This window comes from Rahnella sp. CFA14(1/10), from assembly GCF_004195095.1.
In the GTDB taxonomy this organism is placed as follows: domain Bacteria; phylum Pseudomonadota; class Gammaproteobacteria; order Enterobacterales; family Enterobacteriaceae; genus Rahnella; species Rahnella perminowiae.
Genome location: NZ_SEWS01000001.1, coordinates 691,138 through 748,808, shown reverse-complemented (window position 1 = coordinate 748,808; position 57,671 = coordinate 691,138). Strand labels below are relative to the sequence as shown.

Genomic DNA, 57,671 nt, shown 5'->3' with positions numbered 1-57,671 from the left:
TTTTCGCATGGTGATCTCCTCGAAGGACATAATCAGTATGTCGGAAGATCTCTAAAAGTGAATGGTCCGGTTAAGCGGGATACTTACACAGTTAGGGGAGGTGATCTGGCCCGATAAACCCTAACCCCACCCATTTAGATGTAATAATGAAAATTAAGCCAATTCGCTAAGATTTGGCTTTTTTAATTTCCTCAACCTGCTTAATAGCTAACTCAATTTTATCAAAATCAATATGAGCTAAGTCTTCTGGATCAAGATCCCACCATTTTAAATCAAGTAGTTTTGTAATTGTTTCATCATTAAATCTATAGCGTATAATCTTGGCAGGAACTCCACCAACAATTGCAAAAGGGGGAACGTCCTTTGTTACTACTGCTCCAGCTCCAATGATTGATCCATGACCGATTTTCAAACCTTGCATGACAATTGCACTGGCACCAACCCAAACATCACTACCTATTACAGTCTCTGATCTTCTATTGAATGTTTTGTTTGCCGGTGGATCATATTGAAAAACATGTGTGGAAAGCCAATCGGTAGGATGTTCATCCGGGGCAATGTTAGCAAATCGTGCGAATGAACAGTAATTACCAATTTTTGTATGACTATAAACTGTCACCCATAAGTTCAAGTAATTATGCTTTCCTATTGTGCAGTGATTGTGTACCGCTGCAAATTCACCTAGGTACGTGTTGGTACCAATTATAGTGTCAACGCCTAGCACGCGACCATCAGAGATAAGCCTTTTTTCACGCAGAGCACTCTCTGCCTTAAGATTTATGATTTGATCCCCCATCTCTTGTATCTTTGATTCGAGCAATGATAATTTTTGGAGGGTGCTTTTTAAAATCCATGTCCTAATCTTGAACATCCAAAACCTCGTGATTGTTAAGTTTTTTGATTAATATAAACACTAAGTATTCAACCATGGTTATTATAGGTTGATGATCAATCTCTATTGCCTCTGGTTTTAAAAAACGGTTTTTCAATGTATTTATATGTGTAACCAGAAATAAAAACAGTGAGCAATATTATTGAGATTGCCAGCAATGAGTTCATAAAGTTGTCACTGCCTTTGAAGTTTAGGAAAATGAAAAGCAAAGGTGTGTGCATTAAATATATGGAAAATGAGCGCTTCCCTAACATTACAAAAAAACTATTATCCAAAAATGAAAGCCATTTGAACCCAACGCTCCCAATCAGAGATATTGATAAAGATAATAATGCAACCATAAGAAAGTAAACGTGCATAGAGAAATTACCCTCTTTTATGACAGCGCACATCAGCAAAAAACCGCCAACACCTAAAATCGATGTAAGAATGGTGCTTTTTGTAAAGAAATCATGATATTTCAAAACAATCTTATAAGAGATTACACCTAATGACATGCTAAAGAGGCATCTTACGATACCGCCATTAACCAGGAATGAAACAGGTTGATCAATATCATGAGGCTTGATGCTAAAGTAAGAGGCTAAAAATATAGATGTTAATGCTATGAGATAAGGTGCAAGTTTGTTTTTACAGCTCATAAACGCTAATAATGTTCCAATATAAAACTCAATAGATATTGACCAGCTAGGCTGGTTGCTTGACAAATTAAAACCAACTGCAATGGAGTTCATTAGTAATGTGTCACCAAGCATGTTTTTAAAAGACACATCACCTATCCAGTCTGGATAAGCTACACCGACACTCACATATAATGAAATAGGTATTAGAATAATTCCCAGTATATGCATGGGATATAATCTTAGAAAGCGTTTCTTAGCAAATGAGGTGAATGACATTAAACCACTTTCAATCTCATTATGATGCGCATGATATAGAACGATTCCAGATAATATAAAAAACACATCAACTGCAAACGATGCATTATGAATAGGGTATATTCGAGATCCCCACCCAGTATAATGGCCAAACGCATGAGACAATGCGACTATGATAGCCAGAGCGCCGCGAATGCCATCCAACCCTTTAAGTCTTTCCATGTAAAAAACCCGTTAAATACGTAATTATTTCTGTAGCTTAGGGTAGGATAATTCTTACCACCATTCAATCGCTAATATTAGCGCCAACTAAATTCCCTTTCTCACCAAGTCCTTCTCACATGACCGGCATAAAAAAGCCCGGTGACCGGGCAATGACTCAGCCGCTCCTGTCTATGCCGGTTGCGGGGTGGGTCATTTGAGATTAGTCATTCATCACCGAGCCTGCATGACAAAAAAACCTTTCTTCATCGCGCCCTTACAAATCTGTTAACCGTTCCGCTTTGATCAAAAGTATCGATCGATATTACTGTTTATGTATACAGTTTTTGGCAAGGGAGGATTTTAATCATGCCACGCGAATCCCGCCGTGTGATTCGAACGAATGAAATGGTGTGTCGTAATTGTGTCGACACATAATGCAGATGGATTTCTGAGAAATGCACTTAACGACACATTACTTTGCGCGAGCATGGATTTTTGTCATTAAATCAGTATGTTAAATGATGATCTCCTATCTTCTAAGCCTTAGGTCACAGGTTCGAGCCCTGTAAGGCGTCCCATTCAAATCAAGCAGTTAACTGTCAGCCGTTCCCTCCCAAATTTGCGAGTGGGACAGATTTGGGACTGGAACCCCAAAAATAACGTCTATCTGCTTCGCGTGCTCCGTTAAATGATTTGTCGCCAGAAGCGCGATCGCCGTACCATCTCGAGCGACTCCCAGCCGCCCATTTCCTGAAGAACTGATCGCGTGACACCGGCCTTAATCAGCCAGCTTGCATCAGCACTAAGAAATGTCTGATAGATTCAGCTAAGCACAAGAATATGGTTTGGTAAATAAAATACTCATAGGTAGGAAATGAAATGATCAAAAAATCCTGAATCTATGGCTTGATTACATTGATACTGTTGAAGGAATAAATAAAGCTACTGAAAAAGACATACAGCCTGGTCTGTTGAACCAGGCTAAGAATAACAGAAGCTAAAATATCCGTCATATATCTAGTAATTTAAAGTTGATTTCAGCATTGCTTCATTTGGTTGAATGGTAATACAGTTTTCAGAACAATTGTTGCTATTGGAAATCACAGGGTTTTTGGGTACAGAGTATGAGAATCCCTTGCTTTTCTTAATAGTTAAAAGTATGCCTCTTGCAGCCCATGGTGCATAGACAGAGTTCTCTCCGAACTCGTCATATCTCACAATACGGGAAAAGGCACCCCAGTTACGCTTAGAGATATCTACCATAACGGCTCCGCTAAAAGATTTATCTACTTTGTTGCTAATTTCAGAAGCTACGGATTCTATCTCTGATATCTGGTTAGATATCATATAGTTATTTATATTTCCTGTCGCGGTCACTCCGGCAGATGCAATCAACAGAACTGATAATACTCCAGCTCCTTTGATTCTGAAGTGTGTGAATAAAAAGTCAGAAAATTTCATTAAACCAAATAATGAGACCGCAACTATACAGATAGACATTGCAACAATGGATCTTTGTGCAGCCCAACTTTCAGATACGTATAAGTTAGGGAAGTACGACCCAGCAATAAAAACAAGCGTGAAGAGAACTTTTTTAATTCCATCTTTATTACTGTAGATATAGGCCAGGCCCATACAAAAGAAGACAAGACCAATTATAAGCATGGGTTCGCTGGCAGATATACTGTAGTTAGCCAAGGAGTTTGGTATAGCTTCACCAAAAAACCATCGGATTTTACCCGTTGGGTTATCTGTCATCGTAGAGCGAGATAATGTTTGTCCAAAAGCTAGCAGAGGGACAACTTTAATCATGATGAGGCTTGAAAGCATGCCAGAGCACATCATCACAAAAGAATTAAAAAGAACTCGGTAATTAACGGATTTTGGTGACAGGCACTGATCTAACAAAGCAAAAGCCATAAATGCCATGCCGGCAGGTTGATATATTGCAAATGAGCAACATATAAACATCCATGATATTAACCATCTGACCAGTTTTTTGTTAAAAAAAGAAGAAGTCAAACAAGAGTAAGATAAACCACTAAACAATACAGCAAGAGTAAAAGGATAACATGTTGCCCAAGACGAATACACCTGAAAAGAAGGAAGCAAGGCAATCATCAAGGGAAATGTGAAATTATATTCGTCCCTGTTAAAAAGATGTATTTTAGTTATAAATCTGTTTATAAATACAGCAAGAGCAAAAAGAGATATCACTGAAAACGATCTCTGCATCCAAAGGTCTTCAATGCCACTAGTTATCACTCCATCTATTATTCTGAAAAGGGCAAAAAGAGGCCTGCCTGAGGATATATCAAATACATAGGGTGCATCTAAACCTGCTAATGCGTTTTCAATAGTGCCAAAATCATCCAAAAAAGCATAAGTGGATGTTAAGACACTTGAGTAAAAAGAAATTATTACTATGAAATAGGATAATAATATAAATTTTATATTGTTAAGATTTATAGGCATATGTAAATTCCATTGCTTAATGGCATCTTTTAAATGATTAATAAGTCTTTATGGTTCTTTAGGATAAGTCTTATCTCAAACGATCGCAATAATTACTGAAAATTACTTGCGGCAAGCATAGAAAAGCCCGGTAGCTGGAAGGATACAGTCTTAGTTCGTATCAGCAGATTGCGGTATAAGGTATTTAAGATTAGTGACTTATTGCGCCGGCTACCCGGCTAACACTCCATCTTTTCTTAAAGCTTTACCCATCTGTTGACTGGTACGCCTTGATCAAAAGTGCTGAATGATACAACCATTTATTCATTCAGAATCTTCAAAGGGGCCTCATCACCATCACCATCCAAAAGTGCCAGAGTAGTCACATGAATTGCCATAACGTCGTCAATTTTTGCATGCGCGTTTGGCCTGTTGATTTGCTGACAGGTATACATGCCTGCGTACTATTACGATAGATGACCCATCTTCCATTTTCTGCAATGCCGAAGTGACACGCCGGCCTGAGCCCGGCAGCTTGCCTGCGTATTGCGAAGGCCATGAAATCAGTAATACCCTCCGCCTTGGTATTCTCCGCATACATAATTGTTGAGTACTACAACTCCCGTACCGCAGTAATTATCACGGTCGGGGACAGGCCAAACCGGGTTGAAAGCCGATGCCGGAAACATCTACAGCGGTAGCCTGTTGCTCTGTCATAAAATTCAGTCAGTAGTTGATGTTGAATTGGGAAGTGTTAAGATAATGCTTACTGGCAATAAACAATCATTTTGCAGGGTAGGGTAATGCAATCATTAGTAAACCATAATGCCATCCATGAAGAATTGCCTGTCGCGGCCAATGATGCAAATGCCTTAGCAACCACTATTGATACTATGGTAACTGCAAAGGGTATAATCCCTGCCTGTGCTGCAAAAATTTTATATGTGGCTACAGAATTCAATAATGAAACATACGATATAACAAAAAAACCGGCTTATCCTATATTTCGTTATTAACATAAGCGCCCAATAAGGGCGCCTGTATCTTTAAATGTTTGATTTAATATCGTTTGCTATTATCTGATGAACCATGCCTTTGTTGGGTAGTACAATACTTTCCAATTCAGCGATTTCATTATTTTTATCTTCAAGACTTCCATCATTAAATTTGTCGAGGAAAAATAGAACACTAGCGAAATCATTCGCTATGTGATTGCATTTTGCAGCAAGAATTCCTAATTCGTTGAACTCAGCGTGGTTATCATTTTCAATAAAAATGGATGGTTTATGGAATAAAGGATATTCTACAATAAAGGATATACCATCGGTCACAAGGATATCGGACCAATCAAAGGAAGCAACATAATCATAATCGTAGTCCATGCTGGTATTATTCAGCGATGTCCATTTAGAAAGAAAATAATCAACATTGCTCTTTATTTCGTCAGATTTTGCCCGCATAAAATCAAAAAGGGCCGGATGCGGTCTTAATTTGATGTGAACATTGTTATTTTCTTCAGCGTAACGCAAAAAATCCAGATAATTTTTATCGAACGTACCAAATGATAGCCACCCTTGATCTACACTATGATGCGGTGCCCATAATATATTTGTAATTCCGGATTTTTTTTCAGAATCGCCAGTTTCTTTCATTTTAGTATGTATGTAATCAAGCTTCGGGTGTCCGAAGTATCTTGCGTTCACGCCGCGTAAAAGAGAGTTTTTGCACAGTTTTTCATAGGCATATTGCGTGTCACAGTAAATCCGCCAACTATTATTGTGCAGATCCTGATTTGACTGGAAGTCAAAGTCTGTTCCTGATGAAATATTTTTTACTATATTTACTGCATAATAAGGGACATAACATAATTTTGCGAAATTTATTCTGTTAGCACTGAATCCTGGTGGAATATCATGATCCCATGGCGATTGTCTAAATATAACATCAGGAGATAGTGTTGTGAGGATTGTAGAAATTTCCTTGTCAGAATAACTACTAATTCTCATATGATTAATGCCGATTTTTGATAAGGCAGCACTGGTAATCTCTTCGCCAGAATAACCCTCCACACCAGGGAAGGATCTCGGTATGCTTGCAATGGTTACTTTTAAATCGGGATCTTGAGATAATTCAAGAAATAAATTAGCGACAGAATACCATGTATTCATATTATGAATTAAAAATAAAACATGTGGTTTCATTTTATTATATGAATTTTTCTTTGATATGATATTTAGTAAGCTAAAGATTCGCTCTGCATCCTCTCCTTTAACCGGCGATTCTAGCAGTTCTAAAACTCCAGAGGAAATAGTATCTAAAGATTTATTCGTTAATTTTAAAGTTTCTATTTGTTCTTTTAGTATTACTAATTCATCTGTAATACGAGAAAGTGCTAATTGCTCTTTTTCTTTCTCAGTAACAAAAATGTCTTGCATGTTTTTGACTGACATTAATAAATTATCAATGCCTGATTTATTTTCATTAATACCATAATGAATGTTATCAAATCTTTTAAGGAAAGGTGATAATAAATATTTAGCCACTTTTTTCATTGTTAAGCCTTATTTATGAAAATAAACTCAAATTGTCATTGAAATATACTGTAACTTAACACAATAGCTATCAAGGGTATTAGAGATTTCTTTGAGAAAACTCTTAGAAGGGGCGTTGATATAAATTTCTTTGCTACCGGTCACTCAAGCATGGGAACAATGAGTGGCCTGAGTGATCCGAAATCGAGGTCCTTAACGCCTGCGCATTCCACTACGAGACCTCTGGCTGATTGCTGTTATGGCGGCTTAAAGTGAAATTTTGGCTGTTTGGGTATCAGGAGTCATATCTGGCTTCATGTGATCACGACTTTTACTGGGTGGCAACTGTCTTACGCAAGGGGATTCGCTAACTATCAGCGCACCGGTAAAGTGTGTCCTCCGATTTGACACGGAGGAGAGATAAGATCTTTGACTTTCCTTTTAATACAGGTATTTCAGTCAACATCTTTTATATGCCTGAACTTCAGTCCCTGTAAAAGGGCCGGGACATTTCTACTCAGCGGGGACTAAAAATCCAGTTCAAGAGCAAAACACAGGTAGGACATCAACGGTGCACAATGTCTGAACTGTTCTGCGCAAAAATCGATAACATCAGGCTTACACAGATCCTCAAAAGCGATGTTTTTAATTGCGATAAAATCTTTGCGTTTTAATTCAGCTAACAATGGGTGATTTTTATCGAAGCCTCTTGGCGGACGACTGAGACTGTCGCCATCCATTACAAACCCGTTATCATGCAATGTTTTGAGCGCTTTTTGATAAGCATTGGGGTTTTCATCAATGCACGCGCGAATCGCGTTTAACGCTTTTGATTCCGGATGCCAGATCCCCGCTGCAATAAAACAACCGTCTTCGGCGATGTGCAGATAGAGTCCCGGAGCGTGAACATCTTTGCCCTGAAAGTGACGAAACTGAATGCCAACATTGGTTTTGTATGGCGTTTTATCTTTGCTGAACCGGCTGTCGCGCTGCGGGCGCATCAGGCTGCCGCCCACTTTTTTCGCGACGGCAGTCAGTCTCGGAGAAATGGCAATAATCTCAGGCTGCATTTGCTCGATAAAGCGCAGCGCGGGGGTTCTGAGCGTGTTCTCGTATTCATCCTGATTGGCTTTAAACCAGTCGCGGGTATTGTTTTGCGCGAGCTTATTCAGAAATTGCAGGCCGGCGGCGCTAAAGATTGTCCCAGCCGCAACCGGCGTTTTAGGTGTCTGAGTCGTCATTATCATTGAACCTTTCTTACTGCTGATGGAAGAATCAGGGAAGATCCTGACGCCTGAACCCATTCAGTGCAAACTGAAAAGTAAAAAATTTTCATGATTAAACGATGTGGGGAGCAGTGTGCTCTTAAGCCCGCCAGTGGAGTTCGGCGGGCCTTTTCATGTCTGAGACCGGTCAGTTAATCGCGGCAGTTACTTTTCCCGCTTTCCCTAACCCGCCCTTCGCCCGTTCACTCAGCTCAAACAATACGGGTAATAAATGTGCGGTCGCCTTCAGATAGGCGCTGACCTGCGGGATGCCTTCCGGCGGTACTATCTCGCCATTCTCCAGCCCTTCACTCAGGCACAATAAGCCGTGACACAACCCTTCGGCAGAGTCGGATGCCAGCGCGCTGATACCATAAAGACGACCACCTGAGACGCTAGACTCGGGTGGCAGCTCAGACAGGGTTAGCGTACCGGCTTACACGAATCCGATGCTTCTTGCGAAGCCCCTGCCTGAGCCACCATTATTTGGGGTGAATCAAAGCATACGAAATTATCACATAATTTCGTCGTGTAAGTATCGGAACGCTAATTCCCGCTGCGGATCGTGCCGCAGCGGGGAAACTTTATTCCTGCTGCCGGAACAAATAAACAGGCTGGATGCATTTACAGGGAGTTGTATTCAGATTTGGAAGACATCTCGTAAGGTTCTGCTCTGCCTGTCTTTTATTCTGCCGTAATATTTCCCCGTCATCTTCTCTCCGGTGATCCCGATCACAAAAAGTCCGGCGCAGCACGATTGTGTATATATGTGCCTTTCCTGCTCTCACCCCACAGGACACTTGTGCTTATCGTAATGACTGAATGATTTTTTTCTGATGTCCGTTGCTGTATTCCCTCTTTCCGGAGAAAAAAATGTCGTCATCTGATGTAGCAAAACTGACTGAAAGTCCGCTCAAAAATACCAAAGTAATGAACCTGTTTGTGTCTTTTGCGGCGGCGATGGCGGGGCTGTTATTCGGTCTCGATATTGGCGTGATTTCTGGTGCGCTTCCCTTTATTACTGATCATTTTGTGCTGAGCAGTCGTCAGCAGGAATGGGTTGTCAGCATCATGATGCTTGGTGCGGCGTTCGGTGCACTGGCCAATGGCTGGCTTTCTTTCCGGCTGGGACGTAAATACAGCCTGATGGCGGCGGCACTGCTGTTTATCCTCGGTTCTCTGGGCTCGGCTTTCGCTTCGAGCGTCGAAATCCTGATGGTGTCGCGCCTGATCCTCGGCTTTGCTGTCGGCATTGCCTCCTACACCGCACCGTTGTATCTGTCTGAAATGGCGTCAGAAACTATTCGCGGTAAGATGATTGCCATGTATCAGCTGATGGTGACACTTGGCATTTTGCTGGCCTTCCTTTCTGACACCGCCTTCAGCAGCAGCGGTGACTGGCGCGCGATGCTGGGCGTGCTGGCTATCCCGGCATTTGTTCTGATGATCGCCGTGTGTTTTTTACCGAATAGTCCGCGCTGGCTGGCTGCCAAAGGGCAGCATATTGAAGCCGAGCGTGTGCTGAGAATGCTGCGCGACACCTCGGAAAAAGCCCGTCAGGAACTGAATGAAATCCGTGAAAGCCTTAAACTGAAACAGGGCGGATGGGAATTGTTTAAAGCCAACGGCAACGTGCGTCGCGCCGTCGGTTTAGGCATGTTGTTGCAGGCAATGCAGCAGTTTACCGGCATGAATATCATCATGTATTACGCGCCGAAGATTTTTAACCTGGCGGGTTTTACCAGTACACGCCAGCAGATGATCGCCACCATTATTGTCGGGCTGACGTTCGTGCTTGCGACGTTTATTGCCATCGGCATGGTCGATAAGGCCGGACGCAAACCGGCACTGAAAATTGGGTTTAGCGTGATTGCGCTCGGCACGCTGGTGCTGGGATATTGCCTTCAGCAGTTCAATCTGGGCACGGCCGGTACAGCACTTTCCTGGCTGTCGGTCGGTATGACCATGATGTGCATTGCCGGTTACGCCATGAGTGCTGCGCCGGTGGTGTGGATCCTGTGTTCTGAAATTCAGCCGCTGAAAAGCCGTGATTTTGGTATCACCTGTTCGACGACTACCAACTGGATTTCGAACATGATTATCGGCGCTACTTTCCTGACACTTATGGATAATATCGGTGCGGCAGGGACATTCTGGCTATACACCGCGCTGAACGTGGTGTTTGTGGTGATCACTTTCATCCTGATACCGGAAACGAAAAACGTCACGCTGGAGCAAATTGAAAGAAATCTTATGGCCGGGAAAAAACTGCGCGATATCGGGCAGTAAAGACCCCGATCCTTCATAGTGGATGTGAACTTTATCAAGGAGCAGTTGATGCGCGATTTACATAAAATGACGGGTGGGCTGGATTACCATATTAATGACGACGAATTACGCGAAATTCGTTATCAGACCCGAGATAAAGTGGACGCATTTAATGCGCTGGGTGCCCGTCAGACGGCGGAGAAAGATGCCCTGATCAGGGAAATTTTTGGGGAAGTAGGCAGCAATGTCCATTTTGAAAAAGGCATGCGCATTGACTACGGCATAAATACCCGGATCGGGAATAATGTGTTCATCAATTTTAATTTTGTATTACTCGATTGCGCGCCGGTCACGATAGGGAATAACGTTTTTATCGGCCCTGATGTGCAAATTTATACCGCACAGCATCCGCTGGATATCGATTTACGTCGTGAACATATTGGCAGCGCCCGGCCGGTGAGCCTGGGTAACGATGTCTGGGTTGGCGGCGGATGCGTGATATTACCCGGTGTGACCCTCGGCGATGGCTGCACAATTGGCGCCGGAAGTGTCATCACTCGACCGGTGCCTGCGGGGGTTGTCGCCTGTGGAAATCCCTGCCGGGTGGTACGCAACCTGACGTAATTTATATCTGACAGTCTTTCAGACATAAAAAAGCCCGCTCCAGGCGGGCTGCAAATGCAAAAAGTACAATATTTCTTAAAGTGCGGACAGAATGAGACACAACTTAAATAAAATCAATTAATTATCTTCATGAAATAAGTGTCAACACTCTTTGCGTGTGTTTTGATTAAATAGTGATCGGTGCGACTAATTTTTATATCGCAGCGCATCAAGCAGCAAGGCAAACTTGCCCTCTGGTCGCAAGAAACGAACGGCGTTATGGTTTATCCTATGACGAACTTTCCAGCAGTGGTTACCGAAGCGGAGAATGAGATGACAGATAAAATGAAAATTACCAAAAGCGGTTCTGTACCCTCACAAGCAGGGCCGGAAAATTATTTTACCGGCACAGTACGTATCGACGCGCCGTTCAGCGGCACCGAATCCGCCCGTGTCGGTGGCGCAACCGTGACCTTTGAACCGGGCGCACGTACCGCATGGCATACGCATCCGTTGGGTCAGACGTTGATCATCACACACGGCCGCGGCTGGGTGCAGGAAGACGGCGGCGAAATCCGCGAAATGAATGTGGGTGATATTGTATGGATCCCGGAAGGGGTGAAGCACTGGCACGGAGCTACTCCGGAGAATGCGATGACTCACATCGCGATTGCTGAATCCCTCAATGGCAGTCCGGTTGAGTGGATGGAGAAAGTGACGGAAGCTCAGTACAGTAAGTAATTTTCTGCTGTTGTGAAATTTATATCACTTTGCTCAAAGGGGAGGGTAAAAGCCGCTTTTTTGCAGCATAAGGTAAATGCTTAAAATCACGACAGCTATTTCTGTTTTTCCGGCTTTTTAACCTAAACTTTTCGGTTAACCATTGTCCTGTCTTATTTAACGCTAAAAACCCACGCTGTTCGGCCCATTAAAAACACCGCTTTCAGTAGCTCTGAGATCAGTAACTCGACTAATATAAATAAAAATCAACTCAAGAGCCGTTTCCCGTATGCCATATTATTCTCCAGGTGAAAGTCTCGTTCGCGAGCGCTCAGAGCGCTTCTTGCGGCGAATGTACTTAATGCGGATACTTGGCACTTTTCTTTGCTTTTTTCCTGTATTTTCGGTGCTTCTTGAACGCAATGCATCCTGGATACCCATCAGCCTGCTGGCGCTGAATGCCTTTGTCTGGCCGCATATTGCCATGCTGATTGCACAGCGTTCAAATCATCCTAATCAGGCGGAATTCCGAAACCTGGCATTCGATGCCATCGCGGGAGGCGCCTGGGTGGCGCTGATGGGGGTTTGCCCGCTGCCGTCGGCCATTATTACGGCTATTCTCATCGCTGACCGCTTTTCCGCCGGTGGCTGGCAATTGCTGTGCCGCGCCGCGTTGTTTTATTGTGCTGGTTTTATTATCTGCTGGCCATTATCGGGAATGACGTTTTACTCCACCGTTACCAACCGGACGTTGTGGCTGACGTTGCCGCTTTCCACGATTTATATTATTGCTTTCAGTGCCGCCAATTATTCCATTTCCAGAAAGCTGCGGGATAAACAACACGAGCTGGAAAAAGCCGCCCTGATGGATCCTTTTCTCGGTTTGCCTAACCGGAGGCTACTCGACCGGCGGCTGATGCTGGAGTTTGAACGCGCAAAACATGATTTATCCTGCCTGATGGTGCTGGGCGTCGATGATTTGAAAATGGTGAATGATTTGTTCGGGCGTGAAGCGGGGGATTATGTGTTGCGCTCGGTATCAGCGATTTTACGTCAGGAAACCGGGCAAAATGATTTCCCGGCTATTCTGGGGGGTGACGAATTTGTGGTAATCCTGCCGGGTATTTCCGAAGAAGAAGCGTATGCCGTGGGTTACCGGTTATTACTCAAAACCTCAGAAATACGTTTATCGCAGGATTCAGGTTTCCAGTGCTCGCTGAGTATCGGCGTGGCGACATCCCGAAATTATGATGATTATAACCAGTGGCTGGAGGCTGCCGAACGGGCATTGGTGAATGTGAAACACAATGGCAAAAACAGTATTGGCAGCGTGAGCCGGACGGATGTCTCTGCTCAGCTACACTTATAACGTTAACGTTTTCCGGGATGAGTAATGAAAAAGATCACCATGATGTGGGTTGCCGCGGCAGTCGCTGCGGGTTTACTGGCAGGCTGTTCATCTATCGATAAACCGGTTGGCGATGCTCCCTATCGCCCGGCCAATTTTGACCCTTCCTTCACCCAGGGTGAGGCAAGTTACACAACGTCCGTCTTTTCAATCCTTGAACGTCAGCGCCGTGCGGACACTTATAAAAAGATTTTCGATTTTTGTACCGGCAAATTCCAGACAATGGGGGAGAGTAATGACGGTGAGAAGGTTCATATAAGATTTACCTGCTTGCCGAAACAGACTGTACAGACGCAAAACTCGTACTCCATGCAGCAGACGTCACCTTCGTTGTACTAAAAATGACTATCGGCAGCTTTATCCGGAGATTTTATGCACAAGGAAAGACCTGATTTTATCCGACACTGGACCGAACTTGAAGGTCCTGACGACGGCAATTATCCCGGTGATGATGAACTGATGTCGCTGGGTGCCCCCCTTGGCAGAGCGCTTGGTCTGACGAAAATTGGCATTCATCACGAACGTTTGTTACCGGGACGTCGTACCTGTTACGCCCACGCGGAAAGTACTGAAGATGAATTTGTGTATGTGCTGGAAGGGCATCCTGATGCGTGGATTAATGGTTATCTGCACCCGCTGAAACCGGGCGATGCTGTGGCATTTCCGCACGGTACCCGTATCTGCCACACCTTCATTAACAACAGCGATGAGGAAGTGCGTCTGCTGGTCGTCGGCGAGGCCAACAAGCCGGAAAATCGCATTTATTATCCGCTGAATCAGGAATATGAAGCGACGCGCAAAGACCGCTGGCGGGACGTACCGGAGCAGCAATTTGGTGATCATGACGGCCTGTCGGATTTGCATCGTGAGCAAAAGAAAAAACCGGTCAGTTGAATACCGGCTTTTCTCGTGAAGACGTGCTTTTAAGCCCATTTACTGAATGGAGAGCGATTGCCAGCGCTGCTGACAATACGGCATCATTCGGTGAATTTTCAGGCTCTGTGCCTGATGACGGTTCAGTGAATAGCCCTCCGGCGTAATTTCTAACGTGTCGCCGGTTTGCAGCTTAAAGTCATTATCAACGGACAAAATCAGCTTCAGGTTTTTAAAAGCCTGAATGCAGATATATTTCAACCCGCTCTGTGGGATATTCAGGATTTCTATGATTTTCCATTCCATACGCGCACTCCTTTTCTGTTACTGCCTGATTTTTCGTTTCCCTTTTCTACATCAGTTCCCTGTCATTTTTTGTCATCACAAGGTAATGATTTCTTTATAGGCGTTCCTGTTATTTCAATGCTTGAAGTGACTCACAAAAAAGGATTGCAGAAACTCCTGCAGATCGCAGAATGGATTATTTAAGAAAATAAACGCGATTTTCGGAAGGTTATTCCGAACCTGACAGAAACGTAAAAGACTTGAAATCACTATCAGAAAACAGGTATTTCTGAACTCTTTATAATTTTCAGGGCTGAATATTATGACAACCGGTTCAATCTTTCCCCCACAAGATGATTTCATCTGGCTCGAAGGTTTACGCAACGAGAAAGCGCTGGAATGGGCGCGTGAGCAAAATACCATCACACTGGCCGCCTTTACGCAGGGCAAAGATTTCGACCCGCTGCGGGAGAAAGTGCTGGCAGGCCTGAACTCACCGGACCAAATCCCCGGTGTGTGGAAATGTGGCAACGACTGGTACAACTTCTGGCAGGATGCGAAGAACCCGAAGGGCATCTTACGCAAGACCACGTTGGATGAATTCCGTAAAGCCGAACCGCAATGGGAAACCGTGCTGGATATTGATGCACTGGGTAAAACTGAAGGGAAAGAGTGGGTGTTTCACGGTTTCTGGAATTTGAAACCGGATTTTGACCGTGCACTTTTAGTGCTGTCTCCGGACGGGGGGGACGCCTCTGAAGTGCGTGAGTTTGATTTACTCACTCAGGATTTTGTGACGGACGGTTTTTATTTACCGGTCGCTAAAAGCCGCATCAGCTGGATTGACCGCGATCATTTATTTGTTGCCACCGATTTTGGTGAAGGTTCCATGACCGGTTCCGGATACCCGCGCATCGTTAAAATCTGGCAGCGCGGAACACCGCTTAGTGAAGCGGTCACCGCATTCAGTGCCGAAAAGACAGACATGATGGCGGTGGGGTATCGCGATGCCCTGAAAGGGTTTGAGCGCAATTATGTGGTGCGTGTCACTGACTTCTATCACCGCGAAGTCTTCCTGCTGGATGACCTTAAAAACTTAGTCAAAATCGACGTACCGGCGGATGCCAAATTCAGTACCTGGCGGGAGTGGATCCTGATCCAGCCTTCCAGTGAATGGCAGGTGAACGGTGAAAGCTGGCCATCCGGTTCGCTGCTGACCATGAATTTTGACGCCTTTATGGCGGGCGAACGTACGCTGAAACCGCTGTTTGTACCGGGTCCGCATGTTGCTCTCAGTGGTGTTACGTCAACCCGTGACCAGCTCAACGGCTATTCCTACACCCGTGATCATATTATTCTCAGCATCACGCGGGATGTCGTCAACCGGCTTGAAGTGCTGACGCCGAAAGATGGCAGGTGGCAGCGTGAACCGTTCGGTAAAGTGCCGGAACTGAGCAAAATCAACGCGTGGGGCGTGGATGATGAGACCAATGAATATTTCATGAGTGTCAGTGGTTTCCTGCAACCGGCCAGTTTGTCACTCGGAAATCTCGATAACGGCACGGACGTGGAATCTGAAATGCTGAAACAAGATCCTTCGCATTTCGATGCCACCCGTTATCAGGTCAGCCAGCTTTTTGCGGTGTCCGACGACGGTACCCGCGTTCCGTATTTTGTCATCTCGTCCAAAGACGTGGTGTATGACGGCAGAAATCCGACGCTGCTGTATGGCTACGGCGGTTTCGAGGTCTCACTTGAGCCGTATTATCTTGGCGTCAGTGGCGTGGCGTGGCTCGATCGCGGCGGCGTGTTTGTGGTGGCGAATATACGTGGCGGTGGTGAGTACGGACCGGAATGGCATAAAGCGGCGCTGAAAGAAAAACGTCTGCGCGCTTATGAAGATTTCGCGTCTGTGGCGAAGGCACTGATTGCCAGCAAAATCACCTCACCGGCCCACCTGGCGGCGCAAGGCGGCAGCAACGGCGGCTTGCTGGTTGGCAATATGCTGACGCGCTACCCGGAATTATTCGGGGCCATCGTGTGTGAAGTGGCGCTGCTGGATATGTACCGGTACACGCAAATCTCGGCAGGCGCGTCGTGGATTGCTGAATATGGCGACCCGCAGAAACCAGAAGAGTGGGCATTTATCCGCGAATTTTCGCCGTATCATAATATCGATCCGACAAAAAAATATCCGCCGGTATTGTTCTCAACAGCGACCAGTGATGACCGTGTCGGGCCTGACCATGCACGTAAAATGGCAGCGAAAATGCAGGCGCTGGGTATTCCGGATGTCTATTTTTACGAGAATACGGACGGCGGCCACAGTGCGGCGGCTGACAAAAAACAATCCGCGTTTAAACGGGCGATGGTGAGCGAATTCCTGCTGCACTTTATCGGCCGTGACAAAGCCGCCGGTTGATATAACCTGTGAGAGTCTGATGTAAAACGGGATGCCTTGCGGTATCCCGTTAATATTTCGACATGTTTTATCCCTTCATATCGGCTTTAAAAACGTTGCTCCTTCCACCTTTCCTTGTTTATTATTTCGGCCTGAATTGATAACAATTATCAAAATCATTTTTTATTCATTCTCATTTTCGGGTGATCGTATGTTAAAGAACACTGCACGTGTGCTGGCTGTTACCGGTCTGATGGCGACTTCCTTCGCCAGTTTTGCTACCACCTATCCGCTGACGGTCACGGATATGGCCGGCCAGAAAGTCATCATTGATAAAGCACCTCAGCGGATTATTTTGCAGGACGGACGCGATCTTCTGGCCCTGGCCGTGTTAGATAAAGCCAATCCTTTTCAGCATGTAGTGGCCTGGAATAATCTGCTGAAGAAAAGCGACAGTGGCACCTGGGATATGCTGAAAAGCAAATGGCCTGAATCGGCGAAAATTCTCGATATGGGATTCAATGATAAAGGGCAGGTGGATCTGGAAACAGTAATCGCTAAAAAACCGGATCTGATGATTGCGCAATTGCGGGCGAAAGATTCACTGGCTCAGGCGGGCGTACTGGATAAACTTGCCGCGCTGCATATCCCTGTGCTGTTTGTCGATTATGAATTGGATCCGGCAAAAAATACCGCGCCAAGTATTGAGCTGCTCGGCAAAGTGATGAATCAGGAAGACAATGCCCGCGCTTATACCACATTCTATAATCAACATTTCCAGGCTATTCAGAAAGCCGTCTCGGCGATTCAAACCAGGCCGCATGTCTTTATCGAGCCGATTGCCGGTCGTGACGACTCCTGCTGTTTCACCCACGGTAATGCAGGATGGGGAAAACTTATCCAGGCGGTAGGTGCCAGTAACATCGGCTCCAAACTGCTGCCCGGCGCATCAGGCACTGTTTCTCTGGAACAGGTGATCAGCATGAAGCCGGACGTTTACATCATGACCGGTTCGGCGCGTCCGAAAAGCGGTTCCGTGACGCACATTCTGCCGTTCGGCTACGGCGCAGATGAAGCGGATGTGGAGAAAGAGGCTAAAGTGCTGCTTTCACGCACCGGCGTGGCGCAAATCCCTGCAGTGAATGCGGGCCGTGTTTATGGTGTTTATCACCAGTTCTACAACCATCCGTATAATATTGTCGGCATGGAATACCTGGCGAAGTTTATTTATCCGCAACAGTTTAAAGATCTGGACCCGGCGAAGACTTACCACGACATCGTGCGTAACTATACTAACCTGCCGGATCAGGATTTCATCTTCGGCTGGACGCCGAAAAAGTAAGTACAGATATTTTCCCCGCCTGTGGCCTCACAGGCGGATTTTCAACCCCTCAGCGCGTTTTCCTCACTAACTTTACCTCCGTCACATTTGTTGACACTCCGTTAATTCATACAAAAATATAACTGTATTACTGTATCTGTATAACGCCGACTGGCGTCGTTTCTGACGCAGTGCGACACATCAACAAGGTGAATTTATGCAATCTGAAGAACAGCGTTTAATTGACGGGCTTTTTAGTCGCTTACAACAGGCTGAGTCCAGTACGGCACCGCGTGATGCGGAGGCTGAACGTGTGATTCAGGCTCATATCCGGCAGCAGCCGTCTGCCCCGTATTACATGGCGCAGGCGATGATTATTCAGGAAGCCGCGCTGACTAAACTGAATGCGCAGGTACAGGAACTGCAACAGCAGGTACAGCTGTTGCAACAACAGGCACAGACCGCTAAACCGCAAAGCACCGGTTTTCTGGCCGGCTTGTTTGGCGGTGGCTCGTCTCAGCCTGAACCGCAACGCCAGACGTCGCAGGGCAGTCAGCCCATTCCTGGTACGCAGGCGTGGGGAAACCCGCCTCAGCAACCGCAATATGCCTCACAGCCGCAACAGCAGGCACCGGCCGCACCGCAGCAACCGGGTTTTCTGGGCAGTGCATTGCGCACGGCGGCGGGCGTCGCGGGCGGGGTGGTGCTGGCAGATATGCTGACCGGCATGTTCCATCACAGCCAGCCGCAGGAAATCGTCAATATCATCGAAGAACCGCCGGTTCAGGATCTCAATCCGGCTGACAGCAGCTTCCTCGATAACAGTCAGAGTTTCGGCAGCAGTCAGCCTTCATGGGAAGATGCGTCGTTGCGTAATGATAATGCGGATCCCGGTTTCGGAAATGATGATTTCGACACTGACGATTTCAACAATGATGATGACTCATTTTTCTAACCGCTTGATGTCAGACGGCTATTAACGGCCCTTTTGGCAGCAGAAAAAAGTAACAGAAAGCGAAGAGTGAGAGGTTTATCGCTTATTGCCATCAGAATTCTGGACAAAAGTGAAATCTGTTGCTGTACTGTATTTGACACACGTTTTGTGTCCAACATTCACGTAAAGGTAAGTTTGATGTCTAAGATTAAAGGTAGCGTTAAGTGGTTCAATGAATCTAAAGGTTTTGGTTTCATTACCCCTGAAGATGGCAGCAAAGATGTTTTCGTTCATTTCTCTGCTATTTCCAGCAACGGTTTCAAAACCCTTGCTGAAGGCCAACGCGTAGAGTTCGAAATCACCAATGGTGCCAAAGGCCCGTCGGCTGCTAACGTTATCGCTATCTGACTTTAGCCGATTTATTAAAAAAACCCGCCGAAGCGGGTTTTTTTTTGTCCGTCATGCGTCAATAACTTACGCCGGTTTCCGCACCAGCATGACGAACATCACGATGGCAATCGCGTAGCAGCCGAGAATGGTCAGCCCCATCGATAATGCGGGCTGGCTGCCAAAACCTGTTACCGGTACGGCAATCGCCCCGAGTGCAAACATACACACCCCCAGCAGGGCAGACGCGCTGCCTGCATTTTTCCCCTGACTTTGCATCGCCAGCGATCCGGCATTCGGGCTGATAATCCCAATCACCATCACAGAGAAGAAAAGGGGCACCAGCAACAACACGAGTGGCGCATTCAGGCTGGCGGAAATCACCAGCGCCACAGAAGCCACTGCGGCGATGCACAAACCGGCTTTGACCAGCGCCATTTCGCCGAAGCGACGGCTCAGGCGGGTAGAGACCTGAGCGGAAATCACCAGACCGATGCCGTTAATCGCAAAGCACAGGCTGAACATCTGCGGGCTGAGATGGTAAATCTGTTGCAAGACAAAAGGTGATGCGCCGATATACGCGAACATTCCGGCCATAATAAAGCCCTGCGTCAGGCATAAACCCATAAACGGACGATGTTTCAGCAGGCCGAATACCGAGCCTAACAGGCTGAAAATACCGCCCCGGGCACGGCGTTCGGGCAATAAGGTTTCATGCAGTTTTAGTGATGAGAAGCTGAACAGTAAGATGGCAATAAACGCCAGTACACCGAATATTCCCCGCCAGTTAACCCAGCTCAGCAATGCGCCGCCCAGTACCGGGGCGATGATCGGTGCCAGTCCGTTCACCAGCATCAGCAATGCAAAAAACCGTGTCAGTTCATGCCCGTTATACAAATCCCTTGCCACTGCGCGTGATAATACCGCGCCACCGGCTCCGGTGATCCCCTGTAACAGACGGGCGACAATCAGCTGATTGATATCCTGCGCCACCGCACACCAGACCGATGCAGCCAGCAATAAAGCCAGGGACCACAACAGCGGGCGCATACGACCATAACGGTCACTCAGCGGGCCGAACAGTAACTGACCGAAACCGAGGCCAAGTAAACCTGCGGTCAGGCTTAACTGTGCGCTGGCGGTGGACGTATTCAGATCGCCCGCCATTTCCGGCAATGCCGGTAAATATAAATCTGTACATAACGGCCCGAGTGCGGCGAGCGAGCCGAGAACAAGGGCATAACCGAGGCGTTTTTCGTGCAGGTGAGCGCTCATGGTAAAAGTTTATTCCCGTTTGCTGGTGGTAAAATCCGTTTCGAAGAGGCTCTGGAAGTAGCGATGGTATAAGGCTTCCAGAAGCTCAGCGTCGGCGTGAACAGTCGTCATACGACGAAAAGCAGTGCCTTCACAAATCACGGCTAAGGATTCGACTTTTGCTGTCATTTCAGCATCAGAAAATTGAGGGAAAGTGGCAGTGAGAAAAGATTTTGCTTCCTTAAACAGCTGCTTTTCGGAATCACGCCAGATTTTTTCCACAATCGGATTGCGGGTCGCTTCTGCAGCGACTTCCAGCATCAGGGCATGGTCAATTTCGGCCTGCTCTTTTTGTCCGGCGCACTGATCTTCTTTATACGGCGCGCTTAAATTGCCGATCCGCCGGTGCGCCAGGTTGTGGGCCACCTGTTGCAGATTGTGCGCGTTGCCGGTCATCAGCCGGATTTTCTTCATCACAATTCGCCGGACAATTTCTTCTATTATCGCGTCTTTATTGGCGAAATAGCGGTAAATCTGTCCCACACTGAGCTGCGACGTTTTCGCTATTTCAGCCATACCTGCGGCGTGGAAACCATGCTTGCGAAAGCACAGACGTGCAGCGGCAATGATCTGGTCGCGTCGTGCGCTGATGCGCGCATCTTTAGTGCATTGTGGTGGGGGATGCATGAGATATCCGGTCATTTGGCTGATGTGGATTGTGAACGATCATTCTCAAGTATAGGGAATAGAGAGAGGCAGGTAAATATTTGTATTATGAATGGGGTAAAAAGCGGTTTTTATTTCTGCGCTATTAAGCACAATATAGACATGAAAACGGCGCCATCAGGAAGAAAGCGCCGTTTACGGAAAGAGATAAAGCTGCGGGCTACGCGGGGCTGTTAAGCAAAGTATGCCTGCAAAAATGCCACCACAGTCAGCACACAGAGGGCTACAGTCAGGAATTCAGAAGATGTTTTTGGAACAGAAAACATGTCATGCCTCAAAGGTAAACCAGGTTGAACTGACACTATTATCTGCAGATAAGATGAAGGAAACATTAAGATACGCGCGTGAGGAGATGGACCGCCATCACAGATTTATCACAGCGATGCCTCTTGTCATAAAAAAGGCATCGCCGGAAGATAGGATTAGTGCGCGCTGAACCAGCTGACCAGCATAAACGCCAGTAATGTCATGGCCAGTGAACCGGCCATGTTCAGCGCCATGTTCAGCAGCGCGGCACCGAAGCGGCCCTCCTGAAGCATGTAGACCACTTCCAGCGAGAAGGTGGAGAAGGTTGTCAGGCCGCCACAGAAACCGGTGGTGATCAGCAGCTTCCAGACAGGGTCGATATGGGTCAGGCGGGTGAAAATTGCGATGCCCAGGCCAATGATAAAGGCACCGACCAGATTCACGGTCAGGGTGCCGGCGGGCAGTACCGGACTCATGCCGTTCATTTTGAGACTGACATACCAGCGCACAACGCTGCCTGTACCACCGCCAATAAAGACTGCAAGTAAGGTGCTAAACATAGTAATACCTTAAAAAATAAATGAAATTCAGAAAGGTCCGGGCACAACGCTACGAACCTCTCGCGAGATTGCGCAGACATCATCAGCCGGTAAAGGCGGTTTGGGAGGAATGCCATCTCCCTGGTACAGAGTCGTGAAGGCGCTCAGTTTACATCGTGTTATGACGCTTGTGTAGCCGTGTTTCCGTAACAGTTTTTTAAAGAGAAAATACCATGTTGATCAGAGAAGGTACCGTGCAGGATGCGCCGGTTCTGGCGCAATTACTGGGGGATTTGGATTATCCCAATACGTCTGAAGCGATAGCAGAGCGTGTGGCAAAAATGGCCGTCAACCCGGACAGTCGTCTGTTAGTGGCCGAGAAAGAAGGCAAAGCGGTCGGCTTTATTTCGTTACATTTCATCCCGCAAATTGCGCTGGCCGGAGAATTTTGCCGTATCAGCTATTTGTGTGTCAGCGATCATGCACGTGGCGGCGGTATCGGCCAGAAATTGCTGGATGAGGCCGAACGCCTGGCAGCAGAGCGGGGCTGTGACCGGATGGAGGTTCACAGCCATACCCGCCGCGTACGGGCCCACACTTTTTATGCGCGGGCACAGTACGAGGAATCACCGAAGTATTTGCTCAAAAAACTCTGAGCAATCAGGCATCCAGCGCCAGCACGATAGCGTCGGCGATCAAATCAACCTGCTCAGGTTTCACCTGACTGGTGCTGATACGGATAAATTGCCCCGGCCCGATGCGGCTGCGCTCACCGGGCAGAACTGCAATACCGCGCGCGGCCAGGGTCACCAGCGCAAACTGTTCTGATGGCACCGGGATCCACAGCGCCAGCCCGTCTCGGTCGGGGATATTCACGCCGCGCATGCGCAATGCATCGGACATGGCTTTGCGACGTTCCGCATACACTGTTTTAGCATGCGTAATTCCTTGCTGCGTTTTCGGATCGTTAATCAGCCATGCCAGCGCTTCCTGCAAAATACGGCTCGACCAGCCGGCACCAAAATTGCGGAATGATTTGATTTGCCTGATTAAATCATGTGAGCCCGAGATAACCGCCAGCCGTAAATCCGGCCCGTAGGCTTTGGAATAAGAACGGACATGCACCGTGCGGTCCGGTAGCTTGCTGCCCATACTCAGCGGCGCATAACGCGACAACTGGCCGATACCGTCATCTTCAATAATCAGCGTGTTACTTTGGCTGAGGATATCGGCCAGCGCAGCATAACGTTCTGCGTTAATTGCGTGGCCGCAATGTGAATGGGTGCGTGGCTGAAAAATAAAAGCGGAAGGATTTTTCAGCAGTGCCTGGCTGAGTGACTCCGGTATGGGCCCGAATTCGTCGCACTTCACCGCAATTACCTGTGCGCCCAGATTATCCAGCATATCCAGCAGTCGTGTGGCGGTCGGATCTTCAATCGCGACAACCGACCCCTGCATCAGCAGGGTTTGCAGCGTCAGATTCATCCCATCAAATCCGCCATCCGCCGCCATAAAAGCGGGGGCGTCATAGGGCCAGTCCTGCCGCGCGGCTTTAAGCAGCGACGGCGCAATAGCCTCACGCTGATAGCTGTTCAGATTGCCGGCACCCACACCGTGCTGCATGGCTTCATGCAGGTCAGGTAACAGTGCCGGATCCGGCGACGACAGGGCCAGATCCGCAATAATATGCTCACCGAAATTACCGATTTTTTCAAAGCGTGCCGGTCTGGGTGACAGCATATCGCCACACACCCAGACGCCGTTGCGTCCGCGTCCGGCGATCACTTTCTGACGTCGTAACTGACCCCAGGCGGCAGAAACCGTGGCCGGACTGACTCCCAGCGCCTGCGCGAGTTCACGCACGGCGGGAAGATGCGAACCAATCTCGATCACACCGGAACGGATCATCGCCGCGGTTTCAAGCGCAATACCCCGCATGGAACGATCCTGTAATTGTGTCGCTAACCATTCTGCATCCAGCGTTTTTTCGAGAGCGTTTTCTGCCATTTTTATGCCTTTTGTTCAGTAACAAAGATTCTATTGTACATATTAATTTATGCCATTAGTATCAAACTTAGCCAACGGAGGCGATAAAATAATCACATTGCCGCAAAGATAAGGGCCTTCGTAAAAAATTTGGTGTGTTTCCGGGAAGGTTTGTAAACGCACCGTTGTTTTTCTGCATATCAACCATGCTGACACTTAAGGGGAAAGATGTGACGATTACCATCAGACTGGCAGTTCGTGACTGGGATTATTTTACGCCGCTGGCATTAGGCGATCTTAAACCGGAAGGGTTTAATCTTGAGATAGACCGCGTGGGGACGCTGGTTGATAACCTGGGCAGCAGCGACAAATACGATGCGGGTGAAGTGTCTTTCAGCCGTTATGCACAAGGGCGTGCGCGGGGCGAATCTGATTTGCTGGCGATACCGCATTTCCTGATGCGTGGATTCCGCCAGCGCTGCATCATCACCCGCGAAGACAGCCCGTTGACCGAACTTTCGCAACTGGCCGGTAAACGTATTGGCCTGACCGGCTGGCAGGATTCCGGCAATACCTGGACCCGTACATTGCTGGCACGGGAAGGTGTGGGCATTGAAGATGCGAACTGGTATGTCGGCCGTCTGACCGAAGCGCACCCGATTGTCGACCGTCTGGCCGGTTTTGGCCGCGAAGGACGCATTGAAGCCGTTCCGCAAGAGCGTCCTCTGATGGCGTTATTACAGGAAGGCTGGCTGGATGCGGTATTTACACCGTTTATGCCTGAGGGCTTTTTCAAGCCTGATTCCGGTTTCCGTCAGTTCCAGCCGGATTTCCGTGCCGCTGAACTGGCCTATTTCAACCGCGTCGGGTATATCCCCGGTATCCACCTGCTGGCGGTCAAACCTGCGCTGGCCGAAGAGCATCCGTGGTTGCCGCAGGCACTGAGCGACATCATTGACCGTTCTTATGAAATCTGGATGGATAAGCGCGCAAAATACGCCGATACCACGCCATGGCTGCTGGATGATTTACGCCGCACCGTGGCCGATTTACCTGCGGACTGGAATGCAAACGGTTACGCTGCCAATGAAAAGATGATTGATGATTTTGCGCAGGAATTATATGCACAGGGGCTGAGTGCTAAGCGCCTGACGCCGCGAGATTTGTTCCCGAACTTTGCTCAGTAACACTTAACCGATCGCTTTGACCCATGAGCGACAGGGGAGTCAAAAATGAAAGTTGCATTAGGTCAGTTTGCAGTTTCCCGTGAATGGGAAGCGAATGTCGAAACCTGCCTTTCGCTGATGGCGAAATCTGTGGAAGCGGGGGTGGATTTGCTGGTGCTGCCGGAGGGTATTCTGGCGCGTGATATTACCGATCCGGATTTGGTTTTAAAAGCGGCACAACCTCTTGATGGTCCGTTTGTCAGCCAGATGCTGGCGGCCAGCAGGGGTAATCAGATGACCACCATGATGAGTGTCCATACGCCCGCACCGGATGGCCGTGCTTATAATGTGCTGATTTCCCTCCGGAATGGCGAAATTATTTCTGAATACAGAAAGCTGCATCTTTATGATGCGTTCTCTTCTCAGGAATCTAAAAACGTCACCGCAGGCGACGAAGTGCCGCCGCTGGTGAATGTCGCCGGGTTTACGGTCGGCCTGATGACCTGCTATGACGTGCGTTTTCCGGAGCTGGCACGTCGCCTGGTGCTTGATGGAGCCGACGTACTGGTGCTGCCCGCCGCATGGGTGAAAGGCCCGCTGAAAGAAATGCATTGGGAAATACTGGTCACGGCGCGCGCACTGGAAAATACCACCTATATGGTGGCGGTGGGTGAATGCGGCGAGCGCAATATTGGCAACAGCATGGTCGTCGATCCGCTGGGTGTGGCGATTGCCCGCGCCGCCGAAGCCCCGGCACTGGTATTTGCTGAACTGGATAAAGATCGTCTGGCTCATGCCCGAAAAGTATTACCAGTGCTGGCAAACCGCCGTTTTGGTTTACCGCAACTGCGTAACGACTAACGCTGTGTGGCCGGTCCTCAACGGCTGCCTCAGATTTCATGCAGTACCGCGCCCTCACCAGGGAACGCGTTTATTTCTTATATCAGTCACCATAAATAGAAACACCCGGAAAGCTGCCACGGAAGGTAACCACTCTAAAATACACAACATTCATAAACTCACAGACCGACTTTTAACACAGAGGAAATAAAAGAATGATGGCAAAACAACTCCGTCAGGCTGCTGTACTGACTGCTGCATTACTTTCCGTATCTTCGATAAATGCCTTTGCTGCTGAAAATGTGACAATCCCGGCTCAGACGATGGATCCGGCGATCCATGCAAAATTACCTGCGGATATTCAGAAGTCAGGCGTGATGACCTCTGTGAACAATGGCTCATTCCCTCCGTATGAGATTGTGACCGGTGCCAATGGCCTGGATGGTGCGAGTGCGGATCTTGCGCACGCGCTGGCACAAGTGATGGGTGTAAAAATAGAGCATGCTTCCGTGAGCGGTTTATCCGGCATCCTCAGTGGCATGGCCGCAGGGCGCTACCAGATGGGTATCGGCCCGATTGGCGATTATCCTGACCGTCAGGCAAAAAATGATTTCATTGATTTCGTCAAAGAATACGTTGTTTTCGGCGTGCGCAAAGGTAACCCGGAAAACATCAGTTCCCTCGATGATACCTGCGGTAAACGCATTGCCGTGATGGCGGGCGGTTCTGCTGAACAGGTGATCCGTAAGCAGTCTGACGTGTGCGTTAAAGACGGTAAACCGGCGGTGACAGTACAGTCATTTGCCGATCAACCAACGTCGATTCTGGCGGTTCGTTCTAACCGTTCCGACGCATTCTTCTCTTCTCAGGCACCGCTGACCTATTTTGTTGAAAAAGCCAACGGCCAGCTTGAACTGACCGGTACCGGCAAATCAAATGGCTTTGGCGATATCTTCCAGGGGACGGTCGTTGCCAAAGATTCACCGGTTCGTGACGCGATCCTCGCCGGTTATCAGAAACTGTTCGACAACGGCACGTATGCCATCATCATGAAAAAATGGGGCCTGGAAGGCAATATGATCCCGGCACCGGGTATTAACCTGGCAAAGGCGCAGCCTAAATGACTGATAAAACGTATAGTTCAACACTGGCAGTCAGGGACGACTATACGCAGGATCCGCGACGCAACGTTGAGTTTTCCCACGCCCCGCGTCATTACGGCCGCTGGGTGGCCTGGATAGTGGTGCTGCTGATTGCCGCTGACGTGATCTGGGCGGTTTCGCACAACCAGAACTTCGAATGGCATGTGGTGGCGCAATGGTTCACGGAAGGTTCGGTGCTCAAAGGCCTGGGCGTCACGCTCGGCCTTACTGTGGTGTCGATGCTGCTCGGAGTGTTCATCGGCCTGATGCTGGCCATTGCCCGTCTGTCTGACAGCATATTGCTCAGGAAATTAGCGGGGCTGTATATCTGGTTCTTCCGCGGTACGCCGCTGCTGGTGCAGTTATTGTTCTGGTACAACATGTCGACATTGTTCCCGCGTGTGGTGTTGGGGATCCCGTTTGGTCCGCAATATCTGAGCTGGAATACGAATGATCTGATCACCCCGCTGACAGCTGCCATTGCCGGTCTGGCGCTGAATGAGGCGGCTTATATGGCAGAAATCATTCGGGCAGGTTTGCTGTCAGTCGATAACGGTCAGGCGGAAACCGCACAGGCATTTGGCATGAGTCGTGGCCGTGCGCTGCGCCGGATCATTATTCCTCAGGCCATGCGGTCGATTATTCCGCCGACCGGTAACCAGCTCATCAGTATGATTAAAGCGACATCGCTGGTCAGCGTTATTGCCATGGGGGATTTGCTGTATTCCGTGCAAACTGTCTACAACCGTACCTTTGAAGTGGTACCTATGCTGATGGTGGCAGTGATTTGGTATCTGTTTATCACGTCATTGCTCAATCTTGGGCAGTCTGCAATTGAACGCTATTATTCCCGCGGCACACGCCGGACATTGCCTAACGTCAAACGTCGTCAAAGCAATGCGGAAGAAAAAACCGCGCCGATCATCAGTACACCGGACATGGTCCGGAAGGAGGATTTATGAGTCAATTACACGCTGACACACAGTCGTCCGGACAAGCATCACTGGTGATCGCCCGTAACGTGCATAAAAGTTATGGTGATAACGAAGTGCTGAAGGGAATCGATCTTGATGTGAAACCCGGCGAAGTGGTGGTGATCCTCGGGCCGTCGGGCTCGGGTAAATCCACCTTTCTGCGCTGTATAAATCATCTGGAAGATATCGATCGCGGTTCCATTATGGTAGGCGGTGAGCAAATAGGTTATGAACTGCGCGGGGACCGTCTGCATAAATTGCCTGAACGGGCAATTGCGCGGCAGCGCCGGGATATCGGCATGGTATTCCAGCAATTCAATCTTTATCCGCACATGACTGTGTTGCAAAATATCATTGAAGCACCGGTGGGTGTGCATAAAGAAAGCCGCCATGAAGCGGAGAAATATGCGCATGAGTTGCTGCAAAAAGTCGGCCTGAGCGATAAAGCCAATGCTTATCCGCGCCATCTTTCCGGCGGTCAGCAACAGCGTGTGGCTATAGCCCGTGCGCTGGCGGTGAAACCTAAACTGATGCTGTTCGATGAACCGACGTCAGCGCTCGACCCTGAACTGGTCGGCGAAGTTCTGGCCACTATGCGGGATCTGGCCATGCAGGGGCTGACGATGATAGTGGTGACGCATGAGATTGGCTTTGCGAAAGAGGCAGCAGACCGCGTAGTGTTTATGGATCGCGGGGTTGTCGTTGAGCAGGGGGCCGCGGAAGATGTCCTGGTCAGTCCGAAACATCAGCGGACACAGGCGTTCCTGAGCCGCTTTATCTGACCGGTAAGACGGGCTGAAGCCGGGAGTGCAGACCGTTATTCTGCAATTTCCACCCGGTTTCGTCCGTTTTACGCAATGCAGTCCGCAATGATGAATACCGCTAAGCCGGATGGTATGAAGCGTTTTCCGCATGGATTTTCATTGCAGGTGGTAAGCCGGAGGGATCATCGGGTCGAAAACAAACATGCCGGGGGAGAGGGTTGCCCGGTAAATAAAAACAGAAATACTTTATGAGCGTACTGTTCACGCTCATAATAGCTCACTCTGGTCACTATGCGCACAGTTCTGGATCCGTTCTGTTACATTTTCGGGTTGTATTAACGTCGCGAATGGCCGTTAATAACGGCATATAGCTATTGCTGTTTTCCAGCACTCAGTGTTAAGAAGGTATGTATGGAAGGTCTAAGTATTACTAAATTGTTGGTGGTCGGCGTGCTGATCGTTTTGTTGTTCGGTACCAGCAAACTCCGTTCTCTGGGCGGCGACCTGGGCGCGGCACTGCGTGGCTTCAAGAAAGCCATGAATGATGATCCTGCTCCCGCTTCTGCTGAAAAAACCGCAGAAGAGAAGCCTGCTGAACGTGTTGAGCATAAAGACTGAGTCTTCAGAGCGACAGTTCCCGGCCCTTTAGCCAAACGAAAAAGGTTGTTCTTGCGAACAACCTTTTTGTTTTTGTCAGACAAAGAAGTTACGAGATGTTACTTAACTTCTAATCCTTTCGCTTGCAGATCGGCGTGGTAAGAAGAACGCACGAACGGACCGCATGCCGCATGGGTGAAGCCCATTTCCATCGCCGCTTCTTTCATCTGATCAAACTCTTCAGGGCTGACATAACGCTGCACCGGCAGATGATGACGGCTTGGCTGTAAATACTGGCCGAGTGTCAGCATCGTCACGCCATGACGACGCAGGTCGCGCATCACTTCGATGATTTCTTCGTTCGTTTCGCCCAGGCCGACCATCAGTCCTGATTTAGTGGGTATTTCAGGATGTGCTTCTTTAAAACGTTGCAGCAGCGTCAGTGACCACTCGTAGTTTGCGCCCGGACGAACCTGACGGTAAACACGCGGCACATTTTCCAGATTGTGGTTAAACACATCAGGCGGGCTTGCATTAAGGATTTCCAGCGCACGATCCATACGGCCACGGAAATCCGGCACCAGAGTTTCGATTTTGATGGTTGGGTTTTTCGCGCGGATAGCCGTAATACAATCTGCAAAGTGCTGAGCCCCGCCGTCGCGCAGATCATCACGGTCAACGGAGGTGATGACTACATAACGCAGACCCATATCAGAAATGGTCTGCGCCAGTTTTTCCGGTTCGTTAGTATCCGGAGCTGTCGGGCGACCATGTGCCACATCACAGAACGGGCAGCGACGGGTACAAATGGCACCGAGGATCATGAATGTTGCGGTACCGTGGTTGAAGCACTCGGAAAGGTTAGGGCAGGCCGCTTCTTCACAAACAGAATGCAGGCCATTTTTGCGCAGTGCTGATTTAATGCCCTGAATTTTCGTTGAGTCGGCTGGCAGTTTGATTTTCATCCATGCCGGCTTACGTAACATTTCCTGCCGGTCACTGACCACGGTTTTCACCGGAATTAACGCCATCTTATCTGCATCGCGGTATTTGACACCGCGTTCCATCTGAATCGGTTTACTCATAATCTTGCAGCTTCCAGGTTTGTCACTCGTTACCCGAGTTTTTTCAGGACATTCAATGAACTGGCTGATTCATCAAAAAAAGTAGAAATAATGCGGAAATTATATCATTGAAGCATCTCTTCGTTCAGCCCTTCGTCATGGCCGGAAGTGCTAAATAGTGCAATTTTTTAACTTTAAAGAAGAAGTGGCCTCGATGAAATCACTTTTTATCGCATTTAGTCTTTTGAAAAGACTGATTATTTTAACGATTCATTACGAGGGCTGAGACGGTGTTAATAGTGTGTAAATATTTTCCCGCGCGCCTGATAAATCCCGGAAACGCGAGGTATGCGGGAAAAGATTAATGCCGGGGGAGCAACGGCCAATAATCACTGCGCTGAAGAGGCATAATGTTCAACCTGCCAGGGCAGGTAATCAACCTGCAGGTAATCAAGACGATGGTTAAAACATTTCACCAGAACAGGCATCACCTGATCGACCGTCAGCCCCGGCTTCTCGAGGCTCGCCTGCGTCATTTCAAGGCCGGCGTAACCACAGGGGTTGATGCGACGGAAAGGCTCGAGATCCATATCAATATTTAATGCCAGACCGTGTAACGAACATCCTTTGCGGATCCGTAATCCCAGCGAACAAATCTTTTTACCCCCGACATATACACCCGGTGCATCCGCGCGCGGGTAAGCTTCAATGGAGAAATGCGCCAGCGTATCGACTACCGTTTGTTCAATCGCCGTCACCAGCTGACGAACACCCAGTTTTTTGCGTTTCAAATCCACCATCACGTACATCACCTGCTGACCGGGACCGTGATACGTCACCTGGCCGCCACGGTCGCTCTGGATAACCGGAATATCACCGGGCATCAGGACATGTTCGGCTTTGCCAGCCTGCCCCTGCGTAAATACACGGGGATGCTGAACCAGCCAGATCTCATCAAGCGAGTCGGCGTTGCGGTGTTCCGTAAAATGGTGCATGGCCAGAGAAACCGGCTCATAGGGCTGAAGGCCAAGCTGGCGCAGTACGATACGTTCTTGCGGATTTTGTGGTTGCACGGCAGTTATCGTCAATCAAGAGGGGGAAAAACGCGCGACAGTGTGGCTCCCGCGCGGATCGGTCAGAAAGGGCTTACAGCACCATGCGGACAATTTCGATATTGCCCAGCTCATCGTACAGGGTTTCGACCTGATCGATGTGAGTCGCAGTTATCGTAATTGAAACGGAGTGGTAATTCCCTTTACTGCTCGGTTTTACCTGAGGATTGTAATCGCCAGGCGCATGGCGTTGCACGACTTCCACAACCTGGTCTACCAGCTCGGGTTGTGCCAGGCCCATTACTTTGTAGGTAAAGGGACAAGGGAATTCGAGCAGTTCGTTCAGTTTGGTTTTCATGTGCACTCCAGCGTGTTGTACAGCGTATTAAGTTTTATCTCTCAAAGTATAACTCCCGCCGTAGCGGGAGTTATAATCTATACCGGTTATATGGGGGTTGTTGCAAATTTTTTCAAGCGGACAACTTAGCCAAACCAGTGGTGGAACATCAGTTTGATGTAATCCACGATGCGGCCGAAGAAGCCGCCTTCTTTTACTTCATTCATGACGACAAGAGGGCGTTCATCAATGGTTTTTCCATCAAGCTGGAAGTTGATTGACCCAACCACCTGATTTTTCTGCAAGGGTGCATGCAGTTCCGGGGTGTTCAGCACATAGCTGGCTTTCAGATCTTTCATGCGACCGCGCGGGATCGTCAGGTAAGCATCTTTTTCAACACCCAGCGCGACGCGATCAGTATCGCCAAACCAGACAGGTTCTGACGCAAACTCTTTACCGGCTTTCAGCGGAGAAACGGTTTCGAAGAAACGGAAGCCCCAGGTCAGGAGCTTTTTACTTTCTACTTCACGGCCTTTATACGTGTGCCCCCCCATCACGGCGGAGATCAGACGCATCTGGCCTTCTGTCGCAGAAGCCACCAGGTTATAACCTGCTGAATCGGTATGACCGGTTTTAATGCCGTCAACATTCAGGCTGTTATCCCACAACAAACCGTTACGGTTCATCTGGCGGATATTGTTGAAGGTGAATTCTTTCTCTTTGTACGTGGCGTACTCTTCCGGCACATCACGGATCAGCGCCTGACCAATCAGCGCCATATCGCGAGCTGAGCTGTACTGACCCGCGGCATCAAGACCATGAACAGTACCGAAGTGGGTATTTTTCAGTCCCAGTGAGCTCACATAGTTGTTCATGATGGCAACGAAAGCATCCTGACTTCCGGCGACATGGTCGGCCATGGCGACACACGCATCATTACCGGACTGCAGAATGATCCCGCGGTTGAGCTCAGAAACCGGTACCCGATCACCCGGTTTGAGGAACATCAGGGAAGAGCCTTTGAAGACCGGATTGCCGGTGGCCCAGGCGTCCGGACCGACGGTAACGATGTCGGTCGGAGAGATTTTGCCGGCTTTGATGGACTGACCGATAACATAACTGGTCATCATTTTTGTCAGGCTGGCAGGATCGCGGCGCGCATCGGCATTCATTTCTGCCAGAACTTTGCCGGAGTTGTAGTCGATCAGGATATAGGCTTCAGCATCAATCTGCGGAACGCCAGGGATCATTGTTTTTAAATTGACATCGTCGGCATAGGCGGACGCTGCACTCAAAGTGATTACGGTGCCCAATGCGAGGCTTTTGACTAAACGTGAAGTATTTACAAGTTTCATGATCGGGACAACAACATCCGTGGGAGTAAGTGATAAACGTGCGCCACTATAGCAGAAGAGTCATAAGTCAGACATCTTCGATTACCGACGCTTACTGACTTTTACTTATACGAAAGGGGACGTATAAGAACGGGGCCGAAGCCCCGCACTGGAGAATTACATACCGGCGGTGACAAAAGATTGCTGCTGAGCTTCGCTGGCCAGGCGCTGTTTCAATTTTTCGGCCTGCTGGCGGGTGCTGAAAGGCCCGAGTTGCACACGATAGGTGCTGCCATTAGCCTGCACCTTGCCTGGTACCGAGAAACGCTGACTGAGGCTTTTTTGCCATAACTGCGCATTTTGCGGGTTACTCAGTGCGCCAACCTGCACCATAAAGCCTGAGGCAGGAATTGCCGTGGTATGCGCGGGTGCCGCAGAAGCAGCAACCACCGGCGCGGCAGTAGCGACAGCCACCGGTGCGGCAACCGGTGCGCTGCCTTCTAAAACACCCTGACGTAATGGTGTCGGTGCACTCAGAAAACCGCCGCCGCTGTTGCCGGACGTGGTGGTGGTGCCGGTGGCAGCAACGGTATTGCCTGCGTTGTCTTCGTCATTGGTCAGCGGTGCGGCATTTGGGTTGCTGAGCGTGCTGTTACTGATTGGACGCACATCTGACGTATCGACCGGCTGAGCACTCAGCGTAGGCGTGCCCATACTGCTGGCCCCTAAATTCGGACGTGATGGCAGGGCATAAGATTGTTTGGCGACGGTCGTCCCAATCGTACCCGGGCCGGAGAGTGTGCCATCTGGTGCAACGTTGATGAAATCAATACGGACTTTCGTGCTGTTGGTCAGATTCAAACGGTCTGCCGCAGCCTGCGATAAGTCAATGATTTTGCCGGGAACGTAAGGGCCGCGGTCGTTAACACGCACCACAAGCATTCGGCCGGTCGCCATGTTGGTGACGCGCACATAGCTTGGGATCGGCAGTGTCGGGTGCGCTGCGGTCATGGCTGTCGGGTCGAATTCTTCCCCGATCGCCGTGGTATTGCCCCCGTTCTCCTGCCCGTACCAGGCGGCTTGCCCGACCTGCGAGAAGTTAGACGGGTCTTTAATGATCTTATAGGTTTTACCGTTAACGGTATAATCCTGCAGGGTGCCCGGATTATAAGGTTCGTAACGCGGATCTGCCCCGCCGATTTCTACCACCGGGCCATTGTAGGCTTGCTGCGGTGCCGGTTGTTGTTGCTGTGTTTCGTCAGTGGCGCAACCACTTAACAGCAAACCGATAATGACAGCTCCAAGCCACTGCTTACGCATTGCTCACCTCTATAAATTTTTCGACAACATTTTTCGATGAGTATGTATCGACATAACGATACCAAACCCTGCCATTAGCACGATGAGTGCCGACCCGCCATAGCTGACCAGAGGCAAAGGTACCCCAACTACCGGGACAATACCACTGACCATACCAATGTTAACAAACACATAAACGAACAGAATCAGCATCAGTCCGCCGGACATTACACGGCCAAAAGTGGTCTGTGCATGGGCGGCAATCACCAGACCACGCATAATGAGACATAAATACAGCCCGAGCAGCACCAGAACGCCAATCAGCCCAAGTTCTTCGGCGAGTACAGCAAAGATAAAGTCGGTATGTCGCTCGGGCAGGAATTCAAGCTGAGACTGCGTACCGTGTAACCAACCTTTGCCGGAAAGACCGCCAGAGCCGATGGCAATTTTAGACTGAATAATATGATAGCCCGCGCCCAGCGGATCGCTTTCAGGATCAAGCAGCATCATGACGCGGTCGCGCTGATAGTCGTGCATCAGGAAGAACCACAGAATCGGGATAAACGCGGCAACCAGAAGGGCGGCGACGGCAATCAGTTTCCAGCTCATGCCCGAAAGGAACAGTACGAATAATCCGGATGCGGCAATCAAAATTGAGGTGCCCAGATCGGGCTGTGCTGCGACCAGCAGGGTAGGGATAAAGATTAATGCCAGAGCAATTGCGGTATTTTTGAGTGAAGGCGGGCATACGTCGCGGTTGATAAAGCGCGCCACCATCAAAGGCACGGCAATTTTCGCCAGTTCTGATGGCTGGAATTTTATGATCCCCAGATCCAGCCAGCGCTGCGCACCTTTACTGATACTGCCGAAAGCATCAACCAGCACCAACAAAAAGACGCAGAAGATGTAAAGATAAGGTGCCCAGCTTTCATAAACGCGCGGCGGGATTTGCGCCATGACCAGCATAATCACCAGACCCATGAGGATCTGGCCAATTTTACGCTCCATCATGCCCATATCCTGACCGCTGGCGCTCCACATCACGAACGCACTGTAGGTCAGCAGCGCGAGCACGATCAACAGCATCGTCAGGTCGATATGCATTTTCGACCACAATGATCTTTTTTGTTGGTTCTCAGTCATTGACGGTTAATCACCTTCGGTTCCCGGCGGCGCTGGCGCGTCGGCCGGTAATTGTGTCGTGTTGTCGCCCAGTAAAATATGGTCGAGTATCTGGCGTGAAATTGTTCCTACAGCCGGCCCCGCGCCCCCGTTCTCCAGAACCACGGCAACCGCCACGGTCGGTTTGTCATACGGTGCAAAAGAGGTCATCAGCTTGTGGTCACGCAGATGCTCAGCGATTTTATGCGCATTATAGATTTCATTGGCTTTCAAACCGTAAACTTGTGCTGTCCCGGATTTTGCAGCGGCTTTATAAGGCGCGTCAGCAAAATACTTGCGGGCAGTCCCGTTCGGCCGGTTTGCAACGCCATACATACCGTCTTTAGCGATTTCCCAATAGCCGGAATGGATATCGCCAATCTGAGTGGTTTCCTGCTGTTTGTATGGCACCTGCTGGCCGTCAACTTTAGTACTCAGCAGCAAATGCGGCGTTTTGACATTGCCGTCATTAATCAGTGTGGTCATGGCTTTCATGATTTGGACAGGCGTGGCAGTCCAGTAGCCCTGACCAATGCCGACCGGTATGGTATCGCCCTGATACCAGGGTTTTTTGAAGCGTTTAAACTTCCAGTCGCGATTTGGCATATTCCCGCTACGTTCTTCTGATAAATCGATACCGCTGTACTGGCCGTAACCAAATTTCCCCATCCACTCGGAAAGGCGGTCAATCCCCATATCATAAGCAACCTGATAGAAGAAGGTGTCAGCCGATTCTTCAAGGGCTTTAGTCACATTCAGGCGACCATGTCCCCAGTGTTTCCAGTCGCGGTAACGCTTGTCTGAGCCCGGCAATTGCCACCAGCCCGGATCAAACAGGGACGTATTTTTATTGATAACGCCGGTTGTCAGCGCAGAAACTGAAATATACGGTTTCACAGTAGACGCTGGCGGATAAACGCCCTGAGTCGTCCGGTTGATCAAAGGCTTATTCGGGTCGTTAAGCAGTGTGTTGTAATCTTTGCTGGAGATGCCATCCACAAACAGGTTCGGGTCATAACTCGGGTTAGAGACCAGCGCGCGGATAGCGCCATCACGGGGATCAGTCACCACGACTGCGGCGCGACTGCCGGTCAGAAGCACTTCAATGTATTGCTGTAACGGTAAGTCGATTGTCAGGTAAATATCTTTGCCTGCCTGCGGCGGTTCTTCGTGAAGCTGGCGGATAACGCGGCCACGGTTGTTCACTTCAACTTCTTCATAGCCGGTTTTACCGTGAAGCGTATCTTCATAATAGCGCTCAATACCGAGCTTACCGATGTCGTGCGTGGCAGCATAGTTGGCCAGAATACCGTCTTTATCGAGGCGCTCAACGTCACGGTCATTGATTTTCGATACATAGCCGATAACGTGCGTCAGCGCGGAGCCGTAAGGATAATAGCGCCGCTGATAGCCCTTGACCTCAACGCCAGGGAAGTGGAACTGGTTTACCGAGAAACGTGCAACCTGGACTTCAGTCAGTGCCGTTTTCACCGCAATAGACGTAAAGCGTCGCGAACGCTGACGCTCTTTTTTGAAGTTATCGATATCTTCCTGCGTGAGGTCAACTATCGGTTTGAGGCCTTCAAGCGTGGCCTGCAAATCGTCCACTTTTTCCGGCACCAGTTCGAGCTGATAAATTGTGCGGTTCAGCGCCAGTGGCGTGCCGTTGCGGTCATAGATAATCCCGCGGCTGGGCGCGATGGGCACCAGTTTGATACGGTTATCGTTAGAGCGGGTTTGGTAATCCTGGAAACGGACAATTTGCAGATTATAAAGATTAAAAGCTAAAACGCCGCTAAGTAGCAGAATGCCGATAAACGCCACCAGTGCACGGCGCACAAAGAGGGCTGATTCAGCCGTATAGTCGCGAAAAGGGTTACGATCTATTTTCATCCCACTACTTAATTCATGTTGCTGACATTCACCACCCGTTATTCGCGGTGGTATGGATGATTAGTGGTAATACTCCAGGCCCGGTAAAGGCTTTCCGCAACCAGAACCCGAACCAGCGGGTGAGGGAGGGTCAACGGAGAGAGCGACCAGCTCTGTTCCGCTGCAGCTTTACAGGCAGGCGCCAGCCCTTCCGGGCCGCCGATTAACAGGCTGACATTGCGTCCGTCCTGCTTCCAGCGTTCCAGTTGTTGCGCCAGTTGCGGGGTTTCCCATGGTGTGCCTGGAATATCCAGCGTCACGATACGATTCCCTTTACCGACGGCGGCCAGCATCTGTTCACCTTCTTTTTCAAGAATGCGCTTGATGTCTGCGTTCTTCCCACGTTTCCCGGCCGGAACCTCAGTCAGTTCAAACGGCATGTCTTTAGGAAAACGGTGCAGATAATCGTTAAAACCGGTTTGCACCCAGTCAGGCATTTTAGTGCCGACGGCGACAAGTTGCAGCTTCACGCATCAGCCCCAGAGTTTCTCAAGCTCATACAGCTGACGGCTTTCTTCCTGCATAACATGCACAATCACTTCACCCAGATCGACAACTACCCAGTCAGCTTCATTGATACCTTTCACACCCATGGCATCAAGACCGGCGGCTTTAATTTCTTCAACCAGATGCCCTGCGATGGACATGACATGGCGGCTTGACGTGCCGGTGCAGATAATCATGCAGTCAGTAATACTGGATTTACCTTTAACATCAATGGCGATGATGTCTTGTGCTTTCAGGTCATCGACTTTATCGACAACAAAATCTTGGAGCGCTTTACCTTGCAAAGGTTCCCCCTGGGGATGTTTGAAACAATTGACCTCACGAGATGTTCGCCGGTGTAACACCGAAACAATGAAAAATCTCATGAAGGATAAACATAGCGGTTATCTGGAAAACAGCTTAAAACGTTTAACAATCAATACATTGTACTGGTTGATTACGCAGCGTTATCGAGAGCCGAAATTAAGCGGCGCAGTATAGCACGCGTTAGCTACTCGCGGTATAAGCCCTGTGATTCTATGTAGCGCTCAACGGCGGAAGGCAATAAATCTGAGCACTCAAGACCCGCATGGCGGCGCTCACGGATTTCAGTCGCTGAAATATCCAGCAATGGAGTATTGGCCTGATAAATGAATCCGGCCGGTTTTTGCTTAAGTGCATCGGCATTATTCACCCGATGGGTGTCATACCATTTCTGCAGTTCTGGTGTATCAAGTTGTTCCTGATAACCCGGGCGTGCCATGACCACGATATGACAGAAATCCAGTAACGATTCCCACCGGTGCCACTTATGAAGCATCAGTAACGAATCCTGACCAATGATAAACGCCAGCGGGCATTTATCGCCATGTTCTTTACGTAACGTTGCAAGTGTCTCAATCGTGTACGAGGGCGTATCCACAGCCAGCTCACGGGGATCGACTGAAAACAGCGCATTATCCGCCACCGCCAGCTTCGCCATTTGCAGGCGTTGCTGCGGGGTTGCCTCGGGTTGCGGCCGGTGCGGGGGGACGTTATTGGGCAGCAGGATCACCTGATCAAACCCGGCCTGCGCTGCCAGTGCCGAAACGGGTTTCAGATGTCCATAATGGATCGGGTCAAATGTGCCGCCGAAAAAAGCCAGAAGCTTTTCAGTGGTTGTAAAAGAATGTGCAGTGCGGTGCGGCATACTGATGTCCTGCTTCAATACGAACCCAACTCATTAAAGCCGGTAGGTAAGGGTTTCCCACAGAGTAGCATAGACAGGCTTTCAAGCTCGGCCCAGACTGACTGACCATAATCCTGTTTCAGCGTGATTTCTATCTGGGTCAGTAAGCGCACAGCCTGAGCCAGCTGGGCAAGAGACAGACGCTGCAGTGCCTGGGTGACCAGCGGCCGACGGTTTTGCCAGACTTTTTGCTGATCAAACAGGGTCCTGATCGGGATGGTGTCCATTTTACGTTTCAGATTGAGTAACATCAGCAGTTCGCGCTGCACGGTTCGCAGTAAAATAACCGGCTCGCTGTCTTCGTGTTGCAACTGGCGCAAGATATGCCAGGCACGCTTACTTTTCCCGGCCAGCAATGCATCCAGCCAATGATAGGGCGTGAAATGTGCTGCATCGTTAACGGCCTCTTCGACGCGTGGTAACGTGAGTTTGCCATCCGGATAGAGCAGGGAAAGGCGCTCCAGCGACTGCGCAAGTGCCAGCAAATTTCCTTCGTAGCAATAGCACAAAAGCTGATTAGCCGGTTCATCAAGTTCAAGCGAAAGTTCTTTGGCGCGACGGGTTACCCAGCGGGGAAGTTGTGCCTGCTCAGGCGTCTGACAACTGACGAAAACACCTTTGTCACTTAACGCTTTAAACCAGGCGCCGTTTTCCTGTGCCTTGGTCAGTTTTGTACCGCGAAACAGCAGAAGGATATCGTCGTGGAGCAGGGTAGTCAGTTTGAGTAATTGTTCTGCTATCGGCGCCGTCGGGCCATTTTCGGGCAGAATAAGCATCAGGGTCTGGCGGCTGGCAAACAGGCTCAGTGCCTGACAGATGCTAAAAATGGACTCCCATTCGGTATGGGCATCAAGAAGGTAAGTGTAGTGTTCTTCAAAACCTGCCTGCTGGGCCGCCTGACGGATGCTGTCCTGGCTTTCCTGCAAAAGCAAAGGGTCATTTCCACATAACACATAACAAGCACGCAGCCCCTCACGGAGCTGCGCAGCAAGTTGTTCCGGATAAACTCGGATCATTGTGCGGAAGGTGTGGCCGGTGCCGTAGAAGATGCCGCAGAAGCATCAGACGACGTGGCCGCTGATGAACCGGTAGAAATGACTTCTACCTGACGTCCGCCGACATCGTCTGCTTTGTGCAATTCTGAAGCATGGACGGTCAGCAACTTACGGATCAGTTGCTGTGCAGCCTGCTGGCGCATTTCCTCTGTAATGATGTCCTGCTCGTTATCTTTCGCCAGCGCCGTTAATGGGTTGTCAAAGAAGGAGCGGAACACTTTGACATGGAGAGGATACAAATCCTTACCAGGCATCAGTACCGTTGCATTAATCGTCATTTCCATCTGATATTCAGCGGTTTTACCGTCCTGGAAGATCGATGCGGTAGTCTGACCCACTGACTCAGCACCAATGCGCAGCGACGGGATATTCTTACGCTGTTCTTTGGTCGGATCATCAACAATGGTCACATTGCTCAGACGCAACTGAGTCCTGATATTACGGGCCAACGGCCCATACGGATCTCCGCTGTCCAAAACGATTGTTTTCAGTTCGTCAGGCACATTGGTTTTTCCACGCAAATGGAATCCACAACCTGCTGTAACCAGCACTGCTGCGGTGAGCAGCAGTGTCATTATGGGATGTCGCACAGATCCTCCTTGACTCAACCTACAACCAGGTTAAGCAGTTTGCCCGGGACGTAGATTACTTTGCGAACGGTAACCCCATCCAGATATTTTGCGACCAAATGTTCTTCTGCCGCACGATCGCGCACTTGTTGCTCGGTAGCATCAGCGGCTACGGTGATTTTAGCACGCACTTTACCGTTCACCTGCACCACGACCAGCCTGGAGTCTTCAACCATTGCCTGCTCATCAGCTTGTGGCCATGGTGCGGTATCCACGTCACCTTCGCCTTTCAGCGACTGCCAGAGGCTGAAGCAGACATGCGGGGTGAAGGGATAAAGCATACGGACAACCGCCAGCAAGGACTCCTGCAGCAGTGCCCGATCTTGTTCGGTATCCTGCGGTGCACGACCCAGCTTGTTCATCAGTTCCATCACCGCCGCAATAGCGGTGTTAAAGGTCTGACGACGGCCAATATCATCGGTCACTTTAGCGATGGTTTTATGCAAATCACGACGCAGATCTTTCTGTGCTTCATTCAGGGAAGCAATATCCAGAGCGGCAACCGGGCCTTTTTCTGTATGTTCGAAGGCCAGTTTCCAGACACGTTTCAGGAAGCGGTTTGCCCCTTCGACACCGGATTCCTGCCATTCCAGCGTCATTTCTGCCGGAGAGGCGAACATCATAAACAGACGCACGGTATCTGCACCGTATTTATCAACCATCACCTGCGGGTCGATGCCGTTGTTTTTAGACTTGGACATCTTGCTCATGCCGGCGTAAACCAGCTCACGGCCTTGTGAATCGGTCGCTTTGGTGATACGACCTTTTTCGTCACGTTCAACTGTAGTATCGGCAGGAGAGACCCAGATACGTTCGCCGTTACTGCCGGTGTGGTAGAAGGCATCAGCCAGAACCATACCCTGACATAACAGACGTTTGGCCGGTTCATCAGAATCCACCAAACCTGCGTCACGCATCAGTTTATGGAAGAAGCGGAAATACATCAGGTGCATAATGGCGTGTTCGATGCCACCGACATACTGATCCACTGGCAGCCAGTAGTTGGCGGCCGCAGGATCCAGCATCCCTTCGTCGTATTGCGGGCAGGTGTAACGCGCGTAATACCAGGAAGACTCCATAAAGGTATCAAAGGTATCTGTTTCTCGCAGGCCCGGCATGCCGTTCACTGTCGTTTTTGCCCACTCAGGATCCGCTTTAATCGGGCTGGTGATACCGTCCATGACGACATCTTCCGGCAACACAACCGGCAGTTGATCTTCTGGTGTAGGAATAACAGTACCGTCTTCCAGCGTGATCATCGGGATTGGCGCGCCCCAGTAGCGCTGACGGGAAACTCCCCAGTCGCGCAGACGGTAGTTTACTTTGCGCTGACCCACGCCCTGAGCAACCAGTTTGTCGGCAATGGCGTTGAAACCGTCTTCGTGATTCAGACCATCAAATTCGCCTGAATTGAACAGCGTCCCTTTCTCTGTCATCGCTTCTGCGGTGATATCAGGGTGGCTGCCATCAACGTTCAGAATAACCGGTTTAATCTGCAGGTTATATTTGGTGGCGAATTCCCAGTCACGCTGGTCATGGCCAGGAACGGCCATCACCGCGCCAGTGCCATATTCCATGAGAACGAAGTTAGCGACCCAGATTGGCAGCTTTTCACCGGACAGCGGGTGAATGGCAAACAGACCGGTTGCCATGCCTTTCTTTTCCATCGTCGCCATTTCTGCTTCGGCAACTTTGGTGTTACGGCATTCGTCGATAAAATCGTTCAGGGCAGGGTTTTTCTGTGCACCCAACTGGGCCAGCGGATGACCGGCAGCGACGGCAACATAGGTCGCGCCCATAAACGTATCAGGGCGGGTGGTGTAAACCGTGACTTTTTCATCGCTGTCAGCCACGTCAAACGTGATTTCCACGCCTTCCGAACGGCCAATCCAGTTGCGTTGCATGGTTTTCACCTGCTCCGGCCAGCTTTCCAGCGTGTCCAGATCATTGAGCAACTGATCGGCGTAAGCCGTGATTTTGATGAACCACTGAGGAATTTCTTTACGTTCTACTTTGGTATCGCAACGCCAGCAGCAGCCGTCGATAACCTGCTCGTTCGCCAGAACGGTCAGATCATGCGGGCACCAGTTCACTGCGGAGGTCTTCTTATAAACCAGGCCCTTTTCGTAAAGCTTGGTGAAGAACCATTGTTCCCAGCGATAATAATCAGGTTTACAGGTCGCAACTTCACGATCCCAGTCATAGCCGAAGCCCAGCAATTTAAGCTGGTTCTTCATGTATTCGATGTTTTCATACGTCCACGGAGCAGGTGCGGTGTTGTTCTTAACCGCTGCCCCTTCCGCTGGCAGGCCAAACGCATCCCAGCCGATAGGCTGCAGGACGTTTTTACCGAGCATGCGCTGATAACGGGAAATCACGTCACCGATGGTGTAGTTGCGTACATGCCCCATGTGGAGACGGCCTGACGGATAAGGCAACATGGAGAGGCAGTAATATTTCTCCTTACCAGGCTGTTCGGTAACTTTAAAGGTTTGCTTCTCTTGCCAGTGAAGCTGAACGTGTGACTCGATGTCTTCTGGACGGTATTGCTCTTGCATGGCGGCCGGTGGTCCTGTGAGTGAAAACAGCTACGCCTGTAGCTCAAAAAGTTTTAATCAAAAGATCCGCATAGCATAGCTGATAAGCGGTTGGAGCAACAACACCCAGCGAAGGCTAAAGGGAATTTCTGTCCGCTTCTGGCGCATTATTCATAATCTGCGAGTCAGCGCGGGATAATCTGCACCACGGATCAGGCATTTACGACTAAAATAAAGGCAGTGCGCTCCCGCCGTGAAAATGGTTATGACAGTTCAAGGAGAGGAAATATGAGCAATATTACGCAATCTTACCGTCAGTTGGTGGCATCACTGACCGAACGGTTAAAACAGGGAGAACGCGATATCAGCGCGCTGGTGCAGGATGCCCGCGTCAGGCTGCAGGAAGAGGGCAAGCTGACGGAAATCCAGATTGAACAACTGACATCAGCGGTGCGTCGCGATTTGCATGAATTTGCCCGCAGCTATGAAGAAAACCAGCAAACCGTGGCTGAAGAAGATGATGGCACGGACAGCGTGTTCATGCGGGTCATTAAAGAAAGCTTGTGGAAAGAGCTGGCAGATATGACTGATAAGACCCAGCTGGAATGGAAAGAGGTTTTTAAAGATGTCAGCCACCATGGGATCTATCACAGCGGAGAAGTCGTCGGACTGGGCAACCTGGTCTGTGAAAATTGTCATTTCCACTTAGCGGTGTATACGCCGGAAATTCTGAGTAAATGCCCGAAATGTGGTAACACGGAGTTTACGCGTCGCCCGTTTGAGCCTTAACGGACAAACACCTGCCCCTTATTATGCGGGCAGGTGTTATTTTTGACTCAGTGCGGGTCAGTGCAGGATCTTCGCCAGGAAATCCCGTGCGCGGTCTGATTCAGGATTATTAAAGAAATCGTCTTTGTTGCGATCTTCTACAATCTTGCCTTCATCCATGAAAATCACGCGGTTGGCCACTTTACGGGCGAAGCCCATTTCGTGCGTTACCACCATCATTGTCATGCCTTCGTTTGCCAGCTCCACCATGACGTCGAGGACTTCATTGATCATTTCCGGATCAAGGGCGGACGTCGGTTCGTCAAACAACATCGCGATCGGATCCATACATAACGCACGGGCAATTGCTACACGCTGCTGCTGGCCACCGGAAAGCTGGCCGGGAAATTTATTGGCGTGCGCCGATAAACCGACACGGTCCAGCAATTTCAGCCCTTTATCTTTCGCTGCCGCTTTGTCACGTTTTAACACTTTAACTTGCGCCAGGGTCAGATTATCAATGATAGAAAGGTGCGGAAACAGTTCGAAATGCTGGAAAACCATCCCTACTTTTGCACGCAGTTGTGCCAGATTGGTCTTCTTGTCATTGACCGGCGTACCGTTGACCAGGATCTCGCCTTTCTGAACGGGCTCGAGGCCGTTCACGGTTTTTATCAGCGTTGATTTTCCTGAGCCGGAAGGCCCGCAAACCACCACAACTTCACCTTTTTTAACTTCGGTGCTGCAATCGGTAAGCACCTGAAAGTGCCCGTACCATTTAGAAACATTCTTCAGTGAAATCATGAAACGGTCCTTTTCTTCAAATAACGCACCAGCAAGGAAGCACAAAGGCTGATAACAAAATAAATAAATCCTGCAAACAGCACCATCTCGACCAGCGTACCGTCACGATCGCCAATGTTAGAGGCACTGCGGAAGAAGTCTGCGAGGCCCAGAACATAAACCAAAGAGGTATCCTGGAATAAAACGATAGCCTGCGTCAGCAGTAATGGCACCATCGCGCGGAAAGCCTGCGGCAGGATAACCAGCTTCATGGATTGCCATTGTGTCATGCCCAGCGCCAGTGCGGCGGAGGACTGACCACGGGCGATACTGATAATCCCGGCACGGATAATTTCTGAATAATAGGCCGCTTCAAATAGCGCAAATGCCACCATCGCAGAAATCAGGCGGATATCGGTTTTAGGCGAGAGACCGAGCACCTTTTGCAAGAAACCCGGCACGATCAGGTAAAACCAAAGCAAGACCATGACCAGCGGAACGGCACGGAACAGATTGACGTATGCCGAGGCAAACCAGCTGATAGGTTTGAACGTCGACAGACGCATGACCGCCAACAGGGTGCCCCACAAAATACCCACCACAATGGCCAGTGAGGTGATCTTCAGCGTGATGATCATGCCTTGCCATAAATAGGGCAGGCCGGGACCAATAGAACTCCAGTCGAATTCATGCATGCTTATTTCCCTCCCATGTTGCCCGGCAGGCGGACTTTACGTTCTACGAAATGCATCAGCAGCATGATGACGGCATTGATAAGGACATAAGCAACAGTGATTGCTGTGAATGATTCATATGCATGTGCGGAGTAATCCAGCAGCTTACCGGCTTGCGCGGCCATATCAACCAGGCCAATGGTCGAGGCAATAGCGGAGTTTTTCACCAGGTTGACCATCTCTGAGGTCATTGGCGGGACGATCACGCGGTAAGCATTGGGTAACAGCACATAGCGGTAAGTTTGCGGCAGCGTAAGGCCCATCGCCAGACCGGCATTGCGTTGTCCGCTTGGCAGAGACTGAATCGCTGCACGTACCTGTTCGCATACGCGGGCGGCGGTAAACAGCCCAAGGCAAATGACTGAGGAGGTAAAGAACTGCACGTCAGGTGCCAGTTCAGATTTAAACCACATGCCGATATTTTCAGGCAGCAGTTCAGGGACCACCAGATACCAGATAAAGAATTGCACGATTAATGGCACGTTACGGAATAATTCGACGTAACAAGTCCCTATACCTGAGAGGATGCGGTTTGGAACGGTACGCAAAATACCGAACAGAGATCCGACGAAGAAAGCGATTATCCATGCGCAAATTGACAGTGCGACAGTGACCTGAAATCCATTCCAAATCCAGCCCAGATAAGTGGTGTTACCGAAGGGGGCTTGCTGCAGAAAAATGCCCCAGTTCCAATCTATTGACATAAAAACTCCGTAAAGCGGGTAAAGGCTTACCCATCTGAGTGATGACGCAATTCGCCTAAAGTGAATGGGAAAGAATGCGGGGTGGGGAACGACCACCCCGCATCTGTATCATCACAGGTTGGTGGTCCAACCTTGTATTTTAGTCACTTTTCACTCTTCTCTTGGTTATACCCGTCCATTTGGTATGACTTACAGCGCCTTATCGTTTGGCGCTTTGAACAGAGCTTTCATGTCATCGGACAGCTCAAAGTTCATGTTCAGGTTTTTCGGAGGAATAGGTTTTTTGAACCAGGTTTCAAACCACTTGACTGCCTCACCGGAGGTTTGCGCCTGCACGATGGTGTCATCAACTAATTTTTTAAACTCAGCATCATCTTTACGCATCATGCAACCATAAGCTTCTTTAGATTGCGGCGTACCGACGATTTCCCAGTTATCGGGTTTCTTGGCTTTCGCACGTTCACCCGCCAGCAGGGCATCATCCATCATGAACGCTACTGCACGGCCCGTTTCCAGCGTACGGAAGGAATCACCGTGGTCTTTTGCACTGATGATGCGCAGATCCAGTTTCTTCTCTTCGTTGAGTTTGTTGAGCAGAACTTCAGAAGTCGTACCGGAAGTGACAACAACAGTTTTGCCTTTCAGGTCAGTGAAATCTTTAATCTCTGAACCTTTTTTCACCAGCAGACGCGTACCAATCACAAAAATGGTGTCAGAGAAGGCCGCTTGTTGCTGACGTTCCAGGTTATTGGTTGTTGAACCACACTCAAAATCGTAGGTGCCGTTTTGCAGCAGCGGGATACGGTTCTGTGAAGTGATTGGCATCATTTTGACTTGCAGATTTGGCAGGTTCAGTTTTTTCTTCACCGCGTCAACGATAGCGTCAGAATAGTCCTGTGAATAACCCACAACTTTTTGTTCGTTGTTGTAGTAAGAGAATGGCACTGAGGATTCACGGTGACCCACCACGATAACGCCATTGTCTTTAATTTTTTTCAGGGTGCCGGTCAGTTCTTCTGCGTGAGCAAAGCTGCTTACGGTAACGCTTGCCAACAGTACTGATAACGCCAATTTGCGCAATTGCATGTCCAACTCCTTGCTGTCATTAGGGATCCAAACTCAGGGATCAGAAAGTACTAATGCCTCGTCATATGAAGCTAGAAAATAGCTGAATGTGAATATTATGAAACCACATTGTTTCTTTTTTGAGACGAGACACGCACCAAATCAAAGCAATCAAACGGCTATGCACTGAGAAAGTGCATGAGGAAGAGCGTGTTTGTACCGAAATGATGCATTCCGTCATAAAAAGTAACTAATCAGATATCTTTCAATCAGATGTAGCAAGAGTCATGCCAGATGACCTGATTTAACTTCACAAGCGGACAAAAAGGCAGCGCTTAATACCGCAGTCGAAACAATCGGCAGCAGGTAAAAGGGGGGAGAATCAGGGGGAAGAAAGCGGTGCTGCAAAAAAGAACAGGCACCCCGGGTGCCTGTTTTAAAACGCAGTGCTTTTACTTAGGATTTACGGCGACCGAGCCACAGCGCAACCGCCGCCATGACTGCCGTAGCAAACCACACCGGCCACCAGCCAGCACGGGCATAAGGCGTCATGCCCGTGGTCGGCGTGACCTTCACGTTCAGCACCTGGCGGGTAAACTGAGGAATTTCGTGGGTCACATCCCCCTGTGCATTCACGACGGCGGTAATGCCGTTATTGGTGCTGCGCAGCAACGGGCGGCCCAGTTCCAGTGAACGCATACGCGCCATCTGGAAGTGTTGCCACGGGCCAATCGAATGACCGAACCAGGCATCGTTTGAAATCGTCAGCAGGAAGTTGGTGTCCGGCCGCAGGTTGTCGCGCACCTGCTCGCCAAAGACCACTTCGTAACAAATTGCAGTCGTCAGATTGAGGCCGCTGACAAACAACGGTTTCTGCACGTAATCACCGCTGGTCAGCCCGGACATCGGTAAATCGAAGAACGGGGCCAGGGGACGAAGAATAGCCTCCAGCGGCACAAACTCACCAAAAGGCACCAGATGATGTTTGTTGAAGCGGTTTTCGTCAGGATAGTGATATTGCTGTTCGCCACCGAGCACAATGGCGCTGTTATACACCTTCATACCCTCTTCGTTGCGACGGGCATCAATAATGCCGGTAATGAGCTGGGTGTTTTGCGCGCGATAGAGATTATCCACCATGCTCAGGAAACCCTGCTGATCGGATTCAATGTCAGAAATTGCCGATTCCGGCCAGATGATCATGCTGGATTTGCCTACGTACGGACGGCTGAGATCCAGATAGGTCTGTAACGCACTTTCCAGCGCTTTCGGATCCCATTTCATGGATTGTGGAATATTGCCCTGGACCAGGGCAACATCAACTGTTTTATCCGGCTGTTCCTGATACCAATGGATATAGCGCAGCGGCCACGGCAGGAGCAGCATCGCGGCAGCAATAATCGCCGGCGTGACACGACGCTGATAAACAGCGTAGACAAGCAATCCGCTCAGGGAGGTCAGTAAAAGGGTGATACCGTCGACACCGGTGATCGGCGCGAGACCTTTCAGAGGCCCGTCGATCTGGCTGTAGCCGAACTGTAGCCATGGGAAGCCTGTCAGCACCCAGCCGCGCAGAAATTCGGTTATTTGCCACAATGCCGGTGCACCAAGTGCCAGTTTCCAGCAGGTGGTTTTTGGCCACAGTTTGCTGAACAAGCCCGCAAACAGCATTGTGTACAGCGACAAATAGGCCGCCAGCAAAACGACCAGGAAAAGGTTAATGGCTTCAGGCATGCCGCCAAAGGTGGCAATGCTGACATACACCCAGTTGACGCCGCTGCCAAACAGCCCCATTCCCCAGAAGAAGCCGAGCAGCGCTGCCTGCGCCGGGCGGCGATCCAGCGTTAAGGCCAGCAGTCCACAGAGTGAAATAATTGCCGCAGGCCAGAAGTCATAAGGGGAAAATGACACCGTGCCACAGGCACCGAAAAAGAGCGCCAACAGGGCGCGAACCCGCTGGCGTTGATATAAAGAGGCAATTGCCATGGAGTGATTATTCTTCCAGTATCGGTTGCGGCGCGTCGTCCGGTATTTTTACGTGAACCTGAATGATACGACGGCTATCGGCCATCGCAACCTTGAACAGGTAACCGTCGATTTCAATGCTTTCACCACGCGCCGGTAAATGGCCGAATGACTGCATGACCAGCCCCCCAATCGTATCGACTTCGTCGTCACTGTAATGGGTCTGGAACACTTCATTAAAATCTTCAATTGGTGCCAGAGCGCGGACGGTATAGGTATGACGGCTGAGCTGGCGGATATCCAGATCTTCTGCTTCGTCGTATTCATCATCGATTTCACCGACGATCAGTTCGAGAATATCTTCGATGGTCACCAGACCGGAAACACCGCCGAATTCATCCACGACAATTGCCATATGGTAACGCTGTGAGCGAAATTCTTTCAGCATGCGATCTACGCGTTTGCTTTCAGGAACAACGACTGCGGTTCTCAGCACTTTATCGATGCTGAATGGCTCAGACTCTGTGCGCATAAACGGCAGCAGGTCTTTGGCCATCAGGATGCCTTCAATGTGATCCTTATCTTCGCTGATCACCGGGAAGCGAGAGTGTGCAGATTCGATAATGACATCGAGGCACTCTTCCAGCGGCTGATTGCGTTTTAGCGTGATCATTTGTGAACGTGGGATCATGATGTCCCGGACGCGCTGCTCGGCGATATCCATCACGCCTTCCAGCATGTCACGGGTATCGGGGTCGATCAGATCATTTTGTTCTGAATCACGGATCAGCTCAACCAGGTCACCACGGTTTTTAGGTTCACCGTGAAACAACTGGCTAAGGATAAGGGAAAAGAAGCCCTTCTTGGGACTGGGGCTGTCACTATTTTGTGAATGGTCATCGCTCATGGCGTTTGGTTTTTTTTACTCGTAGTTAGTGAAAATTAGGCCAGGCGCCTGCGGATAAAACGTTATCGGGCAGACGTCAGGCGAGTTTACGGTGGATCTTAATTATCTTCTTTCTCTGAAATGTAGGGGTCAGGATAACCCAGACCCTGCATGATCTCAGTTTCAATCGATTCCATTTCTTCGGCTTCTTCGTCAACGATATGGTCATAACCCAGCAAATGCAAACTACCGTGAATGACCATATGCGCCCAATGGGCCAGAAGTTCTTTGTCCTGCTCTTTGGCTTCTTTCTCAACCACCTGACGACAAATAATCAGGTCGCCAAGGAGTGGCATCTCCATACCCGGAGGTGCTTCGAACGGAAAGGATAGCACGTTGGTCGGTTTATCCATCCCCCGATAAGTCATATTAAGTTCATGACTTTCAGGGACATCGACCAGCCGAATTGTCACTTCCGATTCTTCCTGAAATTGCGGAAGCACCGCCTCAAGCCAGGTCTGGAAGTCATTTTCTGACGGTAAACCTGCTGCATCTTCACAGGCAATTTGTAAATCGAGAATTACCGTATTCATTGACTGACCTGTTGTGTCGCATTGTGCTGATGTTCTTGTTTACGGTCTGCGGCAATCGCATCGCGGCGTTTTTGATCTTCTTCTTCCCAGGCTTCGTAGGCGACAACAATGCGCGCAACTACCGGATGACGTACCACGTCTTCACTGTGGAAGAAGTTAAAACTGAGTTCCCCGACTGACGAGAGGACTTCAATCGCATGACGAAGGCCTGACTTCTGATGACGCGGTAAGTCGATTTGCGTGACGTCACCGGTGATTACCGCTTTGGAGTTAAAACCAATACGGGTCAGGAACATCTTCATCTGTTCAATCGAAGTGTTCTGGCTTTCATCAAGGATAATAAAGGCGTCGTTCAATGTACGGCCACGCATATAAGCCAGCGGGGCGACTTCAATAACGTTGCGCTCAATCAGTTTTTCAACTTTCTCAAAGCCGAGCATTTCAAATAATGCGTCATACAGCGGGCGCAGATAGGGATCGACTTTCTGACTGAGATCGCCGGGCAGGAATCCCAGTTTTTCACCCGCTTCAACGGCAGGACGGGTCAGCAGGATACGACGTACTTCCTGACGCTCCAGGGCATCCACTGCAGCAGCCACGGCCAGATAGGTTTTACCGGTCCCCGCAGGGCCAATCCCGAAGGTAATATCGTGGTCGAGAATGTTGGCAATATACTGCGCCTGATTAGGCGTGCGCGGCTTTACCATGCCACGCTTGGTCTTGATGATCACGGCCTTGCCGAAATCAGGTACGCTTTCTGCCGTTTGTTCCAGCACACGGCTTTCTTTGATCGCCAGATGAATTTTTTCAGGATCAATATCCTGGATTTCACCGCGCAGCGGCGCAGTGTCTACGTATAAATCACGCAGGATGTCGGCGGCTGCCGCAACAGGCAGGCTCTTTCCGACCAATTTAAACGTGTTATCACGACGGTTGATTTCAACGCCCAACCGGCGTTCCAGTTGTTTGATATTGTCATCAAACGGCCCGCACAGGCTCAGCAAACGCTGGTTGTCTTCGGGCTCCAGTAAAATCTCTTGTGTTACAACGTTCAAACGAATCCTTTGGGTCGCTTCGGACCAGTTTACCCTTCATATTTCAAGCCGCAGATGCGTTGGCTGTATTCACTCACCCGAATTTGCCGCCTTACTGCAACTCGAATTATTTCGGGTACGTTTTATTAAACACCCGGCTGATAACTACTTTCAGCCGTCAACCATACCTGAGTTAATAATACATGCCCTTGGCAAAATATGCTGCACGGTGGCAGCCGTTGCAGGTACCTTCATCCGGATATGCGGCCTTTGCTGGAAAATTAAACCCTTGTGATGAAGTTATTACCGAAAATTTCAAAAGAAACAGGACGCCGGAGCGCCCTGTTGTTTTAAGGTAATGCCTCTTTCTGATGGTTTAGGGTTGATACACTCCAACGCCCAATTCATTTTCTTTACGGGTGCGTTCGATAACAGATTGCGGAGATTCATGCAGGCGAAGCGCCATCTGTTCTTCCGTGCGGACAACCACACCGCGCAGCGAATTGGCATAAACATCGACAATTTCGACATCAACGAACTTACCAATCATATCCGGCGTACCTTCGAAATTGACCACGCGGTTACATTCGGTCCGGCCCGTCAGTTCCATAATGTTCTTGCGGGATGTCCCTTCCACCAGAATGCGCTGAACGGTGCCCAGCGTGGCGCGGCTGAAACGCATAACCTGCTGGGTAATTCGGTCCTGTAACAGCGCCAGACGTTGTTTCTTCTCGTCCATGCTCACATCATCAATCATGTCGGCTGCCGGTGTACCAGGACGCGGAGAATAGATAAAGCTGAAACTGACGTCGTAATTGACCTGCGCAATCAGATCCATCGTACGTTCAAAATCTTCGTTCGTTTCGCCAGGAAAACCGATGATGAAATCTGAACTGAAATGAATATCGGGGCGCGCGGCGCGTAATTTACGGATCGTCGATTTGTATTCCAGCACCGTATGAGGGCGTTTCATCATCGTCAGTATACGATCGGAACCGCTCTGGATCGGCAGGTGCAGGAAGCTCACGACTTCTGGCGTGTCTTTATATACCTCGATGATATCATCAGTAAATTCGACCGGATGGCTGGTCGTGAAACGGATACGGTCAATGCCGTCAATGGCCGCCACCAGACGCAGCAATTCCGCGAAGGTACAGACGCCGCCATCAAAGGCCTCACCACGATAGGCGTTAACGTTCTGACCCAGCAGATTAACCTCACGCACGCCTTGTGCGGCCAGTTGCGCGACTTCAAACAGGACATCATCGCACGGGCGGCTAACTTCTTCGCCACGGGTGTAAGGCACCACACAGAAGCTGCAATATTTATTACAGCCTTCCATGATGGAAACAAAGGCTGTCGGGCCGTCTGCGCGGGGTTCCGGCAGGCGGTCAAATTTTTCAATTTCAGGAAAGCTGATGTCCACGACCGGGCTTTTGGTGCCGCGTACATGGTTCACCATTTCCGGCAAACGGTGCAGAGTTTGCGGGCCGAAGACGATGTCGACGCAAGGCGCACGTTTACGCAGCATTTCTCCTTCCTGCGACGCAACGCAACCCCCGACGCCGATGATGATATCCGGGTTTTTCTTTTTCAGTAATTTCCAGTGTCCGAGCAGGCTGAACACTTTCTCCTGCGCTTTTTCCCTTATTGAGCAGGTGTTCAGCAGCAGGATATCTGCTTCATCAGCGTTATCCGTCAGCTGGTAACCATGGGTGCTGTCGAGAAGGTCAGCCATTTTGGATGAATCATATTCATTCATCTGGCAGCCCCAGGTTTTTATGTGCAGTTTTTTAGTCATCAGCGTGTCAGTACTCAATACGGGGGAACGTTAGATCGGCAGTGCCGCAGTGCATAGCCTATTCAGGGGGGCTATTGTAAACCCTCACTCCGGTGCTGACCAGTGCAGGAAAACAGCTTAGGCCCTGATGCTGACACAAAAATCCGGTACACTTCGCATAATGAACCGAACAGAAAGCCGGAACACAATGAATAATTCTGATAAGACATTTGATGCAGTGATTGTCGGTGGCGGCATGGTTGGTGCTGCAGCCGCACTGGGGATGGCGCAGCAGGGATTGCAGGTCGCACTGATAGAGAACGAAGCGCCTGCCGGATTTGACCCGTCAGCGCGCGCTGATTTGCGCATCTCCGCGATTGGTTGCGCATCAGTACGCTTTTTACAGAAACTGGGAGCGTGGGATGCGGTTGAAAAAATGCGCTCAGTACCGTACCGCCGTCTGGAAACCTGGGAAGCGGACGGCTCTGAAGTGAAATTCGATGCGCAATCCCTCGGATTACCGGAACTGGGCTTCATGGTCGAAAATCGGGTACTTCAGCTCGCGCTGTGGCAACAGTTCGATGCCCATAACAATCTGACCCGTTTTTGTCCGGCAAAGTTACGCCATCTTTTGCAGCACGGTGATAAAACCTGGTCACTGCAACTGACTACCGGGGATTTGCTGCGCACGAAACTGGTTATTGCCGCCGACGGTGCGAACTCCCTGGTGCGCCAGCTGGCGGGAATTGGGGTGGACGGGTGGGAATACCGTCAGCACTGCATGCTGATTAATGTCGAAACTGCCACGCCGGATCAGGACGTGACGTGGCAGCAATTTTTCCCTTCCGGCCCGCGGGCGTTTCTGCCATTGTCCGGCAATCAGGCCTCGCTGGTCTGGTATGACAGCCCGCAGCGTATCCGTTACCTGAAAACGCTGAATATGCAGCAGCTCACGACAGAAGTGATGCAGGCCTTCCCGGCACGTCTGGGCACGGTGAAAGCAATATCTGCAGGTGCGTTTCCGCTGGTTCGACGCCACGCTCAGCGTTATGTCTTACCGGGGCTGGCGCTGGTGGGTGACGCGGCACATACCATTAATCCGCTGGCCGGGCAGGGCGTGAACCTGGGGTACCGCGACGTGGAAGCGTTATTATCGGTGCTGGAGAAGGCACGTGACCATAATGAAGCCTGGAGCAGCGAAAAAGTGTTGCGGCGCTATCAGCGCCAGCGTCGTCTGGATAATCTGCTGATGCAAAGCGGGATGGATTTATTCTACACCGCCTTCAGCAATGATCTGCCGCCGGTGAAAGCATTGCGTAATCTGGCGCTGATGACTGCTCAACGTGCAGGTGTGCTGAAAATCAAAGCGCTGAAATATGCTTTAGGGATTTAACAACCTAAAGGCTGGCGATGAACACCTTTGCCGGCCTTTTTTGCAGGATAGTAGAAGTGTAGAAAAGCAAAAGGCCTGCTAAAAAGCAGGCCTTTCTAATGTGGCTGGGGTGCCAGGATTCGAACCTGGGTATGCTGGTATCAGAAACCAGAGCCTTACCGCTTGGCGACACCCCAATTTTGTTTCTCACTACCTTTTGAGCAGTGTACTGCAAGTAAAATGGTGGCTACGACGGGATTTGAACCTGTGACCCCATCATTATGAGTGATGTGCTCTAACCAGCTGAGCTACGTAGCCAAATTTTACTGACTTACTTCAAAACTTCAAGCACTAATTTAACTAACTTAATAATAAATTTCAAGTGCTTACCAATTATACAGAAAGAAGTATGGCTGGGGTACCTGGATTCGAACCAGGGTATGCTGGTATCAAAAACCAGTGCCTTACCGCTTGGCGATACCCCAACAGTACAACTTCTTCAAACTGGATTTTCCTCACAACCACATCAATATAACAATGTGAAAGGTAAGAAAATGGCTGGGGTACCAGGATTCGAACCTGGGAATGCTGGTATCAAAAACCAGTGCCTTACCGCTTGGCGATACCCCAACTGTGCTACCGATGTCTGGAAATGGTGCGGGAGGCGAGACTTGAACTCGCACACCTTGCGGCGCTAGAACCTAAATCTAGTGCGTCTACCAATTTCGCCACTCCCGCAAAAAGATGGTGGCTACGACGGGATTCGAACCTGTGACCCCATCATTATGAGTGATGTGCTCTAACCAACTGAGCTACGTAGCCATCTTTTTTCGCGCTACCTTCATCGGCGTTGCGGGGCGCATTATGCGTATATGACCGTTTTGCGTCAACACCTTTTTTGGAGAAAAAGGCCGGAGGGCGTCCATTTGTCTGGCTTATAACCACTCTGGTGATTAATTGGGCAAAAGACATTATTTTTACTGGCTTTCCTCATAAAAAAACGGGCCCTGAGAGGCCCGTTTGCTATAAGGAGATTTACCGGTAAATCGGTTATTTGTAGGCGGACTGATGCACGCCAACAGCACGGCCTGACGGATCGTCCATGTTTTTGAATGCTTCATCCCACTCGATCGCTTTCGCTGAAGAACAGGCTACTGACGGACCGCCAGGCACACATTCTGCCGCACTTGGCACCGGGAACAGTTCTTCAAAAATCGTACGATACAGGTAGCCTTCTTTTGATGTTGGTGTGTTATACGGGAAACGGAAATGTGCAGTTTCGAGCTGTTGATCGGTGATCTGCTGAGAGGCCACTTCTTTTAAAGTATCGATCCAGCTGTAACCTACACCATCAGAGAATTGTTCTTTCTGACGCCATGCAACGCTGTGTGGCAGATAAGACTCGAAACATTCACGCAGGATATGCTTTTCCATCTTGCCATTACCGCACATTTTGTCTTTTGGGTTGATACGCATTGCGACGTCGAGGAATTTTTTATCCAGGAACGGTACGCGGGCTTCCACACCCCAGGCTGACATCGCTTTGTTGGCACGCGCACAGTCATACATGTGCAGAGCCAGTAATTTACGTACAGTTTCTTCGTGGAATTCTTTGGCATTCGGCGCTTTGTGGAAATACAGATAACCACCGAGGACTTCGTCCGCCCCTTCGCCGGACAACACCATCTTGATACCCATCGCTTTGATTTTACGCGACATCAGATACATTGGTGTTGACGCGCGGATCGTCGTGACATCGTAAGTTTCGATGTGATAAATCACGTCGCGGATCGCATCCAGACCTTCCTGCACGGTGAAATGAATTTCGTGGTGCACGGTACCCAAATGGTTTGCCACTTCCTGAGCTGCACGCAGGTCCGGGGAACCTTGCAGGCCGACGGCAAAGGAGTGCAACTGCGGCCACCAGGCTTCGCTCTGATCTTTATCTTCGATACGGCGGCCGGCAAATTTCTTGGTAATGGCAGAAATTACAGAGGAATCCAGGCCACCGGATAGCAGGACGCCGTAAGGCACATCAGACATCAGATGACTTTTCACCGATTCTTCCAGCGCATCTTTCAGCGCTGTGGCGTCGGTCACGTTGTCTTTGACATTGTCGAAGTCAAACCAGTCGCGCTGGTAGTATTCGCGAATTTCACCGTCCTGGCTCCACAAATAACTGCCTGCCGGGAATTCTTTGATGGTGCGGCATACC

The 57,671-nt window shown here is 49.6% G+C and carries 54 protein-coding genes, 6 tRNA genes, 2 pseudogenes and 1 riboswitch (2 of these 63 only partly in view); of the genes and pseudogenes, 20 read left to right on the top strand and 42 right to left on the bottom strand.

The window, feature by feature from the left end:
- The 5 genes and pseudogenes from EVX52_RS03740 to EVX52_RS03725 all read right to left on the bottom strand — a co-directional run.
- Nucleotides 1–9: pseudogene (locus EVX52_RS03740) on the bottom strand (transposase) (its annotated part extends 491 nt beyond the left edge of the window); the annotation flags it as partial.
- A gap of 157 nt (nt 10–166) precedes the next feature.
- Nucleotides 167–871: a CatB-related O-acetyltransferase gene (locus EVX52_RS03735; protein WP_129990606.1), complete on the bottom strand. Its 705-nt coding sequence runs from the start codon at nt 869–871 to the stop codon at nt 167–169.
- Between the two features lie 77 nt (nt 872–948).
- Entirely contained in the window at nt 949–1,992 is a 1,044-nt protein-coding gene (locus EVX52_RS03730) for an acyltransferase (protein ID WP_129990605.1), read from the bottom strand.
- Between the two features lie 574 nt (nt 1,993–2,566).
- A pseudogene (locus EVX52_RS25430) lies at nt 2,567–2,769 on the bottom strand (integrase); the annotation flags it as partial.
- A 222-nt stretch (nt 2,770–2,991) separates the two neighbouring features.
- Nucleotides 2,992–4,449, bottom strand: a complete 1,458-nt coding sequence (locus tag EVX52_RS03725) for a hypothetical protein (RefSeq protein WP_129952086.1) — start codon at nt 4,447–4,449, stop codon at nt 2,992–2,994.
- Nucleotides 4,450–5,231: 782 nt separating this feature from the next.
- On the opposite strand from EVX52_RS03725, the gene EVX52_RS03720 reads away from it, so the two are divergent.
- Complete coding sequence (locus EVX52_RS03720; RefSeq protein WP_129990604.1) at nt 5,232–5,444, top strand: hypothetical protein; 213 nt, start codon at nt 5,232–5,234, stop codon at nt 5,442–5,444.
- A gap of 30 nt (nt 5,445–5,474) precedes the next feature.
- Here the strand turns inward: EVX52_RS03720 and EVX52_RS03715 are convergent, their stop codons facing one another.
- The 3 genes from EVX52_RS03715 to EVX52_RS03705 all read right to left on the bottom strand — a co-directional run bounded on the left by EVX52_RS03715 (nt 5,475) and on the right by EVX52_RS03705 (nt 8,561).
- Nucleotides 5,475–6,980 (bottom strand): hypothetical protein, encoded by a 1,506-nt coding sequence (locus EVX52_RS03715; protein ID WP_129990603.1) that lies wholly within the window; start codon nt 6,978–6,980, stop codon nt 5,475–5,477.
- Nucleotides 6,981–7,486: 506 nt separating this feature from the next.
- Complete coding sequence (locus tag EVX52_RS03710) at nt 7,487–8,200, bottom strand: DUF2461 domain-containing protein (RefSeq protein WP_129952083.1); 714 nt, start codon at nt 8,198–8,200, stop codon at nt 7,487–7,489.
- Nucleotides 8,201–8,372: 172 nt separating this feature from the next.
- Nucleotides 8,373–8,561, bottom strand: coding sequence for a hypothetical protein (locus EVX52_RS03705; protein ID WP_240783430.1), 189 nt, complete (start codon nt 8,559–8,561; stop codon nt 8,373–8,375).
- 509 nt (nt 8,562–9,070) lie between these two features.
- Between EVX52_RS03705 and EVX52_RS03700 the strand changes: the two genes are divergently transcribed.
- From EVX52_RS03700 to EVX52_RS03675, 6 genes are all read left to right on the top strand, one after another.
- Nucleotides 9,071–10,513 (top strand): sugar porter family MFS transporter, encoded by a 1,443-nt coding sequence (locus EVX52_RS03700; protein WP_255466661.1) that lies wholly within the window; start codon nt 9,071–9,073, stop codon nt 10,511–10,513.
- Nucleotides 10,514–10,561: 48 nt separating this feature from the next.
- Nucleotides 10,562–11,116, top strand: coding sequence for a sugar O-acetyltransferase (locus EVX52_RS03695; protein WP_129952080.1), 555 nt, complete (start codon nt 10,562–10,564; stop codon nt 11,114–11,116).
- Between the two features lie 324 nt (nt 11,117–11,440).
- On the top strand, nt 11,441–11,836 hold the full coding sequence (locus EVX52_RS03690) for a cupin domain-containing protein (protein ID WP_129990618.1): 396 nt from the start codon (nt 11,441–11,443) through the stop codon (nt 11,834–11,836).
- A 268-nt stretch (nt 11,837–12,104) separates the two neighbouring features.
- The gene (locus EVX52_RS03685) at nt 12,105–13,184 is read left to right on the top strand and encodes a diguanylate cyclase domain-containing protein (RefSeq protein ID WP_129990600.1); all 1,080 of its coding nucleotides are present in this window, start codon (nt 12,105–12,107) and stop codon (nt 13,182–13,184) included.
- A 24-nt stretch (nt 13,185–13,208) separates the two neighbouring features.
- A complete protein-coding gene (locus EVX52_RS03680) occupies nt 13,209–13,562 on the top strand; it encodes a hypothetical protein (protein ID WP_129952078.1) in 354 nt (117 codons plus the stop codon).
- Between the two features lie 33 nt (nt 13,563–13,595).
- Nucleotides 13,596–14,117, top strand: coding sequence for a cupin domain-containing protein (locus EVX52_RS03675; RefSeq protein WP_129990599.1), 522 nt, complete (start codon nt 13,596–13,598; stop codon nt 14,115–14,117).
- A gap of 39 nt (nt 14,118–14,156) precedes the next feature.
- On the opposite strand, the gene EVX52_RS03670 is transcribed toward EVX52_RS03675, so the two are convergent.
- Nucleotides 14,157–14,402: a hypothetical protein gene (locus EVX52_RS03670; protein ID WP_129952076.1), complete on the bottom strand. Its 246-nt coding sequence runs from the start codon at nt 14,400–14,402 to the stop codon at nt 14,157–14,159.
- Between the two features lie 301 nt (nt 14,403–14,703).
- Between EVX52_RS03670 and EVX52_RS03665 the strand changes: the two genes are divergently transcribed.
- The 4 genes from EVX52_RS03665 to cspE all read left to right on the top strand — a co-directional run bounded on the left by EVX52_RS03665 (nt 14,704) and on the right by cspE (nt 19,445).
- Nucleotides 14,704–16,803 carry a prolyl oligopeptidase family protein gene (locus EVX52_RS03665; protein ID WP_129990598.1) on the top strand — a complete coding sequence of 700 codons (2,100 nt, stop codon included), beginning with the start codon at nt 14,704–14,706 and terminating at the stop codon, nt 16,801–16,803.
- A gap of 190 nt (nt 16,804–16,993) precedes the next feature.
- Nucleotides 16,994–18,124 (top strand): ABC transporter substrate-binding protein, encoded by a 1,131-nt coding sequence (locus EVX52_RS03660; RefSeq protein ID WP_129952074.1) that lies wholly within the window; start codon nt 16,994–16,996, stop codon nt 18,122–18,124.
- Between the two features lie 196 nt (nt 18,125–18,320).
- Nucleotides 18,321–19,058: a DUF2076 domain-containing protein gene (locus EVX52_RS03655; protein ID WP_129990597.1), complete on the top strand. Its 738-nt coding sequence runs from the start codon at nt 18,321–18,323 to the stop codon at nt 19,056–19,058.
- 177 nt (nt 19,059–19,235) lie between these two features.
- Entirely contained in the window at nt 19,236–19,445 is a 210-nt protein-coding gene (gene cspE / locus EVX52_RS03650; RefSeq protein WP_009636912.1) for a transcription antiterminator/RNA stability regulator CspE, read from the top strand.
- A 66-nt stretch (nt 19,446–19,511) separates the two neighbouring features.
- On the opposite strand, the gene EVX52_RS03645 is transcribed toward cspE, so the two are convergent.
- From EVX52_RS03645 to crcB, 3 genes are all read right to left on the bottom strand, one after another.
- Nucleotides 19,512–20,699, bottom strand: coding sequence for a multidrug effflux MFS transporter (locus tag EVX52_RS03645; RefSeq protein ID WP_129990596.1), 1,188 nt, complete (start codon nt 20,697–20,699; stop codon nt 19,512–19,514).
- A 9-nt stretch (nt 20,700–20,708) separates the two neighbouring features.
- On the bottom strand, nt 20,709–21,365 hold the full coding sequence (locus EVX52_RS03640; RefSeq protein WP_205951551.1) for a TetR family transcriptional regulator: 657 nt from the start codon (nt 21,363–21,365) through the stop codon (nt 20,709–20,711).
- A 461-nt stretch (nt 21,366–21,826) separates the two neighbouring features.
- Complete coding sequence (gene crcB, locus EVX52_RS03635; protein ID WP_129952070.1) at nt 21,827–22,210, bottom strand: fluoride efflux transporter CrcB; 384 nt, start codon at nt 22,208–22,210, stop codon at nt 21,827–21,829.
- Nucleotides 22,211–22,276: 66 nt separating this feature from the next.
- Nucleotides 22,277–22,339: riboswitch (Fluoride riboswitch) on the bottom strand.
- Nucleotides 22,340–22,422: 83 nt separating this feature from the next.
- Here crcB and EVX52_RS03630 point away from each other — a divergent pair.
- Nucleotides 22,423–22,845 (top strand): GNAT family N-acetyltransferase, encoded by a 423-nt coding sequence (locus EVX52_RS03630; protein WP_129990595.1) that lies wholly within the window; start codon nt 22,423–22,425, stop codon nt 22,843–22,845.
- 4 nt (nt 22,846–22,849) lie between these two features.
- Here the strand turns inward: EVX52_RS03630 and EVX52_RS03625 are convergent, their stop codons facing one another.
- Complete coding sequence (locus tag EVX52_RS03625) at nt 22,850–24,196, bottom strand: aminotransferase class I/II-fold pyridoxal phosphate-dependent enzyme (protein WP_129990594.1); 1,347 nt, start codon at nt 24,194–24,196, stop codon at nt 22,850–22,852.
- A 209-nt stretch (nt 24,197–24,405) separates the two neighbouring features.
- On the opposite strand from EVX52_RS03625, the gene EVX52_RS03620 reads away from it, so the two are divergent.
- From EVX52_RS03620 to tatE, 6 genes are all read left to right on the top strand, one after another.
- Entirely contained in the window at nt 24,406–25,362 is a 957-nt protein-coding gene (locus EVX52_RS03620) for a nitrate ABC transporter substrate-binding protein (protein WP_129952067.1), read from the top strand.
- 45 nt (nt 25,363–25,407) lie between these two features.
- Nucleotides 25,408–26,202: a deaminated glutathione amidase gene (locus tag EVX52_RS03615; RefSeq protein ID WP_129990593.1), complete on the top strand. Its 795-nt coding sequence runs from the start codon at nt 25,408–25,410 to the stop codon at nt 26,200–26,202.
- A gap of 194 nt (nt 26,203–26,396) precedes the next feature.
- Entirely contained in the window at nt 26,397–27,305 is a 909-nt protein-coding gene (locus tag EVX52_RS03610; protein WP_129990592.1) for an ABC transporter substrate-binding protein, read from the top strand.
- Complete coding sequence (locus tag EVX52_RS03605) at nt 27,302–28,285, top strand: amino acid ABC transporter permease (RefSeq protein WP_129990591.1); 984 nt, start codon at nt 27,302–27,304, stop codon at nt 28,283–28,285. The genes EVX52_RS03610 and EVX52_RS03605 overlap by 4 nt, the downstream gene beginning before the upstream one ends.
- Nucleotides 28,282–29,079: an amino acid ABC transporter ATP-binding protein gene (locus tag EVX52_RS03600; protein ID WP_129952063.1), complete on the top strand. Its 798-nt coding sequence runs from the start codon at nt 28,282–28,284 to the stop codon at nt 29,077–29,079. Before EVX52_RS03605 ends, EVX52_RS03600 begins: the two co-directional genes overlap by 4 nt.
- Before the next feature lie 393 nt (nt 29,080–29,472).
- A complete protein-coding gene (gene tatE / locus EVX52_RS03595) occupies nt 29,473–29,679 on the top strand; it encodes a twin-arginine translocase subunit TatE (RefSeq protein WP_129952062.1) in 207 nt (68 codons plus the stop codon).
- A gap of 98 nt (nt 29,680–29,777) precedes the next feature.
- On the opposite strand, the gene lipA is transcribed toward tatE, so the two are convergent.
- From lipA to leuS, 13 genes are all read right to left on the bottom strand, one after another.
- Nucleotides 29,778–30,743: a lipoyl synthase gene (lipA, locus tag EVX52_RS03590; protein ID WP_013576503.1), complete on the bottom strand. Its 966-nt coding sequence runs from the start codon at nt 30,741–30,743 to the stop codon at nt 29,778–29,780.
- Between the two features lie 368 nt (nt 30,744–31,111).
- Nucleotides 31,112–31,795 (bottom strand): lipoyl(octanoyl) transferase LipB, encoded by a 684-nt coding sequence (gene lipB / locus EVX52_RS03585; protein WP_129952061.1) that lies wholly within the window; start codon nt 31,793–31,795, stop codon nt 31,112–31,114.
- A gap of 73 nt (nt 31,796–31,868) precedes the next feature.
- Nucleotides 31,869–32,132, bottom strand: coding sequence for a DUF493 family protein YbeD (gene ybeD / locus EVX52_RS03580; RefSeq protein WP_013576500.1), 264 nt, complete (start codon nt 32,130–32,132; stop codon nt 31,869–31,871).
- 125 nt (nt 32,133–32,257) lie between these two features.
- Nucleotides 32,258–33,466, bottom strand: coding sequence for a D-alanyl-D-alanine carboxypeptidase DacA (gene dacA, locus EVX52_RS03575; RefSeq protein WP_129952060.1), 1,209 nt, complete (start codon nt 33,464–33,466; stop codon nt 32,258–32,260).
- A gap of 156 nt (nt 33,467–33,622) precedes the next feature.
- Complete coding sequence (gene rlpA, locus EVX52_RS03570) at nt 33,623–34,765, bottom strand: endolytic peptidoglycan transglycosylase RlpA (protein ID WP_129952059.1); 1,143 nt, start codon at nt 34,763–34,765, stop codon at nt 33,623–33,625.
- Nucleotides 34,766–34,774: 9 nt separating this feature from the next.
- Nucleotides 34,775–35,887 carry a peptidoglycan glycosyltransferase MrdB gene (gene mrdB / locus EVX52_RS03565; RefSeq protein WP_129952058.1) on the bottom strand — a complete coding sequence of 371 codons (1,113 nt, stop codon included), beginning with the start codon at nt 35,885–35,887 and terminating at the stop codon, nt 34,775–34,777.
- Nucleotides 35,888–35,893: 6 nt separating this feature from the next.
- On the bottom strand, nt 35,894–37,798 hold the full coding sequence (gene mrdA, locus EVX52_RS03560; RefSeq protein ID WP_129952057.1) for a peptidoglycan DD-transpeptidase MrdA: 1,905 nt from the start codon (nt 37,796–37,798) through the stop codon (nt 35,894–35,896).
- 38 nt (nt 37,799–37,836) lie between these two features.
- Nucleotides 37,837–38,307, bottom strand: a complete 471-nt coding sequence (rlmH, locus tag EVX52_RS03555; protein WP_013576495.1) for a 23S rRNA (pseudouridine(1915)-N(3))-methyltransferase RlmH — start codon at nt 38,305–38,307, stop codon at nt 37,837–37,839.
- A 3-nt stretch (nt 38,308–38,310) separates the two neighbouring features.
- Complete coding sequence (rsfS, locus tag EVX52_RS03550; protein ID WP_129952056.1) at nt 38,311–38,628, bottom strand: ribosome silencing factor; 318 nt, start codon at nt 38,626–38,628, stop codon at nt 38,311–38,313.
- A 206-nt stretch (nt 38,629–38,834) separates the two neighbouring features.
- Nucleotides 38,835–39,512 carry a nicotinate-nucleotide adenylyltransferase gene (gene nadD / locus EVX52_RS03545; RefSeq protein WP_129952055.1) on the bottom strand — a complete coding sequence of 226 codons (678 nt, stop codon included), beginning with the start codon at nt 39,510–39,512 and terminating at the stop codon, nt 38,835–38,837.
- 14 nt (nt 39,513–39,526) lie between these two features.
- Nucleotides 39,527–40,567 carry a DNA polymerase III subunit delta gene (gene holA, locus EVX52_RS03540; RefSeq protein ID WP_129952054.1) on the bottom strand — a complete coding sequence of 347 codons (1,041 nt, stop codon included), beginning with the start codon at nt 40,565–40,567 and terminating at the stop codon, nt 39,527–39,529.
- Nucleotides 40,564–41,196 (bottom strand): LPS assembly lipoprotein LptE, encoded by a 633-nt coding sequence (gene lptE, locus EVX52_RS03535; RefSeq protein ID WP_129952053.1) that lies wholly within the window; start codon nt 41,194–41,196, stop codon nt 40,564–40,566. The genes holA and lptE overlap by 4 nt, the downstream gene beginning before the upstream one ends.
- A 14-nt stretch (nt 41,197–41,210) precedes the next feature.
- Nucleotides 41,211–43,793, bottom strand: coding sequence for a leucine--tRNA ligase (gene leuS / locus EVX52_RS03530; protein ID WP_129952052.1), 2,583 nt, complete (start codon nt 43,791–43,793; stop codon nt 41,211–41,213).
- Nucleotides 43,794–44,060: 267 nt separating this feature from the next.
- On the opposite strand from leuS, the gene EVX52_RS03525 reads away from it, so the two are divergent.
- Entirely contained in the window at nt 44,061–44,561 is a 501-nt protein-coding gene (locus tag EVX52_RS03525; RefSeq protein ID WP_129990590.1) for a zinc ribbon-containing protein, read from the top strand.
- Between the two features lie 57 nt (nt 44,562–44,618).
- Here EVX52_RS03525 and EVX52_RS03520 read toward each other — a convergent pair whose 3' ends face one another.
- The 9 genes from EVX52_RS03520 to miaB all read right to left on the bottom strand — a co-directional run bounded on the left by EVX52_RS03520 (nt 44,619) and on the right by miaB (nt 54,105).
- Nucleotides 44,619–45,344 carry an amino acid ABC transporter ATP-binding protein gene (locus EVX52_RS03520; RefSeq protein ID WP_013576488.1) on the bottom strand — a complete coding sequence of 242 codons (726 nt, stop codon included), beginning with the start codon at nt 45,342–45,344 and terminating at the stop codon, nt 44,619–44,621.
- A complete protein-coding gene (gene gltK / locus EVX52_RS03515; protein WP_129952051.1) occupies nt 45,341–46,018 on the bottom strand; it encodes a glutamate/aspartate ABC transporter permease GltK in 678 nt (225 codons plus the stop codon). The genes EVX52_RS03520 and gltK overlap by 4 nt, the downstream gene beginning before the upstream one ends.
- A 2-nt stretch (nt 46,019–46,020) precedes the next feature.
- On the bottom strand, nt 46,021–46,761 hold the full coding sequence (locus EVX52_RS03510) for an amino acid ABC transporter permease (protein ID WP_095921162.1): 741 nt from the start codon (nt 46,759–46,761) through the stop codon (nt 46,021–46,023).
- Nucleotides 46,762–46,950: 189 nt separating this feature from the next.
- On the bottom strand, nt 46,951–47,847 hold the full coding sequence (locus tag EVX52_RS03505; protein ID WP_129952050.1) for an amino acid ABC transporter substrate-binding protein: 897 nt from the start codon (nt 47,845–47,847) through the stop codon (nt 46,951–46,953).
- A gap of 435 nt (nt 47,848–48,282) precedes the next feature.
- Complete coding sequence (gene lnt / locus EVX52_RS03500) at nt 48,283–49,812, bottom strand: apolipoprotein N-acyltransferase (protein ID WP_129990589.1); 1,530 nt, start codon at nt 49,810–49,812, stop codon at nt 48,283–48,285.
- Nucleotides 49,813–49,819: 7 nt separating this feature from the next.
- A complete protein-coding gene (gene corC / locus EVX52_RS03495; RefSeq protein ID WP_015698153.1) occupies nt 49,820–50,698 on the bottom strand; it encodes a CNNM family magnesium/cobalt transport protein CorC in 879 nt (292 codons plus the stop codon).
- A 98-nt stretch (nt 50,699–50,796) separates the two neighbouring features.
- Nucleotides 50,797–51,270, bottom strand: coding sequence for an rRNA maturation RNase YbeY (gene ybeY / locus EVX52_RS03490; protein ID WP_129990588.1), 474 nt, complete (start codon nt 51,268–51,270; stop codon nt 50,797–50,799).
- Nucleotides 51,267–52,325: a PhoH family protein gene (locus EVX52_RS03485; protein WP_129952048.1), complete on the bottom strand. Its 1,059-nt coding sequence runs from the start codon at nt 52,323–52,325 to the stop codon at nt 51,267–51,269. The genes ybeY and EVX52_RS03485 overlap by 4 nt, the downstream gene beginning before the upstream one ends.
- A gap of 355 nt (nt 52,326–52,680) precedes the next feature.
- Nucleotides 52,681–54,105: a tRNA (N6-isopentenyl adenosine(37)-C2)-methylthiotransferase MiaB gene (miaB, locus tag EVX52_RS03480; RefSeq protein ID WP_129952047.1), complete on the bottom strand. Its 1,425-nt coding sequence runs from the start codon at nt 54,103–54,105 to the stop codon at nt 52,681–52,683.
- Between the two features lie 187 nt (nt 54,106–54,292).
- Between miaB and ubiF the strand changes: the two genes are divergently transcribed.
- A complete protein-coding gene (gene ubiF, locus EVX52_RS03475) occupies nt 54,293–55,477 on the top strand; it encodes a 3-demethoxyubiquinol 3-hydroxylase (protein WP_129990587.1) in 1,185 nt (394 codons plus the stop codon).
- Between the two features lie 101 nt (nt 55,478–55,578).
- Here the strand turns inward: ubiF and EVX52_RS03470 are convergent.
- The 7 genes from EVX52_RS03470 to asnB all read right to left on the bottom strand — a co-directional run.
- Nucleotides 55,579–55,653: transfer RNA gene (locus EVX52_RS03470), tRNA-Gln, on the bottom strand.
- Nucleotides 55,654–55,697: 44 nt separating this feature from the next.
- A tRNA-Met gene (locus EVX52_RS03465) sits at nt 55,698–55,774 on the bottom strand.
- Nucleotides 55,775–55,866: 92 nt separating this feature from the next.
- Nucleotides 55,867–55,941: transfer RNA gene (locus EVX52_RS03460), tRNA-Gln, on the bottom strand.
- A 70-nt stretch (nt 55,942–56,011) separates the two neighbouring features.
- A tRNA-Gln gene (locus EVX52_RS03455) sits at nt 56,012–56,086 on the bottom strand.
- Nucleotides 56,087–56,109: 23 nt separating this feature from the next.
- Nucleotides 56,110–56,194 (bottom strand) — tRNA-Leu (locus EVX52_RS03450).
- 7 nt (nt 56,195–56,201) lie between these two features.
- Nucleotides 56,202–56,278: transfer RNA gene (locus EVX52_RS03445), tRNA-Met, on the bottom strand.
- Between the two features lie 228 nt (nt 56,279–56,506).
- On the bottom strand, nt 56,507–57,671 hold the 3' portion of the coding sequence (gene asnB / locus EVX52_RS03440) for an asparagine synthase B (protein WP_129990586.1). The gene runs 500 nt beyond the window's last position; the window shows 1,165 of its 1,665 coding nt (coding positions 501–1,665); its start codon lies beyond the right edge, outside the window; its stop codon occupies nt 56,507–56,509.

Bases quoted from the DNA above. Each gene is read 5' to 3' on its own strand.
- EVX52_RS03735 (WP_129990606.1), bottom strand. From the start codon at position 871: ATGTTCAAGATTAGGACATGGATTTTAAAAAGCACCCTCCAAAAATTA.
- EVX52_RS03730 (WP_129990605.1), bottom strand. From the start codon at position 1,992: ATGGAAAGACTTAAAGGGTTGGATGGCATTCGCGGCGCTCTGGCTATC.
- EVX52_RS03725 (WP_129952086.1), bottom strand. From the start codon at position 4,449: ATGCCTATAAATCTTAACAATATAAAATTTATATTATTATCCTATTTC.
- EVX52_RS03720 (WP_129990604.1), top strand. From the start codon at position 5,232: ATGCAATCATTAGTAAACCATAATGCCATCCATGAAGAATTGCCTGTC.
- EVX52_RS03715 (WP_129990603.1), bottom strand. From the start codon at position 6,980: ATGAAAAAAGTGGCTAAATATTTATTATCACCTTTCCTTAAAAGATTT.
- EVX52_RS03710 (WP_129952083.1), bottom strand. From the start codon at position 8,200: ATGACGACTCAGACACCTAAAACGCCGGTTGCGGCTGGGACAATCTTT.
- EVX52_RS03695 (WP_129952080.1), top strand. From the start codon at position 10,562: ATGCGCGATTTACATAAAATGACGGGTGGGCTGGATTACCATATTAAT.
- EVX52_RS03690 (WP_129990618.1), top strand. From the start codon at position 11,441: ATGAAAATTACCAAAAGCGGTTCTGTACCCTCACAAGCAGGGCCGGAA.
- EVX52_RS03685 (WP_129990600.1), top strand. From the start codon at position 12,105: ATGCCATATTATTCTCCAGGTGAAAGTCTCGTTCGCGAGCGCTCAGAG.
- EVX52_RS03680 (WP_129952078.1), top strand. From the start codon at position 13,209: ATGAAAAAGATCACCATGATGTGGGTTGCCGCGGCAGTCGCTGCGGGT.
- EVX52_RS03675 (WP_129990599.1), top strand. From the start codon at position 13,596: ATGCACAAGGAAAGACCTGATTTTATCCGACACTGGACCGAACTTGAA.
- EVX52_RS03670 (WP_129952076.1), bottom strand. From the start codon at position 14,402: ATGGAATGGAAAATCATAGAAATCCTGAATATCCCACAGAGCGGGTTG.
- EVX52_RS03665 (WP_129990598.1), top strand. From the start codon at position 14,704: ATGACAACCGGTTCAATCTTTCCCCCACAAGATGATTTCATCTGGCTC.
- EVX52_RS03660 (WP_129952074.1), top strand. From the start codon at position 16,994: ATGTTAAAGAACACTGCACGTGTGCTGGCTGTTACCGGTCTGATGGCG.
- EVX52_RS03655 (WP_129990597.1), top strand. From the start codon at position 18,321: ATGCAATCTGAAGAACAGCGTTTAATTGACGGGCTTTTTAGTCGCTTA.
- cspE (WP_009636912.1), top strand. From the start codon at position 19,236: ATGTCTAAGATTAAAGGTAGCGTTAAGTGGTTCAATGAATCTAAAGGT.
- EVX52_RS03645 (WP_129990596.1), bottom strand. From the start codon at position 20,699: ATGAGCGCTCACCTGCACGAAAAACGCCTCGGTTATGCCCTTGTTCTC.
- EVX52_RS03640 (WP_205951551.1), bottom strand. From the start codon at position 21,365: ATGCATCCCCCACCACAATGCACTAAAGATGCGCGCATCAGCGCACGA.
- crcB (WP_129952070.1), bottom strand. From the start codon at position 22,210: ATGTTTAGCACCTTACTTGCAGTCTTTATTGGCGGTGGTACAGGCAGC.
- EVX52_RS03630 (WP_129990595.1), top strand. From the start codon at position 22,423: ATGTTGATCAGAGAAGGTACCGTGCAGGATGCGCCGGTTCTGGCGCAA.
- EVX52_RS03625 (WP_129990594.1), bottom strand. From the start codon at position 24,196: ATGGCAGAAAACGCTCTCGAAAAAACGCTGGATGCAGAATGGTTAGCG.
- EVX52_RS03615 (WP_129990593.1), top strand. From the start codon at position 25,408: ATGAAAGTTGCATTAGGTCAGTTTGCAGTTTCCCGTGAATGGGAAGCG.
- EVX52_RS03610 (WP_129990592.1), top strand. From the start codon at position 26,397: ATGATGGCAAAACAACTCCGTCAGGCTGCTGTACTGACTGCTGCATTA.
- EVX52_RS03605 (WP_129990591.1), top strand. From the start codon at position 27,302: ATGACTGATAAAACGTATAGTTCAACACTGGCAGTCAGGGACGACTAT.
- EVX52_RS03600 (WP_129952063.1), top strand. From the start codon at position 28,282: ATGAGTCAATTACACGCTGACACACAGTCGTCCGGACAAGCATCACTG.
- tatE (WP_129952062.1), top strand. From the start codon at position 29,473: ATGGAAGGTCTAAGTATTACTAAATTGTTGGTGGTCGGCGTGCTGATC.
- lipA (WP_013576503.1), bottom strand. From the start codon at position 30,743: ATGAGTAAACCGATTCAGATGGAACGCGGTGTCAAATACCGCGATGCA.
- ybeD (WP_013576500.1), bottom strand. From the start codon at position 32,132: ATGAAAACCAAACTGAACGAACTGCTCGAATTCCCTTGTCCCTTTACC.
- dacA (WP_129952060.1), bottom strand. From the start codon at position 33,466: ATGAAACTTGTAAATACTTCACGTTTAGTCAAAAGCCTCGCATTGGGC.
- rlpA (WP_129952059.1), bottom strand. From the start codon at position 34,765: ATGCGTAAGCAGTGGCTTGGAGCTGTCATTATCGGTTTGCTGTTAAGT.
- mrdB (WP_129952058.1), bottom strand. From the start codon at position 35,887: ATGACTGAGAACCAACAAAAAAGATCATTGTGGTCGAAAATGCATATC.
- mrdA (WP_129952057.1), bottom strand. From the start codon at position 37,798: ATGAAAATAGATCGTAACCCTTTTCGCGACTATACGGCTGAATCAGCC.
- nadD (WP_129952055.1), bottom strand. From the start codon at position 39,512: ATGCCGCACCGCACTGCACATTCTTTTACAACCACTGAAAAGCTTCTG.
- holA (WP_129952054.1), bottom strand. From the start codon at position 40,567: ATGATCCGAGTTTATCCGGAACAACTTGCTGCGCAGCTCCGTGAGGGG.
- leuS (WP_129952052.1), bottom strand. From the start codon at position 43,793: ATGCAAGAGCAATACCGTCCAGAAGACATCGAGTCACACGTTCAGCTT.
- EVX52_RS03525 (WP_129990590.1), top strand. From the start codon at position 44,061: ATGAGCAATATTACGCAATCTTACCGTCAGTTGGTGGCATCACTGACC.
- EVX52_RS03520 (WP_013576488.1), bottom strand. From the start codon at position 45,344: ATGATTTCACTGAAGAATGTTTCTAAATGGTACGGGCACTTTCAGGTG.
- gltK (WP_129952051.1), bottom strand. From the start codon at position 46,018: ATGCATGAATTCGACTGGAGTTCTATTGGTCCCGGCCTGCCCTATTTA.
- EVX52_RS03510 (WP_095921162.1), bottom strand. From the start codon at position 46,761: ATGTCAATAGATTGGAACTGGGGCATTTTTCTGCAGCAAGCCCCCTTC.
- EVX52_RS03505 (WP_129952050.1), bottom strand. From the start codon at position 47,847: ATGCAATTGCGCAAATTGGCGTTATCAGTACTGTTGGCAAGCGTTACC.
- lnt (WP_129990589.1), bottom strand. From the start codon at position 49,812: ATGGCAATTGCCTCTTTATATCAACGCCAGCGGGTTCGCGCCCTGTTG.
- corC (WP_015698153.1), bottom strand. From the start codon at position 50,698: ATGAGCGATGACCATTCACAAAATAGTGACAGCCCCAGTCCCAAGAAG.
- ybeY (WP_129990588.1), bottom strand. From the start codon at position 51,270: ATGAATACGGTAATTCTCGATTTACAAATTGCCTGTGAAGATGCAGCA.
- miaB (WP_129952047.1), bottom strand. From the start codon at position 54,105: ATGACTAAAAAACTGCACATAAAAACCTGGGGCTGCCAGATGAATGAA.
- ubiF (WP_129990587.1), top strand. From the start codon at position 54,293: ATGAATAATTCTGATAAGACATTTGATGCAGTGATTGTCGGTGGCGGC.